Genomic DNA, 57,671 nt, shown 5'->3' with positions numbered 1-57,671 from the left:
ATGTTGAAGCATTGAAATCACCATCCATTACGTTTTTCAGCGGTTGGCTCGGCGGTGAGCTGCAGGGTTGTCTTGCTATCAAGGAGTTAACTCCACAGCACATTGAATTGAAGTCGATGAGAACGACTAGCACATCTCGTAAGTCAGGCATTGCATCGAAGTTACTTACTCATGCCCTCAATTTGGCTATTGAGAGGGGTTATCAGCAAGCAAGCTTGGAAACTGGTAGTCATGACTATTTCTTACCTGCACGGAACTTGTATCAGAAGTTTGGGTTTCGCTATTGTGGTCCATTCGCTGACTATAAAATAGACCCTCATAGTGTCTTTATGACAAAGGCTCTAGTGGAAAAAGTCGTATAACAAGCGCTTCAACCTGACTACCAGCCTGTGGCGTTTTTGGTGGGGATTGGCTTGGGTGATTATGGGGCTCTTATCGGATCTGGTGCCGTTTGCAGCAAGTTGAGCGGGCGTTATGAAGCAGCAAGTGTGCAGGAGGCACAGTGATTACGTTAATAGGATGTGCAATTGGCTTTTTCATCATAATGCCAGTTATCACGTTTTTTCATGAGCTCGGGCATGCGGTTCCAATTGTAGGCTCTGGAAGTCAAGCTATTATAACTCTTGGCAGCGGTAAGTCAGTTGTTAACTTCCAAGCTGGAAGTATTGAGCTATCTTCGACACTAACCCCGTTTAACATTGGCTATGTAGAAGCCACAAGTGAGATACCACTGAAGTCACAAATCTTGTCGATAGCTGGTGGTCCAGTCGCATCTCTGATCATGTGCACACTAACCTTCTTTTGCTTAAAGTATGCTACCAACTCATTGAGTGCTTTTTTACTTAGGTTTGCTTTCGGCTATTGCGTCTTCCAGTTCGTTTTTACCTCAGTACCAATGACTTATGGTTATGTGTTTATTGGTTACGAAGGCATACCAAGTGACGGAAAGCGGCTTTTTGATCTGCTAGCGGGGATTCCTTCATAACAAGCAAATTCTGAACGCATGGCATTTTTACTGTGTGTTGGTTTTCAATGGTTAAGGTGACTCACGGTAGCACCGGTATTGTGTTGTTCATCCCTTAGCAGAGCGTTATAACGCAAAATATCTCACAAATTGTTAATTACTATTTGTGGTTTAAATCTTTGTTTAGTATGACTATATCTTACGTGGCTTGTGTAGTCTGTAGAAAGCGCTATTTGTCTAATATTCTATTGCATCATCTTGTATTCGATCTCGCAGCCAGGTAGTTAAACCGAGTATTTAATAACTAAAATGTTAGAGTTGGAAAAATATGAAAAGATCAAATTTTATTTTAGTGCCGTTACTATTGTGTGCTTCAAACGCCTATGCTGGAGAACAGTTGGTAAATCAAGCAAAAGGAGTTGGGATAAAGAGCTGCTTACCTACGATTGCCGACTTAGAGCACTTTTTCACAAACAAAGGTACTAATTACGGTTCATGGTCTCTTTGGGCTAGTGATAAACCAGATGACCAGATTTTCAACAGTACACTAGAGATTACCTATTCTGATGGTCCTGTCATTGTTGACTTAACTGTTGCACCAACAAAAGATCAACAGTGCTCTTATTCATATACTCGCACCTGGTACTCGGATCAAAGTTGTATGGCCTTCACCACATCAAGCATGCCGGGTAGCTCCAAGTACAAAATGGAAGTCAATAAGCTTGTTACAGCTTTCGAGGATGATTCTGCCAAGTGGTTACTAACAACGGCTGGTCAAGGGTGTTTGATTCAAAAGAAAGAAATTGGTATCAGGCATAAAGCACAATCGTTATAGCAAGCTCTTAAGAGTGGCTCCCAACGCTTGGTACTTTCAGTTCAAGGTTGGGTTTCGTGTTTACGGCGTAATGTTTAAGTTTAGCTGTGGCGTTGCTCATAACTCAATGCGGGCATCACGTGTCATAGTGCCCTACTAAATCAATTTATTTTCAAAAAGATCAATAAATACAGATAGTTTGTCACGCTACCGAAAATCTGTGTAGTATGACTTTAATAGATGAACTACTTTGCTGTTTTTCAGGGAGAACTCGATGCTTAGTAATGTCCAGCAACACTTTTCTGACTGCCTTTCCTATCAAGGGCGGATTCTTGAACTTGAAGATCTCCATGTTTGGGGAACCAGCGGTTTTGTAGACGAAACTGGAAAAGTACATGTTTACTTTAGTAACTGGTCCAAAGGTGATGCGCGTTCTGCATGGGTAACCAGTTGCAAGGTCAACTATGCAACCGCCGATAGCATTACCTCAACGTTTGTTGATCACGGTACCGTACTGGAGGGAGCGGGGGGTGATGCTTGGGATGCATGGAGTATCCATAACCCTTGTGTTCATAAGGTAGGTAGCAAGTATGTGATGCTGTATATGGGCAGCAACGGCAATACTATCCCCATGAATCAGCAGCAACTGAGTAGCGCCATACTAGAGCTTGAAGAAGAGGGACTATTTGATATTCCTAATAGCCAAATCATCGAGAACAGTAAGCATTCAAAAGACTATGTGGCCACAATATGGGATTACTACAAGCAGGTCGTGGAGACAAAACGGATCGGAATGGCTATCGCCGATAGCCCAGCAGGCCCATTTACCCGAGTCGGTTCACAACCCATGATCGATACTGGAGAGCCCGGCACATGGGATGACTTGGTAACCAGTAATCCTGCATTTTGCGTAACACCTGATCAGCAGTACTTACTCTACTACAAAGCATGGAACAGACACTCTTGGGAAAACGCTCATGGCAATCGCAAATATGGCGTGGCGATGAGTGACACCCTCACAGGTCCGTACAAAAAACTTCTCAGTAACCCCATTATTGACTTCGAACCCCTTGGTAATAATAGTCAGCTAGAGGATGCCACAGTTTTCCGCTTTGATAATCAATACCATATGGTGGCTCGAGATATGGGGGTTGTCGATCATCAACGGGGGATCATCATGTCATCAGATGATGGGGTCCACTTCAATGAACCGGTACTGGCCTATCATGGAGTCGAGCACTACTCCGATGAAACGATTATCTCCCTCAAAGATATGAGCCGCTCAGGAAACTACGAACGACCACAAATAATTAAAAACAACCTTGGTGAGCCGGTAGCGATGATTGCAGCATCAACCGGAGGTAAATATGCGACCTCAACGCCCGCACTGTTTCTGATAGACCAGAGCAAACTTAAGCCTGCCTAGCTCTCTATTAATGACGGATTGGCTATCGGAGCAACAATAATGAACTAACAAGGCGTTGAGATGGGGACAGCAAACTTTGGCTCTTTTGGTCTTGAGTCCATCATGTTTTGTTGGTTCGATGGGAGCGCCAGGTAACTGAGCGTTAGGTCTATTAGATTGACCAAAACAATAAGGATTTTAGGATGTCAGTTTTTACTCATGAAACAGGGTGCTACTTAAGCTATGATGGCGCTGAAATTTACTACGAGTTGTTGGGTGACCCAGCATGTGAGCCACTTGTGTTATTGCATGGTGGCTTAGGTTGCATAACAGACTTGAACAGTGTTCTTGATGGAATTCCGAATAACTATAGGCTCATAGGCATTGATCTCAGAGGACATGGTAAATCAACGATTGGCAATAAAGAGCTAAACTATTACCAGTATCAACGTGACGTTGAAGCTGTACTAAATCATCTAGAAATTCGTTCATTTTCTCTATTCGGCTTTAGCGATGGTGGCATCGTGAGCTATCGTTTAGCAGCATCAGGAAACTGCAATGTTAAAAGGGTAATTACATTAGGCTCACAGTGGCGTTTGAAAGAAGATGATCCATCTATTGAACTGTTAAGATCTGTTACGCCAGACGACTGGAAAGCAATGTTTCCCGATTCAGTTGCATATTATAATAAAATTAATCCGCAACCAGACTTTGAGTTACTAGTTGAGAAAGTAAAGAATGTCTGGATGGATACATCAATATCGGGTTACCCAGACACCACAGTTAGTGATATTCAATGCCCAGTACTTGTGATGCGTGGTGATGATGACTATTTATTTTCATTAGATGAAGCAGTTGAGCTCGTAAAGCGAATTGAAGAATCTAAGTTTATGAATATTGCATGCGCTGAACATGAGGCACACAAAGAATCTACAGATATCTGTTGTTCAATCATAAGTAAATTTCTGGTTTCGCAATAAAAACAGAAACTTGATTACTTTTGCTTGGTGGCTTGTGAATGTCGTCGGTCCCTAGTTGATAGGGCGTAAGTTTCTTAAAGGAATAAGTATGGAAACAAGTAGAATTAAGTTAGTCCCTCCATCATTGGATTATCAACCTCAAATGCTCGAAGCGATTCGGGCGAGTAAACATGAACTTTCAGAGTTTCTGCCCTGGGTTCCTTTCGCATTAACAGAAGAAGAATCCATTAATACCACGAAGCAGGCAATGTCAGATTTTGATAGTTTTGAAAGCGAACTCAGATATTCGATTATAGAAAAAGAGACGGGTAAATTGATTGGTGCTATCGGGCTGATCATACGAGATAAAGAAGTACCATATTTTGAAATTGGTTATTGGTTGCAAACAACTAGTGTGGGAGCTGGCTATGTTACGGAGGCGGTTCAACTGCTTGAAGTTCATGCTTTCACTACATTAAAAGCAAATCGTGTCGAGATCAGGGCAGCTGAGAGTAATACCAAAAGCCGCTCCGTAGCAGAAAGGTGTGGCTATGTTTTGGAGGGTATTGCGTTAAATGAGCGTAGGTTACCCTCAGGTAAGCTATCAAATACCGTGATTTACTCGAAAACCACCTTATAAAGGACATAAAGTGAGCATTAAACAACGTTGAGCTATTTGTCTCGTGTGTGCTGCTGCACTTTCAGGATGTGCTTCTACTTCATCCGAAGGCCCCGCTGTCTATTTCTGCCATTTAGCACGATTTGTGATTTTAATGATAGGCTTTATCTGATATTGAGTTTTGCTTTTGATTTTCATTCCAAATACTGACAATTTGATAGGGTGTAATATTGATTGCTGTAGATGCAATCAATATATTTTAATTCCGAAGTTTATTAGAAGAGAGCATTGAAAGAGTGAATAACTTTAAGAAGTACAATAGCCGGAAAAAGTTTCTACTAGACAATGGCTTTATAGGGGAGGTGCCCCCACAAACTTGGGCTCTTTTTGCTGACCACAAAAATAAATTGGTATTTGTAGGGGTAGATAGCTTAAATGTCGAAGACACTTTAGTTGTTAGTCATAGTTGGAAGTATACTAAAGATGGCAGAAAAAACGGTAATTACAAAAAAGCAATGAAATGTATAGATTTGGTGGAAAATGAAAATTACGCCGTACTATCATTCAATTTTGACTTCACTAAAGGACTATACTCACAACCGACACCACACTATTTAGTTAAAAAAAGTGATGGATGGCATGCTATTGCGAAAGATCTTGATGATGACAAGCTTCTAATGACAGCAGGCGAAATCGAGGTATCTGTTAACAACACAACCTATGGCAGTAAAAATCCCAAAAAGCTTGAAAAAGTAGGTAACGTATACGAAAGAGATCCACGCGTTGTTAAGCAAGCATTGCAACATGCTGGCGGGAAATGTGAGCTGTGTGAGAGCGATACTTTTCTGTCTAAAAAGCAGGAACCTTTTCTGGAAGTACATCATGTTCTTCCTCTTTCTGATGGTGGCAGTGATACCATAACGAATGCAGTAGCTTTATGTCCTAACTGCCACAAAGAGTTACATTTTGGAGTACAATCAGATACTTTAACTAACAAGCTATATGATCAGCTTCCAAGGCTAGTTAGGGAGCATAGTTCAGAAAGTTAACCAATCAGGGTTAAGTGCGGTGAGGCGCGTGCTTAATTTTTTTTGGTGGGTGCCATTTCGCCAAGCGTCATGGCTCACGAAGATTAGGATAACTAACCTTTTTACATTAATCGCTAGATAGGCGATGTCATTCATTTATTATTTTAAAGTTTTCAAATATGCGTGGTTCTTTAAGACGCAAAGTCGTTGAAGTTTGCCAAAAAAAACTAGATCAAAAAGGTGAAAACGTAGGTGTATCGTTTTATGCATTTTTCGCCAATAAAAATGATGACCCAGACTTGCTTATGGAAGCAGCAACTTGGTGGATACAAGAGCACAAACTTGATCATTTTGAGAAAGCTAAGAAGATCAAGGCAATGGTTGAGTCAGGGGAGTAGACTACTCTTTGTTGGCCCAAACCATAATCAATTTCTTTAAGCAAATAGCTCACCGTCGGCAATTTTGGTTGAGTTAAGTAATGAAGGTGGCTTTTTGAGTATGCTCGCAGGAGCTGGTATTCGATAAGGCGTTGTATTACTGCAGTCTTAATCAGACGCCCATAGTAACTAACGTGACTATGGGCGTCTTTTGTTGGTCATTGAAGATTCAGTTAGAAGTAATGATAGAGACCGACTTTGAACGCAAAATTACTGGTCGCCATTCGTTCGTATGCACCCTCAATGGTAACTGCATAATTGTAGGTTGGTGAATAACGCACCTCAGCAGAGTAGCGTTCACGGTGGTGGATGTCTGAGTCTGATAAGTACAGGTATTCAGCGCTTAGCCCGACTTTATAGTTGTCATTGTGGTGCCATATAGCACCTGTTTCAATCCCGCCACCTAGGGTCACAGAGTCCGCGAATAGACGGCCTGATGCGGTAAACATTGAGGCGAGTGCATAGCTTTGCAGCTTATTGTTTGACAAGAATGCCGACTTACCTAACCCGCCTTGAGCAAAATAGTAACTTCGACCTTTGCCCTGGCTCATCTCTCTCTCGTAGCCAACTCGGCCATTCCAAGACCAGCTATTGAGGATATTATTCGAAGGCGAGAGCGAGGCGACGTCAAATAGATAAAATCGATTAAGATAAATATTGGTCCCGTCTTCAATGTCGATCGCGAGCTGAGTATCAAGAAAGCTCAAATTCGCACCTGGAAGGTATCCTGCAGAGGGATCCATAGAATCATGATAAGACGCTCGGTAGTCAAAAAAGAGCTTTGACTCCGTTGAATCCAACAGTTGATGAGAGAGACCTATTCGCGCAGAACCATGTGCTTGCGCTGGGGTTGTTGACGGAACGGCATCAGTGCTTAGACTGCTTTGAGCTGAGAGTTGGCTGCGTTTAAGTAGCAGGTCGCGCATTATTGGTGCGGTTGTTTCTCGGTCAAGGTTAGCGTCTGCGTAGTAGAGAAAGTTCAACCACTCATAGGCCAGCTCGAGTGTATCCGCTTGATCTTGCTCATTGAGATGACTAATGTCGCCCTGCCCCTTGGTTAATGCCTTAGCGTATGGGATAAGGTCGGTACGCAACTGCTCTGCCTGCATTAATAGCTTAGAGCCATAGGACGGACGATAGACGGTGTCTCTGATTAACTTCTCGTGTTCAAGTAGTGCGATTGCATCGGTAGGCACCGCACGGAGATTGAAATGGCGGGTCAAATTCAACTCTGGACGAACCACATCAATCAATGCTAACACTTGGTAGGTGCAGTTTTTGGTCATGTAATAGTAATCGAACGTTGCATCATTCAATTCCCATACATGCTCCAATATCTGTTTCACTTCATCTGGTGATAAATCTAAATCAAACTCCCAGATATCTCGACTTTCTAGGTCTGAGTATTCTCGCACCTTACGGTAATAAGGCATGAGCGAATAATAGCCTGGGTATGAACCGACGAAACCCTTGATCATATAGGCGAGCGGGTTGTCATCGTCGGGGGTCGCCGCATAGTTGATCGCGTATGAAATAAGATCATGTGACGCCTGCTCTTGGTTAGGATCAATTCTTAGCAGGACATGGCCAAACATCGACTCAGGATTATTAATATAGGCCGATGGAAAAATCAGCTTGATGGAGTCGGGATTGATTTCATTCATCCATTCGTCAAGCTGTGGACATTCAGGTAATGGGATCTCAAGTTTATCTTTGCTTAATAAGAATTTATAGCGAGCAGGATAGGTACACCCAAGATCAGGATTTGCACGAAAGGCGCTGATCGACGCTTGCAGCTCTGCAGCGGGGTCGGTATGGCCATTTTCAGCAAAAAAGAACTTGTCACTTCGAACAAGGCTTTTTCCGTTCGATTGGTAGTGCAGAAGTTTTGACCACTGAGCGCTGTTGGCCAGATCAGGTTGTTCATCGCTCGACGCTGCGAAAGCGCTGACGGACAATAAAACGGGTGCAAGTGTTTTTAACAATGTCATATCGTACGAAAAAAGGCACCCAAAGGTGCCTTTGCCTTAGTAAGCAATTTGCCAAATGATTACGAGAATGTGTAACCAGCTAGTTCAGATGTTGCGATAACACCGTTGATGTTGTTTAGAACTTCATCAGACGTTACGTCTGCAGAAGTAAAGATGTTCGCGTAGTTTTCTTGAGCAAGTTTGTTGAATGCTGCTTCGTCAGCTGCTTCAATGTTCCATGCTGAAGATAGAGCACTTAGAGCTTCACCTTCGCCACGAGCGATGTCGCGAGATAGAGTGTCCATGTTGCCATCGATGAACATTGCTACTTTTTCTGAAGAACCTACTACGCCTTCACCGTCACAGCCTAGTGTGCCGAAAGTGATACCGAAAGTTTGGTTACCAGAAATACCGTTTAGAGTAGCGCCTAGTACTTTAAATACTTTACCTTCTTGACCTTCAAGAACAGTAGAACCTAGACCACAACCGATGTCTGAATCAGCCATAACGCTAGTTGACGCTAGAAGACCTAGAAGTGCGATACTTTTTTTCATTTTGTTTACCTTAATTGTATAGTTACCCTTTCATGGGCATTTTGAGATAACTCCGCACTATGGACAAATACGGAGTGAATAAATGGTAATACTTTTAAGCGACTGATCTAAAATAAAAATTAAATTATTTTTTAACTTTTACATTCATGAAACAATTTGACATTACAATACTCAACTAGTTGATATGTAACTTGCTATATATGCAACATGTATTTAATGGGCACTGTGAAGATTTTAACTATTATGAAGCATTAAATTAACCCTATTGTTTAAAAGATGACCGGTAATAAGTTCGACAAATTAATTTGCCTTAGTAAAAATATGGAACCAAGGTCAAATTGATTGGGTTAATACTAGGAACAATTAATAGGACACCCACAATAGTAGGCGAGTATCAATAGAGTTCTCTTTCGTTGGTAGTCACTTTGAGATTGGATCAGCTTGCGTATTTAAGGCACAATGATCCACAAGGTTGGTAGCCTCGCTTCCTCTCTCACACAGCGTTATAAACACAAGCTTTATTATCAATAGAGAACAGTAATGAACATTAGTAGCAGATTGCAACCCGGGGATATTGGCGACATTATCAAGCAGCATGGTACTGTGTATTCGAAAGAGTACGGGTATGATTGTACGTTTGAAGCTTATGTGGCTGAGCCGTTGGCGCAGTTTGCCAAGCGCAGCAATGAAAGAGAAAGAATTTGGTTGGCTAGGTGTTCCGGTGAAATAGTTGGGACGATTTGTATTTGTGAAGTATCGACGGCTGAGGCTCAACTCCGCTGGTTTATGGTTAACCCGAAAGCTAGAGGTAGAGGGTTAGGAAAAACGCTGATCGACAATGCGATCAACTTTTGTCTCGCAAAGAACTACTCTAAGATCATCTTATGGACTGTCGCAGGCCTAGCTGCCTCGAAGTCAATCTATCTTAATAATGGTTTCGAGCTGGTTCATGAGGAAGCTTGCGAGCTTTGGGGACAACCGCAGCTTGAACAATGCTACGAAAAGCACTTATAAGTCTAACAGTCCTGAATAGATATTCATTCAGTTTTGATAGCCGTTTGCAGCCAAAATATCGATCAGCAAAGTAATCCATCTCACGTTGCCATGCTTGCTGTGAACTTGTGGTTTTCTATAAATATATATAGAAAATATCATGCCGTGGTCTGAATAATTATTAGTTCTCCATACTATGAGTTTTAGCTTCGTTGTACTTGTTTATTGTTCTCTTTTCAAAAATACGTATGAAATGCTCTCTTATCCGATGTCAGATTTTATGCTCTTGTGGAAATAATTTAGTATTTTATCAAAAGCGTTAAATCTGTCTCTACCATGGGTTAAATAAAACAAGCGTAAAATACACTCGTTAACTTGCACTTATGAAAGCTTGGCTATAATTACAGTCTCGATTCATTATCGAGGTGGGTAATAACGCTATACGCGCCCGGGGTTTAGGGATAACCCATGATTAAACGCAGTAAAAAACTGGCTAGATTATAAGGGATTTCAAATGCAGTATATCAATAATTACCAAGCAAAATACCGAACGTCGTTTGCTTTAATATGCTCTCTCCTATTTGTGACAGCATGTGATAGTGATGATGATAGTGCTCGTAATATCCAGATCCAAACAGATGTTTTAACCGAGAGCGACTTTGCGAATAATAGTCGTCTACGTGCCAACCCAGAGCGGGGCACGCTTGTTGTCTTTCTTGAACCAAGCTCATCCACAGTCACAGCTGACTCGAATCGTGAATCAGGCAGTGACTCCATACCTTATCACTATTCACGCGCCCTCAATCATACCTTTTGCTTTGAGGACGGTAATAGTGATTCAGACCACTCCATGGTGCTTAACGATAGCGATGGCGCACAAGTACTCAGTGTTTCAGCCAACGAAGAGTGCGTAACGGCAATCGTATCAGAAGGGGAGTATCATTTAGTGCTTAGTCACGGCGAACACCTTGATAGCACAGAGGTGACTTTTTTAGTGACTACGCCTGATGGTGGTCCTCACTCTGACGTGATTAGCGAGAACTATCCGTTAGTTGCCAGAGTATTAAGGGCGGTTGGCAATGTATTTGTCAGGTCGGCTTATGCAGATGAAACCGTGGATAACAATGTAACAACGCTTATCTCCACCAACTCATGCAAGGAGTGTGATCTTTCCGGTGCAGACTTGAATGGTGCAACTCTGACCTTTGCCGACCTTTCTGGTGCTGATTTGAGTGATGCTATCTTGACTAATGTTGACCTTTTCGAGTCAACACTGACTGGCACCAACTTTAGTGGTGCCGATATGAGCAACGGCGACTTTCGTGGCTCGGAGATGACCAATGCTGATCTGAGCAATGCCAATCTGAGTGGCGCTTATTTTTCTAGTGCGCAGCTGTCTCCTTCAAACCTTGATAACGCGACCGTGACCGATACCGATTTTGATAACGCCAATCTTGTTGGCGCAACTTGGACTGATGGCGGTATTTGTGACATCACATCGGTGGGCTTTTGTAGTTCAATTGGTGGGGGCGAGACCAACCCTTGCGATACGATAAAGCAAGGCGAGACCGATGATGGCAATATCGTTTACCAATGCTTGCTACCGGCCGTTGATAAAGAAGTCTGCAGCACAGAAATAGGAGGGCTTGACGGTGGCACGCCAATCACTACCTGCGAAGCGAAAGATGCCTCGGAGCTCATTACCTCGGTTGAGCTCATCGATGTGTTCGAGCAAGCCAGTTCGTCGTTTGACGTCACCCTAGATAACGACACGCCGATGGCCATTTTGGCTTGGGGTGGAGAGGGGGGCATTGGCTCTAGCGGTGGGCTTTGGACCTCAGGTGGAGATGGTGGCGAAGGGGGGTTCGCATCAACCGTTACCACTCTATCTGACTTTCTCGATAATTATGGGAAAACCTCCTTTTATTACTATATCGGTGAAAATGGCACACTGAGCAATATTGCGGGTGATGGCGGCTCATCAACACTGGTTTTAGTGGAGGAAAGTAGCCCGACAGATCTAGAAGACGACGTCATTCTTATTGCTGGCGGTGGCGGCGGTGGTGAGGACTCGAGTTTCTTCGTCGATGGCACAGATGGTGCTAGAGGTGGGATTGCTGCCTCATCGATAATGGGGCAAGGCACGGTTGGTATCGGACAAAGTTTTACCGATGGTCCGAATGGCGGTAGCTCAGAGGAATGGGGTGATGGAGGAAGTGGTGCGAACGATGGCAAGGATGGTATAGGCGGCCAGGGTGGCCAAGGCTATTTGGGGCGCAATAGTGAATGGGTTAACGGTGATCCTTCAGTTGGTTCTGACGGTAGAGGGGGTAACTCCGATGATAGCTTTACCTCCAGTGGTGGAGCAGGCGGCGGTGGCGGCTATGGCGGCGGCGGTGCGGGTGATGGTGGTGCCGGTGCAGGCGGCGGAAGTTGGTCGATTATTCCCACCACTACCTGTAATAGCGCTCCAACCCAAGAGACTGCACCGTCGAGTCCAGGTTCATCAGGTGATGATTTTGGCAGTAAAAATGGTGCTGTTGAAGTTTGGATATTCCCCAAAGGTTGTTAAGGCCTGACAGCTATTATCATTAACCAAAATCGTATCGTTCACTAGAAAAATGAACGATACGATTTGTGTTGAGTTGACGATATAGTCTGATTAATTGCCTTAGTTCAGACCAGATCCGCCACTTCAATTTGAAATGAAGAGAGTTACTCACTTGGGTATAAAGCCTGTAAGGTTAAGAGAGATTTTCTATCGTCACCTAGAGTTGGTAGAAACAGAACATCCAAATAGACACCCACCTTTATATTAAAATGTGTGCGAGGAGTTAATCAGATAAGGCCCTCGCACTGGATGGGCTCAACAAGGATCCAGCGAGGCATTCGCTTGCTCAAACCCTTGCAGTACATTCACAGTGTTGTGGCCGATTGCCTCAACCGCATAACCACCCTCCATAACAAACAATGTCGGCAATCCGAGTGTTGCAAGTAGTTGACCCATTTGTAGATATTCTTCGGTTTTAATCTTGAAAAAGCTAATCGGGTCGTGTTCATAGGTATCCAATCCTAGAGAGACGACTAATACGTCTGCCCCATAGTGCTTAAATGCTTGCAAACTCAATTTGAGTTTCTCAGCCCATACAGCGTAAGGAGTGCCCGCAGGAAGAGGGTGATTTAAATTAAAGCCTGTCCCTGCTCCTCGACCAATTTCATCGGCATGGCCTAGATAATAGGGAAACGCGTCTTTGGGATCACCGTGAATGGAGCTGAAGAACACATCATCTCGCTCGTAAAAAATCGACTGGGTGCCATTACCATGGTGAAAATCAACATCCATTAGGGCGACCCGGCAAAAGCCATGCTCACGCAAATATTGAGTGGCCACTGCCGCATTGTTAATAAAGCAATACCCCCCAAACTGATCTCTAGAGGCATGATGACCTGGTGGCCTTGCGAGTGCAAAAGCAGTACGCTCACCCTGAGCAATAAGATCCGCCGCGGTTAAGGCCACATTAGCAGATAACCAGGCGGCCTCGGCGGTGTTCTCTGCGATAGAAGTTTCACCACATAATGCGTAGTAACCGAGTTTGCCATCAATATGGCGGGGAATGTGGGGACTGGTCATTGATCGAGAGGGCCACACATTGGGAATGGCCTCTCCTTGCAACCCAGCCGCTTGCCACTGTTGCCAACAGGTATCAAGAAACTCAAGGTAGTCTCGACTGTGGATCCGCTCAACATGATAGCGAGGAAAGCTAAGTGGCGGTTGAGTTTCGCCTAATCCGGTTGCAGCAATGGCCTGACAAACATAGTCCATCCGAGCAGCGCACTCAAAAGGTGTGATCAGTTGCCCGCCGCATAACTCTGTCTTGGTGTTATGTCGGATATGCTCAGGGGAGTACACAATCTTCATCTTATTACATCCTTGTAATTACAGTAACATTGCTTTTACTTACCCTACCTACATCTTTGTGTGATACCAAGTGCTTGATATAAAATAATCGCTTATCGATAGGGTACGATGTTCTGGGGACGGAGAGGAAAATAATTGTATTCACCACAAGCGTCCAATTGTTATATATTGGGTATACAGACAGTTGAATATCAATTCTCACAGGAAGTGAAGCAATGGAACGTTGTGGGCAATGTAGACAATTTACCAGAACTCGAGAGAACCAAAAGGACCTTTGTGGTGCGTGGGGTCAGCCCACCACGGCGGACAAGCCAGCATGTTGATTCTATCTCCCCAAGAAACAGCCAGTTTTATCTGCAAAGACAAGCAGTGCTTGGTGCCAGAGCAATACACAGACAGCCCAAAAGAGTGTCACTTCCTAACATTTTCCACAGCGAGTAGCCAAAGACTATATGAAAAAGCTAATTTCTGATTGCCTGTATTTTTTTGTCGTTAACTCTTCCGCGATTTTTAAAATTTTTGGTCCTTTCATTATAACGACCGCTCTTGTTGGACCATTGGCTGAACTATCGTTTACCTTGCCAGAATATAGTGCTTGGTATTATGTACTCTATCTAATTATTGCTAGTTCAATAAAAATCTATCTAATGGCTCAGTTAATAAAACTCATGGCGAGTTTGGTTTCAGGTCAACCTATTGAGCAGTCTGTCTCTTTAGGTCTTTGGTTACGATTGGTTGTGATTTATACGGTTATAAGTATCGTAGTTGTGTTGGGTCTATTTGTTTTTATCATCCCAGGGATCTATTTGGCCGCTCGCTATGCGTTTGCAGACTTTGAGATCGTGCTGAATAATCAGCGACCGCTTGCTGCATTGGAGGAAAGTTGGGCCGACAGCAAAGAAAGTACAGCGAAACTGATGTTGGTTACGGCGCTGATTTGGGGATCTCAGTTGATGATTGGCTATGTGTGCGAGTCATTGGGCGCATTGTCACCGATCCTTTATCTCGTGACATCAAGCTTTGCTCAAGTAATTGACTCGATTGCGATTATCCTAACATGTGTTGCTTATTTTAGGGTATACGTTACCAATTCACCAGCCAATCAATCAACCCCAGCGAAAATTGCGTCTTGAGGTCACTTGGGTATAAGGGCAGTAACCGATTCAGGGATGACGGTGTTACAGCTTGATTTCAATAGTGTTATTAACTCGAAATTAAAGTGTGATCTGAGTCAATTCACAGTTAAAAATATAGTGGTAACGTTTACCCATAAAATTGGATAGCAGTTCCAATACACTAAGATGTGTACGCCAACTCTCTAACCACTCCTTTCGCTCTCAAAGCGAAATCAGTTCTTACCGAGCTTGACTAAATCAATATCACACAGCTGCTTCCATCGAGAGTTTAGTAAAACTATAGGAGATAGAGCAATGAGTGATATTGCACTCTCTATCAGCTTATTATCGCTGGTTGCAGTGCTTGGGTTATGGATAGGTAATTGTAAGATAAGGGGGGTTGGCCTAGGGATTGGCGGGGTCTTATTTGGTGGGTTAATTGTTGGTCATTTTGCTCAAACTCTTGATATTGTACTCGATCTGCATACCTTACACTTTATCCAAGAATTCGGTTTAATATTATTTGTATACACTATTGGTATTCAGGTAGGTCCTGGTTTTTTTGCATCATTGAGAAGCTCAGGGATGAAACTTAACGGATTTGCTGTGCTAATAGTCGCTTTGGGTGGCTTGGTTTCTGTTGTTATCTATTCAGTTTTTGAAGTCCCTCTGTCTGTTATCTTAGGTGTTTTTTCTGGTGCAGTAACCAATACTCCTTCCCTTGGTGCTGGTCAACAGATTCTTAGTGAGTTAGGTATGAATAGTGAGGCTATAGGCCTTACTGGTATGGGTTATGCGGTCGCCTATCCATTTGGTATTTGTGGCATATTACTCACGATGTGGCTGTTAAGGTTAGGGTTTAAAATCGATGTGGCCGAGGAGGCTGATAATTTTGAAGTAGATAGTGGGAAGAAAAGGGAAGGGCTATTATCTGCGAATGTTGAGTTACAAAATGACAACTTAGACGGGCTCCAGTTATCAGAGGTCATTGGCTTGATTAAAGGAGAGGTCATTTGCTCACGATTGAAGCGTGGTGAAGAGCTCATTATCCCCAAACCAATAACCCATGTAAAAGTGAACGACTGCTTGCATTTGGTTGGTGACGAAAATGCGCTCAATCAGGCTACTATGGTTATTGGTAAAGAGGTCAAAGCTAACTTGTCTACCAAAGGAACAGAAATGAGATCACAAAAAATAGTGGTCACTAATGAAAATGTCCTTGGGAAAAAAATTGGCGAATTAGGCTTGAAAGATCAATATGATGTCGTTGTTTCACGTATTAACCGAGCTGGCGTCGAGCTAGTCCCTAATACAGATACTCAATTGCAATTCGGTGATATTTTGAATCTGCTCGGACACAAAGAGGCGATATATTCATCCGGCAAGCTCCTGGGTAACGCGAAGCAGAAATTAAAGCAGGTTCAGATGCTGCCGATTTTCTTAGGTATTGGTCTTGGAGTCTTACTCGGATCACTACCTATTTATCTACCGGGACTCCCTGCGGCGATTAAGTTAGGCTTGGCAGGAGGGCCTCTACTCGTCGCATTGATTCTGTCAAGAATAGGGAGTATTGGGCGGCTCTATTGGTTTATGCCACCAAGCGCGAGTTTAGCTCTAAGAGAGATGGGGATCGTCCTTTTTCTTGCTGTCGTAGGGTTGAAATCGGGAGGAGGCTTTATTGAGACTTTGGTCAATGGTGATGGCTTGTCTTGGATGGGCTATGGAGTGCTAATCACATTCACTCCCCTCGTTACAGTTGGTATTTTCGCGAGGATATTTGGTGGTCTAAATTATTTGACTATTTGTGGAATGTTGGCGGGTGCGATGACTGATCCGCCCGCATTGGCTTTTGCTAACGGTATACATCCAAGTAGTGGTGCACCCGCCCTCTCATACGCAACAGTCTACCCGTTAGTTATGTGTTTAAGAATACTACTACCACAGTTATTAGCTATAGCGCTTTGGGCGGGATAATGACTACCTGAAAAGAGTAAATAAGCAGACTTATCCTTTGGTAAATTAAATTTAAGTGGGTAACTGTTTTTACAGGCTTCCACAAGTCTGCTTTTGCTACTTGATGTCTAATGCTAAACGTTTGTTATTGAGCGCTAGTACAGTAGATCAAATTCGTAGATTAAGGTTGCATATGATTTTTCAATTATGGAATTTTATTTTATAAATGGTATAAGTTCATGGAATAAGTAGTATTGTTAGATTATTTTGTTCAGCGTAAATTTAAGGGGGAGAAATGACTTGGAGTGTTGAAGATGCAAAGCGGTATCTATCGGAGTTTGGCTTAAAACCGGTATTGAGTAGGATTGGCACTGGTTCTGGAGAAATCTACTTAAGTAATATTCGTCGCGTAGCGCCAAGTAATATGAATGACTCTAATAAATATGCTTATTATATTTATAGTCAAAGTGGTGATGCAAAAGCTTTACTCGTCACAACATCTATAGCTGATAGCAAGTATATTAGAGAGGCGGAATTTATGTTTCGGCGCTTGTTAGGTGGGCTGGTTAAACAAACGACTAGCAGTAGGATGTCAAAGAACTTTTCTTTAGAGGATGGAAGTGCTGAGTTGATTGAAAGTACGTTGGTTCAAATAGAGAGAAATAGCGAAAAATATCAAGGGTCGTTAAGAGGTATTATCAGTTTGGAAAACGATGCGGATAAGGCAAAAGAGTGGGTCAGTGTTATCAATGATGCACAATTAGAAAATAGCTGATAGTTATGTTTTTAAGTGAAGAATACAGTCGTGTGATAAAATTAAAGAATAATATACCCGAGTAAATTCGTCCCAAGAAAGCCAATATACTGGCTATGAAGTATGCGAATTGAGTTGACTTGGGTATATTATTGACGCTTCAGTCAGTGTTTGAACGAGATTCACTCATTGTTGGCCGATTAGCACTTACTCAACTAAGAGTGACTCGAAGGGCGACTTGAGATCATTATTTTGTCTAACAACTTTTGCGCTTTCTTAGGGTTATCAAGATCAATGACCTCTATCATCTCACACTCATCGCGTACCATCTCATTGATAAGGCTAGGGTAGTGACGACAATCCTCTGGTCGGTCGTGGTAGATGCGACAGATGAATTTGTCGTTATCGTGAGGTGTTTGCTTGGGCGAAAGCTCGAGAAACGGACAGCGGTCGAGAGGTTGCTTTGTTTGTGGGTCAAACCAAATTTTACCCTCATGCACATACTCATAGATATCGGGGTTAAATAACTCCCACAAATCTATCTCTTCCTGCGTCGCAGCAAGCCCACCATTACCGTATTTAATGCAGCACTTACCACACTGGTTACATTCTTTCATCATAGGTTGCCGGAGTAGAGGGTTGACGAGTGAGTGTATCATCCATAGCGAACAAAGCATGATTTAATATGAGTGATCTATCATGGGTGTCTTGTTAGATTCTGCAAATTTAGGTCAAAACTGCTACCTGCTGTCAATTGCTGAGCTAGCGTTATACTGATCACAGAGCGGTTATCTAGGTTCGAGCGTATTTGCCTGAACATGTTATAAGATATGAATGAGCTTTGCTGGGTTCTATTGGTAGAATCAGCCAAGAACAACAACTAGTTAGGAGCTGAAAATGGAATACGTTCTTGTCCTTGCCGTAATAGTTATCTCTGTTCTGGTGTTTAAAGATCGACCGATTATGACACTGACTTTCGATAATGGAAAACTCACTAGCCAGAAAGGTCGAATTCCAGTTGGTTTTTTATCGGGTTGCAAAGATATCGCCCATAAGCAGCCATTTTCGGGCACGGTCAAGGTGTACAAAAATCGCTTTACGACCAAGCTGGTGTTTTCCAAGTCTGTGCCATCTAAGGTAAAGCAGCGTATCCACAACGTGTACCCGTATAGTGGTGGGACAAAAAAACATGGCAGACGTGCCTGAACATCATCAAACCCAAGCATCGGCTTGAGATAGTGGCGTTCTGTACGTCGCCACTATAGATTGGTCGCCTTGATAATTAATTTCTTGATAACTATACAGTTCGATGGAAGTGTTCAAGGTCACGTCTTGCTACATTGGGCCAATTGAAAGCTCGGTTAAATGGGGTTGCTCGCGTTGCTTCAAAGTTTGCTTAGTTTGTCTATGTAACAATCACTTATATAGAGACTAAGTCAAAGAGGCAGGGACGTATGTATGACACTGTGATATTTGAGTATGAGGGTACCCTTTGTCAAAGAGGGTGTTTAGCGAGTGCTTTAGCCAAAATCTCTGAAAGTCGCCAGGCTTATCAAATTGGCCAACTGATCGAGCGATATCTGGCCGATTTCTCTCGAGTTGGTAGCACGTCCCAACCTGATTGGCAGTTAATTTGGCAAGTGGCTTTTGCTACCTATGGCCAATCGTTTGATGAGCAGCTTGGCATAGAACATCTCCAACGCTTTGTTGCTGACAATCAGCTATATGATTATACCTTGCCATTACTCGAAGTATTGCAGGACCAAGGGCTCAAAACGGTGCTGCTGGCCAACGTTGTTGGGTGTAGCGAGGTCTATCAGCAAGACTTAGATAAAAGGGGGCTCACAGCTCACTTCGACCGAGTTATTTGGTCCTCGGATATTGGCTATCGTAAACCCAACAAACAAGCCTTTCAAATTGCCTTGAATAGCACAGGGAGCCACTCATCGAGCACACTTTTCGTCAGTGATAAAGAGCTGACGGATATTTGGGGCGCGAGCTCGCTCGGTATGGCGACCATGCTGGTAACAGATCAGTACCAAGTAAGCCGATTCGCTGATTATGTGGCGCTAAAAACTAACTTGATGGATGAAATCAAGCAGGCTACCCGTTTTACCAAGATGATAAATGATTAGTAACAGGGTTTGATGACCCTCCGCTGGGTTAGCGCAAGTGATCAATGAACCAAGATGAATCTAGTCTAGATATAGAGCGCCCTTGGTTCATTGATGATGAGACTCAGCTCAGCGCCGCCAAGATTGTCTCCGCCTTACTCGCTTCAAACTCTTGGCCCTGTTCAATGTTAAGTTGGGTGACTAAACCGTTATCGATAATCATGGCATATCTTTGTGAGCGAATACCACCAAAGCTCGCGGTATCCATCTCCAGCCCAAGCGCTTTGGCGAAACTGGCATCCCCGTCGCCTAGCATCATTATCTCACTGGCATTTTGGGCTTCACCCCAGGCTTGCATCACAAAGGCATCATTGACAGCGACACAGGCAATCAGGTCGACGCCTGCCGCTTTTATTTGATCGGCTAGAACAACATAGCCGGGTAGGTGTGCTTCAGAGCAGGTCGGCGTAAACGCCCCCGGCACGGCGAAAAGTACAACTTTTTTATTAGCAAACAACTCATCGGTATTATGGCTGATCATGCCATCATTGGTCAGCTCACTGAGTGTTGCCTTTGGTATGGCTTGGCCTTGTTGAATCATCGTCGCATCCCTTGTCGTGTTGGTTGTGATCAGTGTAGTGGCTAAAGTGCGATCAGACCAAGTTGGACTCTGTTGCTAAACCAGCAGTAAGCTTGGGTGAAATCCATCATCATCTTCTGCTAAACTCGCGGTTTAGATTGCCATCCAGTAGGAACCGATATGAGTCAAGAACAACCCAACAACCCATTACACGGGGTAACCCTAGAGATGATGCTCGTGCGTTTGCACGAACATTTCGGGTGGGAAGGACTGGATGCACAGATCCAAATCAACTGCTTTTATAACAACCCCTCTATCAAATCGTCGTTGAAATTTTTGCGCAGAACCCAGTGGGCACGCGATAAGGTAGAAGCGCTCTATATCGAGACTTTCTGTCAGTAAGGGAAGGGGCTCACAATTCTACTGTGTAGATCTGGGCTTTCATCCTCCCCAATGTGTTTTTCAAGGAGAGCAGTTTGGCTAAAAAATATTACGTTGTTTGGCAAGGTCGCGAGACGGGGATCTTTACTTCCTGGGCTCAATGCAAAGCTCAAGTAGACAATTTTTCAGGGGCTCGCTTTAAGTCTTTTCCAAGCCTAGAAGAAGCGCAGGCCGCGTTTGGTCGTCCATCGAAGCTCAAGGCTTCAACGACCAAAGCAAAGACTAGTAAGCCAAAATCCACACCACTGACCCAAAGTCAGATAGATGCCATGCCCTACGCGGTTAAGATTTTTACCGATGGTGCTTGTGAGCCTAATCCAGGTGAAGCTGGCACTGGCTTGGCTGTATACCAAGATCAAACGCTTAGTGAGCTTTGGTATGGCTTGTATCAGGCGCATGGCACTAATAACACTGCCGAGTTGCATGGACTCAATCAGGCATTGCTGCTTGCCAAGGAGAAGCTGTTACAAGGGTATAGCGTTGGTATCTACAGTGACTCAAGGTATTCCATTGATTGTCTGACTAAGTGGGCGGTCGGCTGGGAGAAAAAAGGTTGGACTAAGTCTGACGGTGAGATAAAAAACCTCGATATCATCAAACCTATGTATGCCTTGTACCAGCAGATTAAAGCGCAGATCAACATTCACCACGTCAACGGGCATGTCGGCATTGAGGGGAATGAGCTGGCGGATCGCATGTCGATTGTGGCGATACAAGCACGTGAACCTAACCTGTGTCGATATACTGATACCGACGATCTAACGCAAATATTGGCGCTGCGCGCCGGTTAGTTACAACCCACTTTTTACAGCCAACAACAAGCTTCACGTCAATGAGGCTTGTTGATTTATCTCTTAATTTCATCTGGCGTTATATTACTCAACATCGTGTTATCGATATTGGCCCGAAGTAATAAATTGGCCAAAGCTCTCACACCAAACAATCACCGTGTTGTACTGATTGATGTCGACACCATCGCCCAACGGTAGCATGAATTGATTGAAGGTCTTGATGTCGCCGACTTGGATCATCGACGCTTTTACACGATTGAATTCATCCTCGGTCTCTAGGTATTCAGGTGAGAGGTAAAGCTTGTAGTCTGGCCCTGGCGCCAACTCTCCTACAAAGTTGATACTATCAGTCGCGAGCGATACCTTGCCCTCTCCCCAATGAAGAAAGTCGCTGTCTTGGCGGTTTTTATCAAAGGTCGCAGTATATTGTGCCTTGGCCTCGACGTTTTTTATCGTGGATTCAGGCGGTGCCTCTGGCGCAATTAAAATTGGCAGAGCGTAAATGCCCAGTGCAAATCCTATCGCTAATGCTGCTAGGTGTGAGATGGTAAAACCAATCACTCGCATTGTTTATGCCTCCATGGCTAGTTAATTAGTGGTTATCCTTCCTAACTATAGTCAAAACAACACTTAGCAAGTTGTTAAGGAGTAAGTTCACGATATTTTTCAGGATATCGGTCATTCACCAGTTGAGGGGGCTCGTTTTCTGCTGCACACTACGCGTAAACGTGTTCACCATTAGATTTGTCAGAGGGAAAAATGAAATACATCGGAAGTTGTCACTGCGGTCAGGTGCAGTTTAGTGTTGAAGCGCCAGAGGTGATTGAGGCGGATCTGTGTAACTGTTCAGTGTGTAAAAAATCGGGCTATTTACACCTTATCGTGCCCAGCTCCAAGTTTACCCTTATCGCTGGGAGAGAGAGTTTGAGTGTTTATACCTTTAACTCTAACGTGGCACAGCATTACTTCTGCCGAGAGTGTGGTATTAAACCCTTCTATATTCCGCGTTCGAATCCAGATGGTATCGATGTGAATGTGAACTGCATCGACACGCCAATTAAGAAAATCAATATTACCGATTTTGATGGGCAGAACTGGGAGCAACATGCACATACGCTTGCACACAAGAGTAAAGAGGTTGAGCGCAGCCAGTGAGGCATTAGTTGTAAATTGTGGTCAAAAACCTAACACGATATTGCAAGTAGGCTAGAGGCGACTCGCATTTTGGTCTGGAATCGATATAGCAGTTTGCAAGCGCAGTTGGCTCAGTACTAGGTTGATAAAACACGGGCTAAATATAGCCATCAACCAAGTCGAGAATCTCAATGAAAGATCAATGCAGAAAGTGGGGTTTTATCGCCTATACCACCTGGTGGTTAGGCGATTGGCTTTACAGTATATTTTTATTGGTCGAACACGGTTACTTCGATCTGTTAGGCATCATGATTGTAGTGTCGATGTTGGTGTTAATTAGTGCCTTGGGTCTGATAGGCTACGCTCTGCAGTTTCGTTTGTTTTCTCCCAACGTATGGCGGAATCTGTTTTACTTTCATACTGGTATCCTAATTCTAAAGTCGGTGATATTTATTTATGGGGTGTATTTCCCTGCGCTAGTCGGGTATATCATTAGTTGGCTGTTGAACGCTCCGCTATTGATTGGCCTGTATCGCTATTCTCAGCCTAATCGAGAGATATGGAAAAAGAGAGAAGACCAGGCCTTGCTTGAGCAGTTGAAGGGTGCACTTTGCAGCCATGGCCACCTGATTGCAAGCCACACGACTGGCAATAAAAATATCAAAGTCGATTTGATTATGCAGCCAGAGGGCTATGTGGTGCGGATGAAATATATAGCAGATACAAACCAATCTTTTAAAAATGAGTTCGCCAGCCTTGAGAGCGCTATCAAGTTTATCGAAACGTATGCCTCGATTGGTCCTAAACAGCTACTTAGTGCCCACGGGTAAGTCACTTATTGTTATTTCAGGGCCATGATCGGATAAAGTTTGCCGCAACTCACTCAGAGACGGTTGAGGCTTTGCGCCGCTTTAACTAGAATGTCGGTTTTATTATCAATCTCAGGTTCAAACTATGAGTGACAACAACGCAAAACCAACTTTACCCGATCGCCTAGCGGGCAATCCGCGCAGCCCATTCCACGTGGCTGAATGTTTCGAGCACCACATTGGTATTCGTCTAAACGGTAAAGAGCGTACTGATGTTGAAGAGTACTGCATCAGCGAAGGTTGGGTGAAAATCCCTTCACCAAAGGCAAAAGACCGTTGGGGCCAGCCGATGCTGATCAAACTGAAAGGTGAAGTAGAGGCATTCTACAAATAAAGTCTTTCTGTGGAAGCAACTGCATGTTGACTTTACCAAGTCATACCTTACAGTACTTGGGTAGGTTGGCATGCATTGCAAACAGATACAGAACACCGATGGTGCTAACTGTAAATCAAAGTCAACCAAGACTCGAGTTAGCGGCAAATTGTTGGCGATATTGATTAGGTGAAATGGTCAGCAGCTTACGAAAGTGGTGGCGCATTGTCGTTGAATTCTCAAACCCACTGAGCTCAGCTACCTTTTCAATACTGTAGCCTTCATTTTCTAACAGGACTTTGGCCTTTTCCAGCCTCTGATGAGTGAGCCACGCCTTGGGGCTGAGATTAAAGCTAGAGCGAAACTTACGATCAAAGGTGCGTCTAGACATATTGGCGCGAGCAGCCAAGCTGTTGATGTCGATTTCTTCATTTAGGTGACTTAGAGCCCAGTCTATCGACTGTGCAAATTGGTTAGGCACTACCAGTACAGGTGTTTCTACAAACTGTGATTGCCCACCGTGGCGATGAGCCGATATAACCAATCGCCGGGCCACTTGGTTGGCAATCGTATACCCAAAATCTTGGCGAATGATTTCCAAGCCTAAATCGATAGCAGAGGCACTGCCAGCTGAGCAACCGATCTGGCCATCATACACGTAGAGCACGTCGTCCAGATAGTTAAGGTTAGGAAAGCGTTGTTGAAACGTTTGAGCATACCGCCAGTGTGTCGTCGCATTCCGCCCCTCTAAAATCCCTAACGCCGCAAGCAAAAAAGAACCTGAGCAAAAAGATACGATCCTTTTTCCTTGTTGATAGCACTGCAACACTTGTTCAGCTAGCAAGGGGGGCAAATTAGACTGGTCGGCAGGCCAACTGGGGACAATTAACATATCGTAGCTGTCCAGCTGCTTTACAGCTTTCGCTTGTAACATTAAGCCAGCAGTTGTCTCCAAGGGGGTATCTTCAAAACTTACCACCTCGCACTGATACCATGATTCAAACTCTGGGCGAGGCAGACCAAATAGTTCGACTGCACATGCCATTTCAAACATGGCTACATGCGGAAAACTCAAGATTGCGACACGCATAGTCTTCATCGTTATCCCTGCAAATAATTTTGGCTCAATATTAACGAAATGTGACTTCCAAGCCAATGGCTAATCTTGTCGGTGTGCTGCAAGATGATTCTCGACTTCACAACTTAAGGAGAGAGTTATGTCATCAGTTGTATCCAGAATTGCTGCAGCCCCGAGTCAAGAGGCATTGGCCCACTTTGAAGCCTTGCTACATTTTGAAACCGACTGCTGGGATGTACACCATGCCATCACTAACGATCGAAAAGACTTTGTTCTCCTCGATGTGCGCGGTAAAGAAGCGTTTGAGCGAGGGCATATAGAAAGTGCTGTTAACTTAATGCATACCCGCATCAATGAACAAAGTTTGTCGGACTATCCTAGTGACACCTTATTTGTGGTTTACTGTGCAGGACCTCACTGCAATGCAACAGAAAAAGCAGCGATTCGCTTAGCTAAATTATCGCGCCCCGTTAAGAAGATGATTGGTGGTGTAACTGGCTGGATTGATGAAGGCTTTAGCTTAGTTGTCGATACAAGCGTTGTTGTCGAATAACGTTGTATTTCGCGTCGCGATGAACTGCAGCTATCACAGTTAATGGAGGTGCTTGCAGAGTTTGAGGGCTACGACAAAGCTATTTTGTAAGAGAATCAGCCTTGACTCTGAAGTCTGCTTCTAGAGATCATTTGAGTATATATGAGGAGCGAAATATGCCCCATTGTATTATCGAACACTCATCATGCATCGAACCGGAAGAGTTGAATCTAAAAGTCTTCCAGGGTGCTTTAGAGTCGAGTTTGTTTGAGCCTGATGGTAGTGATATAAAGGTAAGAAGTATCGCATATGAACATTATCAAACGGGCTCCACCAAAGGGAGCTTTATTCACGTCACTCTGCGTATTCTCTCTGGCCGCAGTGAGCAAGATAAGTTACTTTTGTCTAATACTGTTATGTCTAAGTTGAAACCAATCCGGTTAGCTAGCGCTTCTATAACTGTCGAGGTCATCGATATAGACCGAAGCAGGTATGCCAAGTTGATCGTTTAAGTAGGTTAAACAGCTTAAGGTCGATTTAACACGCTTGATATTTTGGGTTTAGAACTCGTCCTGTGATTATAGCGTTGGCATTGAGTTGTGTGGTAGCGTGGTTTACACGTTTATTAGGCGATAGCCAACGAGGAAAAATGGAACTTATCATATTTGAAAAACCTGATTATAAACAGTTGATCGACTGGATTGATTCAAAGGATTTGAATTATTTGTGGGGTGGCCCCAGTTATGATTTTCCTCTTACACATCAACAAATCAAGCATCATTGCGCTCAAGAGTGCGTGTTTCCGTATCTAGCGAAGCATGAAGGCCAGAATGTTGGTTTCATCGAGCTATATCAAGTTTCAATGTCAGAGTTCCATGTATGTAGAGTGTTTATTTCAAGTGAGTTTCGTGGACAAGGTTTAGCTCAAGAAATGATGCGATTAGCGACACAAAAAGCCGCACTTGAGTTCAATGCTAACTTGCTGACTCTATATGTTTTTAGTCACAATGAATCGGCTATAAAGTGTTATGAGAAGCTTGGGTTCAAAACCACTTCAGTTCAAGCTAGAGAACGAGTGTTAGGAGGGAAGGTTTGGGAACTGAGGGCAATGGAAAAACGGCTTTAGATTGAATTGTGCAATTCATCGAGGTGACTATAAACGCCCCCACGATCACACATGGTGTGCTTTTATAATCTAAGTTCCAGGGAATATTTCCTATGTAACGATCACAGCAGTGCCTTAGGAGCCGTATGGATGTGGTGGGTGCGATAATACTTCGATTACCAATAGTTATTATATTAGTGAGAATGAAATCGAGAGACGATATACACACATTAACTGACTAAGATTAATAGATTTCAAATTGTTAAAGTAGGTATTGGTCTTGTTTAGAAAAGCTTTGTTTGCAATATTTTTATCAAGGAGTCAAATTGAAAATTAGGCGTTTGGAAGATTTTGATTGTAAAGATCTTCACGAAATTTATAGCTTTACATCTGTTTCAGAGAACACTTCTCAGTTACCTTTCTTAAGCTCTGCTCATGTTGCAGGGCTGTTTTCAGACTCAGAGCACTACACCTTAGTAGCGGAGATCGAAGGTAAGGTAGTTGGGCATGTTACTTTGTTCTTAACAGGTAAAGTTCGAGAGAGACATTGCGCATCGATCGCCATCGCAGTTCATCCAAATAGTCAAGGAACAGGTGTTGGTAAATCTTTGATGATTGAGGCTCTCAGTCAAGCGGACAACTGGCTAAATTTGGTTCGAGTTGAACTCGAAGTTCACTCAGATAATTTGTCTGCAGCTTCACTTTATGAAAAGGTAGGCTTCGAAAAAGAGGGCATAAAACGACTGAGTACATTCAAAAATGGTCGCTACATCGATATGCTGATAATGTCTCGTCTTCATCCAACCTATCCGACTTCTATAGAGTAGATGTTTGGAGTAAGGCGTCTTGCAAATAGGAGTTGTGTTAAGTATTGTCTTTTCAGACTAAAGTGACAGAATTTTCTTTAAAATACTGAAAGGACCCAGACAAGAACTTGACATTGTAGCTTGCCCTATCGTACCTAATCAGTGTCCTAGCCCTCTCTATGCTTCGGTAGTGAGGTCTTTGGCGTACTGTTAAGCTGCTCACCCGCACCCAGAATTTGTGTAACTTAATATTTGAGCCACTCACAGTCCCAATTTTACTGATACTATCTCCGTTATCAGCAATTAAAATTGGGAGACCATGATGAAGAAATTAACCGGCTCTTGCCTATGTGGTGCGGTGGCATTTAGCGTCGATGACGACTTTGATTATGTGGGCAACTGCCTGTGCTCTGAGTGCCGCAAGTTTACCGGCTCAGATTACTCATCGGCGGGTGGGGTTAGCGCCGAGAAGTTTACGCTCTCGCGCGGTGAAGCCTCCATTACCTATTATCAGAAAACTCCAGCCACGACCTTGGCTTTTTGTAAGACTTGTGGTTCTAGCCTGTTTTCTATCAAATCCGATACGCAGCGCTACAACATCCGCCTTGGTGTGCTGGATGATGCGCCAAGTCAAGCGCCAAGCTTTCATATTTATGCGGCCGATAAGGCACCTTGGCTGCAATTGAACGATGATCTGGTGCAGTTTCCCGGCTATCCTGACAAGCTTTAGAGCATGCTTTGATGAGTGGAGGTTTGGGCAACACGCAACTGGAATCATACTCAGAGAGTCAGTAGTATATTCCCTTTGAATGTTAACTAGTGTGTTGTTATGTCACTGCCTCCATGCCCAAACTGTCAATCTGAATACGTTTACCAAGATCAAAGCCAACTCGTTTGTCCTGAGTGTGCTCACGAGTGGAATCCTGATGAGGATCTGAGCCTGAAAGTTAAAGATGCCAATGGTACTTTGCTATCGGAAGGCGACAAGGTCACGCTGGCCAAGGATCTCAAGGTCAAGGGCAGCTCAATGATCCTTAAGATCGGTACTAAAGCGATCATACGACGTATCCAAGAAGGCAAAGATCATCAGTTGGATTGCAAAGTCGATGGAGCGGGGGAGATGATGGTGACCGCGCAATTCGTTAAAAAGGCCTAATGCTAATGAGCCGCGATCTTAGCCTCTAAGATCGCGACGAATTGTTGGTTGGAGATTTAGTTCCAGACGGGTAGTTCCGGACGGGTAGTTCTGGACGGGCAGTTCCAGACGGGCTAGTCCCAGACTGGCGCAAGCCCCTTTGGATCAACCTCGCGACCATTGCGCTCTAGGGCGTCGATCTGCGCGATTTCTTGCTCAGTAAGCTCAAGCTTGGTCGCGGCCAAGTTACTTTCAAGGTTCTCACGCTTAGTTGATGAAGGGATCACCGCGATACCTTTGTGCATTGCCCAAGCTAGGGTGACCTGCGCTGGTGTTGCGCCGCGCGCTGCGGCAATCGCTTGAATCGTTTCATCTTGCAACACCTTGCCGTAGGCCAGTGTCATGTATGACGTGACCTTGATGTCATTTTTCTGCATGAATTCGACTAGCTTACGGTTTTGTAGGTAGGGACTGAGTTCCACTTGGTTAGTCGCAATGTGCTCCATACCTATCACCTCTGCCGCCTGCTCAATCAGGTCGATATTAAAGTTTGATACGCCAATCTCTTTAGTCAAACCAAGCTCTTTCGCCTTAAGAAGCTCAGGCATATATTCGCTGATTTGCGTGCCTTCTCCTGGCCAGTGAACTAACGTTAGGTCGACGTAGTCGGTTTTCAGTTTCGCCAAGCTCTCTCTTAAACTTGGGATAAGGTCATCTTTGTTGAGCTTGTCGACCCAGACCTTTGTCGTGATGTAGAGTTCTTCGCGTGCAATGCCACTGTCAGCAATCGCTTGCCCAACCTCAGCCTCATTATCATAAATCTGCGCTGTATCAATCGCGCGGTAGCCAAGTTCTAGGGCATTGGTTACTGAGTCGATCACGACTTGCTCTTTGAGGCGGAAGGTGCCGACGCCAAACGCTGGGACAGTCATAGAGTTCTCCTAATGTTGTTATTGTATACTCGATTAGCAGTTTGCATCGTCTTAGACTGGAGGTAAAGTCACGGCGATTAATTGTACGCCGTGATTCCACCGATTAACCGTTCAATATTGCCTTGGCTATACTTAGAAATCTTTCGCTCTATAAACTTTTAACACAATATTAAATCGCCTATGGATCATCTTTTTGTCTACGGCACCTTGGCTTTAGGTTGCCCTAACGAGCAAGTACTGAACAATATTGGTGGCACTTGGACAAGGGCGTTTGTCACTGGTCGATTGCATGACAGCGGTTGGGGCGCAGCAATGGGATATCCGGGCTTGGAGCTTATTGACAGTGGTGAGCGCATCCATGGGTATCTATTTTCGTCGCCGAATTTGGTCAAATACTGGGGCGAATTGGATGCGTTTGAGGGAGATGGGTACCAAAGAGTGCTGACCACTGTCGAGCTGCTTACGGGTGACCATCGCCAAGCCTATGTCTATGTGTTGAAACACGTTTTAGTATAAGGCAATCATCAATAGATTCGGTCGTTATCCGCACCGAAAGACCATATTGGGTCGTGAATCTAACTCAGAGGAGCTTGAATTTCTTAAGTAACCCAAGTCTGGCTTCTAATTTTTCTCTCGTTATTGTGGTGAAGGATAGGGTGATAATGTAGCGTTAACTTGTTGAATATATTGAACTGTCGTGTTTGTGTCAGGGTGATGACGTTCCGTGACGGCAGATTTGTGCATTAAGTTGGGCGGGTAAACAGCTAAAGGATGGCAAGATGATAATTAGAAAGTTAAGACTACAAAGAGGATGGTCTCAAGATCAGTTGGCACAACTCAGTGGGTTGAGCGCTCGCACGATACAACGGATTGAACGAGGTCAAAAACCGAGTCTAGAGTCATTGAAATCCTTAGCTGCTGTATTTGAAACCACAGTCGAACAACTTCAGCAGGAGCCAACAATGAGTAACAAAGACACCAATCTCACCGAGCAAGAGCAGACCGTCATTGATCAAGTCAGAGCAATAAAAGGTTTTTACTCTCACCTTTTCACCTATCTTCTGGTGATCACTACACTGTTCGTTATTAACTATGTGACCTATGCCGGCTACATTTGGGCGTGGTGGCCAGCATTGGGTTGGGGGGTAGGTATCATCAATCACGGCATCAATGCCTATGAGCTGTTTGATCCGCTCGGCGCCAAATGGGAGAAAAAACAGATTGAGCGTCGCTTGGGCCGAAAACTATAGCGCCTCGATTTTGTGAGCAATTCGCGCTTAGACACAGAACGCAGTTACAAAAGATGGCAGGTGATCCAACTAGGGCTTAGCATGTTATAAATGAAAGGAAAATAAAAGTTAGAGGTGCGGCGGCTGGTTGAGGTCGTTGGCGTGTGAGAGGTTGGAATCTCGTGATCAATCACTCGCTCCCCGGAACGAAGTGAAACCCGAACCTCGCAACGCAGTGTACCTTTTTAGTAATAAACGGAGAATGCTAATGCTTACAAAATTAACCACAGGGGGCTTGTTGGCCCTTGGTATGAGTTTTTCAGTCCACGCTGCTGAGTGTGAGGTCACTATCGACTCTAACGATATGATGCAGTTCTCAACCGACACCATTACCGTGCCTGCAAGTTGTGCAGAGGTGACACTAACCCTTAACCACACTGGTAAGCTGCCAGTGCAGACCATGGGACATAATGTGGTGATCACGGACACCGCCAATCTGCAAGCGGTTGGCACCGCTGGTATGCAGGCAGGACTCGACAATCAATATGTGCCGCCGGGGGATGCTCGGGTGTATGCGCACACAGAGGTGATTGGTGGTGGTGAGAGTACGACGATCACCTTTAGTACTGCTGAAATGGAAGCGGGGGGGGATTATAGCTTCTTTTGTTCCTTCCCCGGCCACTGGGCGATCATGAAGGGTGCCTTTGTTTTTCAATAGCCCTTTTTGGCGATAATGTAATCGTTCTAATACATGACAGAGCCGAGAGCAATCTCGGCTTGTTTGTTTTTACTGTTCGATATTGGCAATCACGGGGCAGTGATCGCTGAGGTGATAGTCAAGTACATCGCGAGACGAGTAGATATTTTGTCTTACCTTGCTAGCGTTAAGTGGCGCACTGACAATAATGTGATCAATCAGTGAGCGAAACTGGTGTAGGCGGTTGGGATCGCGATTTGAGCGAACCTTACACTTGGCACGCGTCTTGGCGGTAGCAAGCTCAACCTGACCGCTTTGGTTCAAGGTTTGCCACAGCCAATCATTCGGGTAGGCAAGGTTATGGTTAAAGTCTCCCGCAATAACATAATGCTGCCCGGTCTTCTCACGCTCTGTAATCCAGTCCGCTAACACTTGCCCTTGTTGCTTAAGCTGCTGACAGTTGCTGTTGTCACGAAAAGCCCCACTGCATCCAGCCTTGAGATGCACTGACAGCAGATGCAGTGGCTGCTCACTCTTAGGAGCAAGCACGATGTAAGCGCCAAAGCGCAGCTTGCTGTTACGTCTGCTGCTCAAGCGAATATCCGTAATATTCTCGAAGGCAAGGCGCTTCTTAATAGCAAAGCCGGTGTACTGATTTAGGTTTTTAAATTGGTGATTGCGATTATGCGCATTGGCGCGGTCAGAGAGAACGATCATGTAGTTGTTCCCGACGACTTTTTGGATCGCCTCAAGATCATTGATCTCTTGGAAGGCGAGGATATCGGGCGACATGATTTCAAAATAGCGACGAAGGGCTGCAAAGTCGTCACTGGTGCGCCGCGCTTGTGGCACAGAATGATCCTGCTCGCTGCTCAACCACTCAATGTTCCACGACACGATTTTGAGTGGAAAATAGTCATCAGTTGCATAAGATTGTGTACTGGTTAGCAGGCTAACGAGCAAAGTGAGACCTGTGCGGAGCCATTTCTTCATAAACATTACAGCCGTAATAAAAACGTAAGCCCTTATCCTAGCAGGACTCTGAAAAGATCAACGACTATTTGATGGTTTTTTTTAAATTTCACTGTTTCTACACATAACGAGAGTGGGTTAAAATTATCGCCACAAAACTGAACAGCAGTCGGTTTTTATTGATCTAGGTCAATACTTTTGGGTAGTGCATTTCGTTAAATACGCCCACAATATATAGTGTCAGTCGAATAATAAAGCACCCTATATAGTGTATTTGTGGATAACTCTGTGAGTATGCTGGGGTAAGGAGAGAAGGTGAATCCTATCGTAATCAAGCGTGATGGCTCACGTGCACCATTTTGTCGTGATCGCATCCAAGCAGCAGTAGAGAGCGCGGCAGAACACAGCAACAAAGAGCTCGCTATCTATGCACTCAATGTCGCATTAGCGGTTGAATTGAAGCTGGAGGATTGCGAAGAAGTAAACATTCACGACATCCAAACCCTAGTTGAAAATGAGCTGATGCAGGGCCCTTACAAGGAACTTGCGCGCTCTTACATCGAGTACCGTCATGATCGAGATATCGCACGCGAAAAGCAGAGTGTGCTAACGCGTGAGATCGAAGGTTTGATCGAAGAGAGCAATCTGGATCTTATCAACGAAAACGCCAACAAAGACGGTAAGGTTATTCCAACGCAGCGTGATCTTTTAGCAGGCATTGTGGCTAAGCACTATGCCAAGACTCACATTTTGCCACGCGACGTTGTGAACGCTCACGAAGTGGGTGATATCCACTACCACGACCTTGATTACGCACCTTTCTTCCCAATGTTCAACTGTATGCTTATCGACCTAAAAGGCATGCTAACGCGCGGCTTTAAGATGGGTAATGCAGAAATTGATACGCCGAAGTCGATTTCAACCGCGACCGCTGTGACTGCGCAGATCATCGCCCAGGTGGCGAGCCATATCTATGGTGGCACGACGATCAACCGCATCGATGAAGTGCTGGCTCCGTATGTAAAAGCGAGTTATGACAAGCACTTAAAGGTGGCTCAAGAGTGGGAAATCCCTGATCCACAAGCGTTTGCCAGCGCACGTACTGAGAAAGAGTGTTACGATGCCTTCCAGTCTCTGGAATACGAAGTAAACACCCTGCATACTGCAAACGGTCATTATGTAGTAAAGTACTTTATGAAAAATTTATGTGTGTGTGCGTACTACCTAGAGCAAGGAAATTTCACGTTAGCCCTGCAAGCCTTTAAAACACTCGATTCAATGACACTACAGAATTCATTTCGCCTAGCTGAACTGGCTGTTATTTCGCGAGAATACTCTCGTGAGGTTGAGAAAAAGCAAAACTTACAAAAACAAGCCTTCCAAATCGCAGCTTAAAAACTAAAACTATAAGGAGAAATGAACATGATTATGAAACAACACGAATCAGCAGTTGTGGTTAAACGTGATGGCGCAAAGGCTATCTTCAACGCACAACTTATCAAGAATGCTGTTCAGTCGGCAGCAGAAAGTATTGACTGCACCAACCTCGAGCTAGGCGATATCGTTGCCGCCAATGTTTGCGAGAAAATGAATGGTAAAGCCGAGATCGAGATTTCTGAGATCCAATCTCTGGTAGAAAAAGAACTAATGCATGTCGATGAGGATGTGGCTCGTGCTTACATCGAGTATCGTCATGACCGCGATGTACAACGCGAAAAGGCAAGTGCTCTAAGCGCTGAAATTTCAGGTTTGACTGAACAAAGCAATGCTGACCTACTGAATGAAAATGCAAATAAAGATAGCAAGGTGATCCCTACTCAACGCGATCTTCTTGCAGGCATTATCTCTAAGCATTACGCAAAGCACCACATGCTACCTCGCGACATCGTTCAAGCTCATGAAAGTGGTGAAATCCATTATCACGATCTAGATTACTCTCCATTCTTCCCAATGTTCAACTGCATGATTGTAGATCTGGAGAACATGCTTAAGAACGGTTTCCGCATGGGTAATGCAGAAATCGACACACCTAAGTCGATCCAAACGGCCACAGCTGTCACTGCTCAAATCGTAGCTCAAGTAGCTAGCCATACTTATGGTGGTACTACACTTAATCGACTTGATGAGGTATTAGCACCTTACGTAACGATAAGTCATCAGAAGCACCTAGATACAGCTAAAGAATGGGATGTGCCAAACCCTGAAGATTACGCACGTAAACTAACAGAGAAAGAGGTCTATGACGCTTTCCAAAGTCTTGAGTACGAAATCAATACGCTTTTCTCAAGTAATGGGCAGACTCCTTTCTTGAGTGTGAACCTAGGTCTAGGTACTAGCTGGGAATCTAAACTTATCCAGAAGTCAATTTTCCAGAATAGAATCAAGGGCTTGGGTAAAAACAAGAAGACTGCTGTTTTCCCTAAGTTACTGTTCACTATCAAAGATGGCGTTAACCTTAAGAAGGAAGACCCAAACTACGACATTAAGGAGCTTGCTCTAGAGTGTGCTTCGAAACGCATGTATCCAGATATCCTGAACTACGACAAGGTTGTAGAGGTCACTGGTTCATTTAAGGCCCCAATGGGATGTCGTAGCTTCCTCGGTCGCTATGTTGATGAGAATGGCAATGAAATACACGAAGGACGTAACAACCTTGGTGTAGTCAGTCTTAACCTACCTCGCATCGCCATCGAAGCTAACGGTGATGAGGCTAAGTTTTATGAAATCATGGAAGAGCGCACTGAACTTGTACGTCGTGCATTAGAGACTCGTATTGACCGCCTTCGTGGTGTTAAGGCACGTGTTGCTCCAATTCTATACACTGAGGGTGCTTTAGGTGTTCGCCTTAACCCGGATGACGAAGTGCTAGACATCTTCAAGAATGGCCGTGCATCAATCTCGATGGGATACATCGGTATTCACGAGACTATTAATGCACTTTACGCTAAAGATGGCGAGCATATCTTTGATGACGAAACTCTTCGCCAGAAAGGTATCGAGATCGTTAAGTTTCTTAAGAACAAAGTTGATGGTTGGAAAGAGCAAAGTGGCTGGGGCTACAGCTTATACAGCACGCCTTCTGAAAACCTTTGTACACGCTTCTGCGCTCTAGATACTAAAGAGTTTGGTGTACTAGATAGCGTCACAGATAAAGGCTACTACACCAATAGCTTCCACCTTGATGTGCAGAAGAAAGTTAATCCATACGACAAGATTGACTTCGAGATGCCATACCCGGAACTAGCGAGTGGTGGCTTCATCTGTTACGGCGAGTTCCCTAATATGCAGCGCAATATTGAAGCTCTTGAGAACGTGTGGGATTACAGTTACAGCAGAGTTCCTTATTATGGAACTAACACACCAATCGATGAGTGTTATGAATGTGGCTTTACTGGCGAATTCGAATGTACAAGTAAAGGCTTTACATGTCCTAAATGTGGCAACCATGACCCTAAAAAAGTATCCGTAACACGACGTGTCTGTGGATACCTAGGTTCACCAGATGCTCGTCCATTCAATTCTGGTAAGCAAGAAGAAGTTATCCGCCGCGTTAAGCACATGTAGGACTGAATGAACTACCATAAATATCAACAAGTTGATGTTGTTAATGGTGAAGGTACACGTTGCACCCTGTTTGTAGCAGGGTGCGAACATAATTGCCGAGGCTGTTATAACAAATCAACTCTAAACCCCAATTCAGGTCACCCATTTACACAAGAGATGGAAGACCAAATTATTGCTGATCTTAAAGATGAGCGAATAAAGAGACGTGGGTTGTCGCTCTCAGGTGGTGACCCTTTGCATCCTGCAAATACGGCAAGTATCCACAAACTTGTAGTTAGAGTGAAAGAGGAATGTCCTGATAAAGACATTTGGATGTGGACTGGTTACACAAATGATGAACTGTCGTCAGAGCAAAGATCTATAGTGAAACACATAGATGTCCTGATTGATGGTAAATTTGAGCATGATAAGTACGACCCAGAACTACTGTGGCGTGGAAGCTCGAATCAAATCATACATAGATTTAGTCTGTAAAATTGAAAGCATGGTTGTTGCCATGCTTTTTTTGTATCTGTAGGCTTAACTACCATAAAAATATAGATTTAGCGAAGAACTTTAAACAATATTTACTTCTACGAGTAAATACTTCTCCATAATGCTATTAGATACGGTAGTTATTGCTTACAGGGCAGTGCTCCGCGATCGTCACTTACAACTTTTTTCAATGCCAAAAATTGACTCTTTCTTGTGGCATTATCAGTAATTCAGTTCTAGGGTTCTAATGTGACCGCTGGGTTGTCACGTAACCTTGTTATGCTTGAAATTCCGCATTTTGCTTTCTCCTCTATGGGGAAAGCAAAATGTTCAGCTCTGAATTACGTTCCGCTTTGACTCGAGATTTTGGGTCAATGGTACATTCCAACCTTCTGATTTTTCACTTACTTTCTCGTAATGCGAACACTCAGGTTCAAACTAGTAAGCGCTATGGTAAGTCACTAGGAATCGTTTCTGAGGCTCTATCAATGGCTAAAGTGCTGATAAAGGAAGGGACGACCAGAAATGTACTCAAACAAATCACACTTTGCATAGGAGTGATTCTTGAGACTCACGGCTGTCTGCCTGTGAAGCAAGTAACAGCGCTTTTAATTCGTAAGGGGTTTATAGATTTCGATATTGATGCTCGTCATTTATTCAAAATAATTGGGTATGCTGAGCTCCTCGAAATCAATTTTGTTCTAGTAGACGTTGAGCTTAACGAGGTGAAATTCGATAGGGCTTCTAACAAGGATATACTAGTTAATAGAAACGACTGGAGAGCAGCTAGTCGTGATCTAAAGAACTTGATCGTGATAGGTAAACAACGCGGTATTGGGTACTTTTCAATGTCAAACTATTCTCTGGCAGGGGTGACTGCCCGGTTGCTCAATCACAGTTCTATTGTTACTTGTAGTTGGCGAAATCAAAGGACGTATTTCTATGTTCCGGTTGGTTCCCGCTTATCATCAGCGATTGAGATAGCGTTTAGCCGAACTGATAAGTTACCGCTATATAGGTTGGTACCAACACTTGAGAGGGCTCTAAGAGCTCAATCTCTATACTCGCTCATCAAGAGTAACACCATTAGTGGGATTTCCTATCATTATCCTCAAGCTTTAGAAATCATATCTTTATTGCGCAACCACTCACTGTGTGAAGTCGTAGGTGGTGCTGTCTACTGGTACGGTGGACATGCACCACTAAGTTTAAACCTCCAATTGATCTTGTCCGTGATGGACTCCCAGTCGTGTTGGAACTTCGAGCAACTGAAGCAACATTTAGCAGTTACCTTAAAAAATGCTGGGCTCCCTCACTCACCGGGATACATAAAAAAAACTCTGAGTCACAATCCAATAGTGTATGTGGACACTAAGCATGGTAGACGAAACTATCGTTATCGGTTGATTGACAAATAGAACTCGATGATTAGCTCATGAAATAACGTGTCGGTACTAATAGTTGGACTAATGTCTAAGTGGCTGTTTTCACTTACTGAAATCTATAGGTTACAGAAAATAGCCAGTGAGTTTCAATTAAATGTATGTTTTTAATGACTAATTTTATTGCCTTTAAATTGAATGGCACGTAACTTTTGCGTCACAGATTTACCATCCCACGTCGTACAACTGTCCGACACAACGCTATTCAGGAAAAAAATTGGAATATTGTAAACGCCGAATTAAATCGCTTGGAGAAACGATACTGTGGACTCACCTCTCGTTTTCAGAAACCGAGGTCGAGCAGTTAGAGTGCCTATTGAAACAAGCCCAAAACGACGAGGCAGCTCAACTAAAAATTGGCTCTATACTCTCACAAATTCAGTCAAATCGAGTTGCTGGCAACGGGTTTGACTATGCTGTAGGTATCGAGGTTCACGATACGGCTGAACTATCGCGGTATCGTATTAATATCACGTCTGCATTTCGGGCATCGCACTTAGAGCGAGGCGGTAAACGACACATTTTTGAGCTAGGGACTCTGAATAGCTCTTACAAGTATTATGTTCGTTCTGACCAACTACCACCTTCTGAAAAACGTAAATTTTTTCGGAAGCATCCATCTGCCAAGCAAATAACGACTGCGGTGTGTACCACATTATTGCCCTTAATGGATGATGAAGACTACCGAGTGCTGTCTACATACGAAGAATTGGAGGGGAAAACCGATAAGGCTTGGAGTATTTCAGCTTTTTTGCGAATGTGCAGCCTTTATACATCTGGCTACAAGGCGAATCTACTTGATAATGTACATCAGAAAATTACGGCAATAATACTAACTAAATTATCGCGAGCCTACGCAGAAACTCACTTAATAGAGCGCCTAGATAATTTGTTTATGGGGAAACGTCTAACGGAGACGGACCGTGTAAAGGCCACGATGGTCATGGATGAAAATCAAATGGAGAAAGAGAAAAAATCGTTTACCCGAGTAACGGATCAAGATAATTCGATGCAAAAAGAGGTTATTCGATTATTAGGTAAGGTGGAGGACTTGGAAGACCTTAATTTCCATCAACTAGGGCATCAATGGCATACGGGATACTTTATTGCTGGGTTGTTACCTCCTGAATTACAGTCGTACTTAACCAAAAAGAAAAAACAGCTTGGTATACATAGTAGCCGTATGACGCTGTTGACGCCGCACGGAACCGAGTTTAGAGATGACTTTTTAGTCAACTTAGTGGATGCCATGAAATCGTTTCCATTTGGGGCTATGGACGAGTTTCGTCGCTACTATGACCAACACCTAACTAATTGGTCAAACCTTTTGTACAAGCGGACTGGAAATGAGGAAACAGATGATTATATAGATAACCTCATACTATCTGGTGATAGCGAGGCCGCGTTTGTATCTTGTTATAGTGCTATGGTTATGCGAAAGGCCGCCAGTTCACTGGTGGTTAATGCAAACAATGAGTTTTTATTAACAAATTAGGAAGTCTAGATTCGCCGGGCTGTAGAACATGTGAGCCCGGCTCTCCTTCAAACAATCCAAATCTATTTGTACTGTAGTGAGCACTTTGTGCACAGTCAGATATTGAGAATGACTAATGTTGCCAAAAAAAAGGGGGACAATGATGGTTCTGCCAGAACTAAGAGCATTTGAGTTGCATGGAACACCATTTCCAGTTGTCGACCCAGCTGAGTTACCGCCCAATATTAATGAGGCGCTAGATAGATTTATGAGAGGTAAAACAGTTAGCCATCCCATATACATTTATATGCATGACTGGTTAGAATTTCGTAGTGCTGTTAGGCGAGGCCATATCACGATAGGTCCGTGACCAAGGTATGGCCTCGCGGACATTCAACGTTTGAGCTAGGTAGTAAAACATTCAACTAATTCTCATTCTCTCTCGCTATGTTCACTGTCCGGGAATATAGGCGGGTTTTGGGATGCTTAGTTTAGGCAGGCTTTCCGGCGTTATTAGTTGCAATTTTTGGAGTACTTCACGTCTAAATGAATCATTAGAAACCTCACAGATACTTTCTGGTACACTCATACTCGACATGTTGATATGCAAGAGTGGGAATAGATGTATCTATCAGAACTTTCAATAAAAAACTTTAGGTCATTTAATGAGAATGGCGTCACTATAAAATTTAGAGAAGGTTTAACAGCAATAGTAGGCGAAAATGATTCTGGCAAAACTGCTATCATAGATGCATTGAGATTCCTTCTCAGCACTACGGATCAAGAGTGGTTAAGGTTCACACAGGACGACTTTTATCAATCAACGGTCAATGACTGCTCATCCTCTGAAATTCAAATCTCTGCTATGTTCGAAAATCTTACATTAGGTGATAAATCTGCTTTTGCCGAGTATCTAACATATGGAGTGAACAAAGATGATCAACCTTCTCTTCATATAACCCTCACTGCAAAACAAAACGGCAGGAAATCTGGCAGGATTGTTACTTTTACTGAGACGCGCTCTGGCTTAAATGCTGAAGGACCAGTGTTTGATAATCGAACTCGTAGTTTACTAGCTGCAACGTATCTTAGACCACTTCGAGATGCAGAAGATGAGTTGTCATCTGGAAGAAGCTCGCGCCTTTCTATGGTACTACATGCTTTAGGAGGAATAGATGAAGGTGAGCTGTTTGACTCAACTCAGGATGAAATTAAGTCTTTTGACGCGGAGAAAATAAGTAAGCTCAGTTTATTGGGGTTAGGCGACTACTTTAACAAACTTATTGAGAGCCATGGACATATCACCAAAGGAAGCTCAAAAGTAAATGACCATTTAGAGGCAATGCAGTTAACTGGAGAACAGTTGAATAGCAATATATCTGTTAGCTCAAATGGTTCCGATTCAGTGCGTTTACGTCAGTTGCTTGAAAAGTTAAATTTAAACTTGGGTAACGCATCAGGGCGGATGGGATTGGGATCAAACAACATTCTTTTTATGGCTTGTGAACTTCTTCTACTAGCTGATGAACAAGATAGCTTTCCCATGCTTTTGATCGAAGAGCCTGAGGCCCATATTCATGCTCAAAGACAAATTAGGTTGATTAATTATTTGCAAAGTATCGCCAGAAAGACACGAGCTGACGGGCAAAAACCTCAAATTATCATTACTACACATAGTCCAAACTTAGCTTCAGAGATTTCTATTGATAATTTGGTAATTATGAAGTCTGGAAGTGCCTTTAGTATGTGTCAAGAACAAACCAAACTTGACAAAAGTGATTATCGATTTTTACGCCGTTTCTTAGATGTTACGAAAGCCAATTTATTTTTCGCGCGAAGTGTCATGGTCGTTGAGGGTGATGCAGAGAATATACTTATTCCAACACTAGCTAAGTCAATTGGAAGGGATTTTACTAAGCATGGCGTTTCCATTGTGAATGTAGGGGGCGTTGGTCTAAGACGATACGCAAAAATCTTCTTGAGAAAAAACGTTGAGGAAGATGGCAAAATAGCTATCCCTGTTGCCTGTGTTACTGACCTAGACGTAATGCCGAACTGTGGACCAGAAATCATCAAAAAAGTAAAAAGGGGTGAAAGTTGGCCTAAGACAACAGGGAGTCAGCCTAGGAAGTGGAGGGCAAAAAGTGATTTTGAAGGTAACCAATTAACAGAATATAAGAATAAAATTCGTGACAAAGCGCATGAACAAAATGTGAGTTCTTACGTGGCGGATGAATGGACACTTGAATATGATTTGGCCCACTATAACAGTAATGCATTAGCGCAAGAGGTTTTCATTGCAGCAAAGCTCGCAATATGGGACGAAAATGAAAGTTATAGTGACAAGAGTTACGAGGAAAAGATTGTTATCGCCACCGATGAATACAGTACTTTATATGCAAATGTAGAAAGTACTGCAAAAGAAAGAAATTGGTGCCAGTCAGAAGTTTTAGCATCAAATGTATATGCTCAGTTTGTCACAGGATCAAAGGCATCGAAGTCTATAACTGCTCAATATTTGGCAAAAATTCTTGAAGACCGATTCGCTACTGTGAAACCAAATCAAGTCGAAAAACTACTTCCTACATACCTTGTAGAAGCAATCAAATATGTGACACCGGATACACGTCATTAAAAGGGGAAGAAGCATGATGATGCCCAGTACTAAGTCTCAAGGTTTTACAGAAGAAGATATTCGATGGGTGGTAAAGATTCTTAACTTGCCAGACAAAGCTTTCTCAGATGAACAAGATGGTGGCGCTAGAAATAGAGTTCTAAAGTCTATTAATGAAACTTTAGATATCTCCGCTTGCCCCGGTAGTGGTAAAACGACCTTGCTCGTTGCAAAGCTTGCTCTTCTTGTACGTAAATGGCCTCATAAACGTAGAGGTATATGTGTTTTATCTCATACAAATGTAGCTAAAAATGAAATAAAGAATAAACTTGGCGGTACAGAAGTCGGTCAGGCTCTGCTGTCCTACCCCCATTATATTGGCACGATACATGGTTTTGTAAATGAGTTTTTGGCATTACCTTGGTTGCGCTCAAAAGGTATACCTATCAATACTATTGATACAAACTATGCTCACATTTGGCGGTGGAATGCATTGCCTGATTGGCTAATCGAAAACGCAGAGAATGCGCATGTTTCAAAATCTTCGTTAACTGTAAAGACACCGGATTGTTCTATTGGTGATGTTAGATGGGCTAAAGGAATACTAGGGAAAGATAAAAGAACTTACAAGTTGATGACTAATGCATGTAAAAAATCTATCGAAGATGAGGGCATCCATACATTCGATGAAATGTTTGTGTGGGCTCAGGACTTTGTTGACGAGAATAATCATGTGACAAGGTACATCCGAGAGCGATTCCCTACACTTTTGATAGATGAGGTTCAAGATAATAGCGAACTTCAATCTTCTATGCTGCATAAAATTTTCATGGAGGGGTCGTTACCTGTATGTAGAATGAGATTTGGAGATATAGATCAGGCTATTTTTAATTATGCGGGTGATTCAGAAACGGTTCATACAGATTCCTTTCCATCAAACAAAATAGGATCAATTATTGAACTACCTAACAGTTATCGTTTCGGCCCATCAATTGCTAAGTTAGCTTCTCCGCTTTCCATCGATGATACTGTTCTTGTGGGGCAGGGGACCGTTGATGAAGAAAATCATCATGCCATATTTTTAGTAGATGATGACTGTGTAGGTCGAGTGTTAGATTTTTTTGGAAAATACGTTCTTACGGTGTTTAAAGATAGTCAAGAAGCGTTAGATAAAATGCGTGTGACAGCGGTTGGTGCTGTTCACCGCAATAACGGCACCGATCGTATACCCCGTCACGTTGTTCATTATTGGCCCAAATATGATCCTGAAATAGCTAATCAAGAGCCAAAACCATCAACGTTTATGCAGTACGTGATGTCCGGGTTCCGTAAAGCAAGTTCGCAAGCAAGCGAAGTCTCTGGAGGAAATGTATTCACTGTTATCGAAAGTATAGCATCGGGTATTTTCAATAAAGCGAAAGAAGTTTCTACTAAAGAGGATTTTAAATCCAGAAAACGAAAACATCGCTACATGATAGAACTACTTGAAGAGTTTGATGAAAGTGCTTTAGATGATTATATGAAAATTGTTACTACTTTGGCTATAGATCGTGATATCCCTGACGCGGAGACATGGAAGCAAGTGTGGGTGAAGAAAGTAGCTAACATTGTATTTGCAATGTCCGGAACGAAACTGGCTGCTGATGACCCATTTTTTGCGTTTCCAGATTCGATGGTTGTTGAGGATGTTGGGTCTATGGCACCAAATTGCAATAATACGTATCAGGTGGAGTATGGCGGCCGTAACATAGATATTCACCTCAGTTCGATTCATGCAGTTAAAGGAGAAACTCACACTGCAACATTAGCTTTGGAAACATATAGCAAAGCGCATCACCTTGAAAAATTGCTTAATCAATTGAAGGGAAAACGTGCGACTTCCGCTACTGAGGCATTGAAAAATCGGCTCAGGCTTCACTATGTTGCAATGACTAGACCCACTCGCTTGTTATGCCTAGCTATGAAGAAAGACACCTTGACAGATAAAAAGACGGGAATAATAAAGGAAAGAGACATTAAAGCACTAAAGAAGCAAGGGTGGAAAAAAATAGGGATACTAAATTCCAGTGGTGGTTGTGATTGGTTGTAATTTACTAGCTTCTATAGCTGTTTTCTACTGAGAATCTCAATATCAGGTAACAACCTGTATTGGAGCAGTTCATCTAATATTAGTTACTCTATGACAAGGATATGTAAAATGTGAGCGATTTTCTATTTTAACGCTGCTTGCGGGCATCGTGACTCGTAGCTAGTGCTATTGCACTAATACAGTCACAGTAGCTTAAAAAGTATCTTGAACTTGTGTTAGAAAAGTTCGAAAGACTTATGTTTAATGGCATCAATTTTAGCCTTTAATTTAATCTTATCATTCGCTTTTTTGTATGCAAACTCGCTCATGAAAGTAACTAAGTGCTCTAAATCTTGTATGGCAGTTATTTTTACGAAAGATTTATCTTTGTTGACGTATACACGAGACTTTTTATCTTGCTGTAGAAGTTCTACGGCGTTACTCAAAGTTCCGGTACTTTTAGTGTCCCAAACCATCAACCCAAAGTCACAATCTTGAGTCATAGCTAGGTCTTTAGCGGTAAAATACGCCCTAGAACCGGGAGACGCATTACTAACAATATTTTTTACAGGCCATCGACCTACGTTGTTTCTAGGCTGTCCGCCCGTACAATACACAGTTACGTTCGGATAGGAATTTTGCTCTAAGAACTCTTGTATCGAGGTATCAACACCATCAGCATCACCAACTATCACATCAAAGCCAGAGTTAATGATATGCTTTAGCCGAAAACGTACGTTTTCGTCTAAATTCTTAATTCTCATTGAGCCAGAAATAAAAACCGTAGTCATTACCTTTTCCTAGTCGCTGTAGCAACAAAAATTTGATTAATTTTATCACACTTACGTAGTGTTTGTGTGGCAACTTCTAAAGAAGTTCCAGTATCGTACAAATCATCAACTATGAGCACATTATAACCTGTCTGCGGCAATGTCTCTGCCACCACGTTATCATCGATCTCAAATGCCTCCATTAACAGTTCTATACGCTCCTGACGACTGTCAATATCTTTCATTTGTGGTGTGGGCTTTGACTTAACAAGCAGACCGTCAATACAGCGCTTACCAGCGATGTTAGCGAGCTCTAAGGCAATTTCTTGCACAGGTTGTTTGGATCTAGCTTTCGAGGGTGGCATAGCCACGATAAAAGATATAAAAGGTAGTCTCGATACAATATCGTCATGTATGCTTTGAGCAATATCAGTACACTTAGCAAAATCATCTCGGTACTTCAAGCGAAACACTGCTTCTCCGACATCTGTTCTTACAGTATCAAACTGCGGACGGCCCCACTCGTTATCGCCAACATATGTACTACTTACAGTGTGCTTATCAAGAGAATAACCAGAGTCCCACACTCCTGTAATTTCCTTCACATTTACATCCATAATTATACTCCTAGCTTGGTATTAATCCTTCTTTGAAGGGTATCGCTTTATAGACCGATTTTTTCTTGCATTTGGCCTATGTTGCGACCGTTCACTATGAGGTGCAACTGGTATCATTTGATTATGTGAGACGAAAGAGAATCTGAGGAAAAACTATGGAATATTTTCGTATAGCTTTTCATTGACATGAACAAGGTTCATCCCGTGAGATGTGCAGTCGACGATATTGTTTGGTGGCTCAGAGAGGTAAAGGGCAAGGCCTAGCTTGGTATCAGATGAACCATGATACTTGTCGAACAATAAGGGTTATAATTTCTAGTCTGACACACCAATAGTATTTCTAAACTCTATGATTAGCTGGGACCTTATTTGGGGAATCGTTGTTTTTAGTTTTTCTGCTTTTTGCTTTTGTCTTTTATGCCCCTCATCATCTCCTTGACGCAAGCGTGCTTCACCAGAGCCATAATGCTCAACCAGCCAAAAGGTATCTCGCTGTAGCGCCTGAATTAAAACATCGATGCTATCTGGCAGCAAAATTCGATTTCTGCGCCAATATTTTAAAAGCTTTATATGTGTACTTTTAAACTGTTGATATTTTTCATCCCATGGTATTCCTTGATTAATTGCTACATCGGCATCACTCTCAAGATCTGCGAACATGCCGTACAACTCGGTAAATACCAAGGCTTGTTTTTCATATACGCCTGATGTTTTTACATTATACCGAAGTAAAGTTCTATCCAATTCGGCCTTGTAAAGCTTAATTTCCTTATCTGCGATGCTTTTCATGGACAATTCGTAGTTTTTTTCTTTAAGCTTAAACCAGTAGTCGATGACCCTTTTCCCTAAGTAGGTCAACCCTCCCATTATTATCGTAGAAGTAAATAAATTTGAAATTAGTTGCTCCATAAGTGATGAACTCCCTGATATTATAACGTACAGCTCATGGCTATAAAGCTGCGCCTAACTAACACATAATGCATTTTTTAGCTTACACCCTCAAGTCAGAATCAAGAAGTTAGTGGCCAGTTAAGAATCCAGACTGCTCGGGCGAACTTCAGATAATGTCCCTCATAATTTTGTCTCCGCTTCCGCCCTTATCCTTTTAGATTATTATGACGTGCGCCTAGCTATGCAACTCACGAAAGTTGGTTTTCAAGTTCCACTTCAAGGTTGAAACCAGAACGAATCATCAGATAGGAAGGCTTGCTGTTGATTGCCCTTGTGAGGGTGCCTATATCACCGATAAAGATTGTGGCAACTTTCGAGCGTGTTAGTGCAGTGTAAATCATGCTGTTCTCGACAAATGATGTGGAGGTAGACGTAGGCAAAAGCACTATAGTGTAGGCAAACTCTGAGCCTTGAGTTCTATGAAATGTTATACCGTAGGAATGTACTAACCCGGTATCAAAACATGCACTCTCATCAATATAAACAGTTTTTTCAGCGAATTGGCAGACGAGTTTCTTTTTTGCATCTTCACCTATATCTTCTTGATCAAAGACAATGTCAGTGATTGTCGCGATGTCTCCGTTGTACAGATTAAGCAGGGCGTAGTTTTTTGTGACGATAACACGATCCCCCTTGGTAAACCCCCATAAAGGATCAGAGTCAGCATTGTTGTCTCGCTCATTTGCTATGAAGTGGGCGTTGACGCTCGTGGTGGATAGTGGGTTATTTGCATTAGAATAAGGGGTGATTACTTGAGAGCTATCTAATCTCAAATTTTTGGATAATGAATATGCATTTGAAATGATCTGAGAGTCATCAACTTGCAGGTAATACACACCAGCTTGACCCGAAAACGAACTCAATTCGGTTAGGATACTGAGTGGATCATTGGAAAATTCTCTTACTTCGTCATCCCACTCGGTTTTCATACTATGACCTATGGTTCTTACAAGCCTCGCCACATCTCTAATTGGATTATCTACCCCTTGTCTGTGAACACGTCTCAGTTCGCAGTATGGCACTGTGTGATGATTTGATGTCCCAAGGTTTACAAGGTGCTGCCAAACTATACCAAAGCCAATAGGAGCGATTTGAGCAATGTCTCCTACCATCGAAATGCTGTATTTCTCAAAATGCTTTTCAAACAGGGATATAAACTCTACAGCCAGTGATAGATCTAACATTGAGGATTCGTCAAACACAATCAACGGGTTGTCGTTAATTTGTATCGCATTCTTAATATTAGGATTTTGAACGGTTAGCTCGACTTGACGTATTAGACCTCTGACGGTGTAACAACAGACCTCGTCCTCTCCACCACCGAATAGGCTAGTGAATGTTTTTCGGATTACACACATTCGTTCCAGTTCGTCATTGATACGTTTTTTTGCTATACCCGCAACCGCTACAAAATATGATGGTCGGTTTAGGCGGTTACAGACGTACTTAATACATGCCATAGAAGTACTCTTACCTGTACCTCCTTCCCCTTGGGCGACTGAAAGGTCATTGGTCAACGCGTTGTAGGCGAGTGTTTTCTGTTCTTCGGTAAGGTTAAATCCGTTAATTTTAAATGAGTACTCATCAAACTCATTAATCAAGGTGAGGATGCGTCTATGGGATGATTTAGTGTCCTTAGAAGAAACTATTTTTGCTGCCATTGCTTTTTCGACGATACTCTCAAGGTTCGCTAGACCGACACCCTGATAGTCGCCTCTACTGGTTTTGCATAGGGCACTTAGCGAAAGCCCCGTGTTAATCGCTACATCGACCAAACTTTCACCAATCAACGCTGATAGTGCTATTTTAAATTTTTCTTCACTTATAGCTGTATGGTTTTGCTTTAGTGCTCGATACACGATGTAGTCAATTGCACCAATCAACCTAACCGGGGAGTCATCTGGAATACTAATTTGAATGGTCTTTCTCAGTCTTTCAGCAACCCCCCACGTATTATTGAATCGGCTACCCATGCGGATAGGGGCATAGGGATTACTGGTTAATAAACGCTTTGTATCGCGGCCCAGCAGCCTGATTAGTCTATGTGCCGTACGTTTGTCATAACCAGCCTGAACGATGAACTCGATGGACTCAAACTCAGCCTTCAGATTCTGGTATGCTGTTAAAAACGCTAAACCTCGTTCGGTGCTGTCAAATGCATCCACAAGAGCAGCTAGGTTGTTGTGCTTTAGTTCATTTAGGAACTGCCTTGCTGACCCAGCCCTTTCGATGGCTTTTCGAATACGGGACTCTCCACACCCTATACCTCTAAATTCTGGATGTCTGAAGAAAAGCCGTTTAGTAAGGGATGGCAACTCATACTGGCGTAATGCTCGCTCAAAGAGCCTTAAGTCGCCCTCTATATCATCAAAAGCGGCTAAAACTAACCGACCTGCAATAGCGGAATACTGTGACCGATAATTAATCAGTACTTTTGAGTTCGCACATGAAAACTCCCATACTTCAGCTTCGCAAGGCTCCCTGTAAGCGAGCTCTTTTCTGAAAAAAACAGACAATCGTTTGTTGGTAGCAGTGCAATTACCATACACAATATATGCGTTCAGCAAGGTACGTACACTGGTAACTAGTAATCTAAGCTCGGTCAAATGTTCTTCCCCCGCTGAGGATAGAATTTTTAACCTGCTCTGCATGGCACCTCATATGGTCGTCCACAGCTTGTTTTGAGGCGGCTAATTTCAGTTCCAAATCATGTATCCGTGCTTCCTGCTCAATCACTAGTTTCTGAAGTGTTTCAATTCGAGCATTGAGAGTTACAATTAGAGTACCTTGTTCATTTATATCGCGTGCCTGACCCAAAAGTTGTTCATCTCGTTTTTTATCAGTGATGGATCTTGTCTGGGAAGACTCAATACCAATATTTTTTATATCTTGAGGCAGTGCATTTCTAATCTGAGTGTTTTTGTACAAGGTTGCACGATCCTTAAACGCACACCATGTAGCAAACTTACTGGCATTAATGCCTAGGTCATTCGTACCACGTTCGTCGCGCGGAAACCTAATTTGCTTCTCGCGCATCTGTCCAATGATGTTCTTGTAGCATTCGACGTACAGGGCAGATTTGGCTGTACCACGCAAACACTCTTGCTCAGGCGTCAACCTTATTGGTTCGATTTTCATAATTACCTTCAGTCCCTCGGGGGAGGTGTGTTGCGTTTTTGCCATGCTAGATATGGCAGCGTTTGTTCAGAATTGACTATGGTTTCACCAAAATATTCGATTCGTCCATCTGGCATAAAATCTAAACCCACATCACCATTGTCTAGAATTCTAGCTAGTGCTCGACACAGTTTCTCGATGTCGATATCAGCCTGTCTAGCATCAGTTGCATCTTGTAGTGTTAACTGCTTTTGAGATGCATTTGATATAGCAAGTTCAGCCTGTAACAGGTCATTTTTTAGTTTTTTTACCTCGTTGTTAAGAAGGCTAATTCTAGACTCGTATCTAGCTTGAAGGTGTGTCCAATTTTTAGGTTTCGGTTGTGCTAGTGAATCTAGTGTGTTGGTACTTGGCGCGATTTTTAACAAAGCTGTCTCTAGGTAGCCTCGGTAGTATCCCCCGCTGTTTTCAGCCTTCAGCAAAGTGGAATACGCAACTCCAGTGTCTCGATGCAGTTTTCTTGCAAGCTGATTCATACTGGAAATATCCGTCCTGAGGCTTGGCGTGTTAATGTATGTATCTAGTGTTTTAACAACCAAATCAATACGCTTTCTCAGAGATTCTGCTCTTACGTTTTCTTTAACCATTAGCTGTTAAAGCCTCCATTACCGTATTTTGCAAGGGGCTTCTCTTGAGAGTTGGCGGCGATAGTTCATTGTCGATTACTTGTAGGATTTGCTCCTTGGTAATTATTTTTGCGTCCAACATGCTCATTATTGGGGACATAATGTGCCGTGGATCTAGAGAGTCACTCACAAAACAGGCTTCAACTTCTCTCATCACATCCTTAGAAGCATTTTTAGATTCTAGTAAAATCCGTTTCTCAATTTTTGCTACGGTTTTTGCAACTTCAGGACTGTTCAAGGACGGAATGTCACTCATGTTAGTCACATGATCCAGAAATAACTCAGGCACAGACTGGCTGAGTTTCTTGCATGATATTGTTGTGGACAATAGGCGCGGGGCAGGGACAATAAATCTACTAGTATGTTTTTTGTTCAATAATCTAACCCTCGTTTGCTCAATAATGTGCAGAGCTGTCTGCCAACCCAATAGTTCACTCTGTAAAATTGATTGCTCTCTCTTCAGTTGAGCTATCTCAATTTTATGTACAGTTGCATCATCAACCTTGCTACGGTTTAGTCTGATTATGGCGGTTACGTTGGCCTTTAGATCTAACTCATAGCGCTGAACCATACGTGAAATAGATATTAGGTTATCAATATGGCAGATCTTAATTCGGCAGACACCACATCGTTGATAACCACCATTTTCAGTGATTATTTTTGATGTGCACTCCATGTTATGTATACAAATATGGGTGGGTGCAAATGCGATTAGTGACAACGGTGTGGACTCAACAAGATCCATGCCAGTTGGGTTAGTTATTTCATTACCTTCGTCATCAACAGTTACAATTGGAATGGATGTAAAGCCGTACACCATCATTGTTTCTCTGGGATTTTCCTGAAATGCTCCCTGTACATGGGTTTGAGAAACATCGTTGGTGCGCATACGAGAGGTATCGTTATTTGTTGGTTTGTGTACTTGCAAAGAATGGCCACTGCGGTACTCCAAGATCTTTCGTGCTCTTTCTTCGTCTGTCTCTTTGTTGTAGTAGACAGTTGAAAACACTTTTATCTGGCCGATATTCTTACGAACTGTTTCTAGCCCTATATAGCCAACCCGATGGCTGACATATGTGGTTCGAGTTGAATGCGGAGTTAGTAGTGCTAATAACTTAACTCTATGTCCGTCGGCATCAAATTTGAGCTTTTCATTTTTACCTGAGACCTTAGCTCGCTTAACGAACTCGCTATCAGCGGTGATTAACCGTTCTACTGTCTGAGATGTCATGGAGCCAGTTTCGGATAGAGGCACCATTTTAACAAACTCACACCTATCTATCGTATTAGTGAATGAACTATTGATAACCCCCTGAGAAATAGATAGGAATATCCGCCATACATCACTCCATGCTGTTTCTGTAAACGCTTCACCGGATGCGTTCCTAAAAAGTACATCGATTTCTCTACCGTCATTGTTATAGTTTATTAGGTGGTCAATATCAGTTCTCAAATCCTGAAATTGCCTTTCGGCTCGGAGCATTGATATAACATCAAGGTGAGAGATCGCTTTCCATGGCTGCCGTCTACTTTTGTCGGTGCTAACCAATAGTTGAACAAGGTCCTCAGTCACATATTGGTCAAAATACCTTTTGTCCAAATAGCGGATATGTTTGTGACGTATCCCCTGTTCTAGTGCAACAATAATGCCTCTGATCGGTCCGAGCAATGGAGCCACTATTTGCGTGTCTTCGATGTCTATCGTTCCAAAATTAGTCATTGAAAATGGATTACCGATGATCTTGGACGTGTTATCTAAACGAACATAGGCATCTGTCAGTTCATCATTAACGTACCAAACGATTGGAGAAAACCCAGCGCATACATGAGAATTAATCTCACGTTTAAGTGCCATCGTATTGTTCTCACCCACACGTATTACATCTTGGTAATGCTCCAACGGTACTGCCCAATAAAATGCATCAGCAATCAGCTTCTTTTCGGCATTTACTGGAGAGTTGTGTTGATATTTCACTATGCCAGCAGGAGTTCTGATTTTGGGTCCTATTTCGATTAACCTGTATTGGTTGTCTGTATGGAAAGACATCGCAGGTCTAAAGCCCAGCAAATTATAATCGTAACCCTCTAAAACCCGCTCTTGGAGGTAGGCACCGTACATTTCTAACGTGTAGGCCACGCTCAACGATACTGCGTATTCAGGTCTGGTAAATACGCGCTTAACCGATTCGGTCAGGGTGCCTAGTTGGATACCATTGTTAGCTTTGTGCCAGTGGTTAGTAAATTCAGTTGGTAACAGCAGCTTACCTGTTGAACTAATATGGTCTTCATCAAAAGCAAAATTAACCTCTACGGAGTCTAGAGCGGTTTTTACCCACGTAGCCACGGAGGCAGACTTATGCAGCAAAAACTCCCCTAATGTACGGGGCCATTGATCAGTATCGATATCTTGATTCGAATAGGAGCGAATTACAAATGTCTCTCTATCTAACTCTTTGAATGTTGCAGGTGTAGAGATACATCCTTCTATAGACTGTTCTTGAAACATTTCGCACCAACATGATACATATGCAAGATATTGATAAATAACATTCCAGCCCCATTTAGCGTTGGAGAATGATGGTTTAGTAACAGAATTCAGATGTTTGTCTTTGTACATGTTCCATGCGTTGTAGTCAGGCTCATCTATAATCCCGAGAGAGTAAAACTTTTGGGTCGCTTTATAATCATTATCAGCAAAAAACTCGAATAGCATCTGCTCATCCTGCTCGTAAATGACCTCGTCGAAATTGAAATCTATTGCGGAATTTAATAGCAATAGTTCAGCCCTATAGGCTCTGGTAACGCTATGTGTGTGGCCTGTTAACGAATCTTTTTTGTGACAGCCTAGTTTAGTAGCAGCAGTCCTGAATGTTTCGAACGCCGTTTTAGCTAGCTTGAATGGCTTGGTGTCATTAGACAACTCTTTCAACAATATTGCATCGTGCGGATTTGTGGAATCATACGTGTCATATAGGCAAAATAGGCGAACTAGGTCGTCGTAGCAGTCTATGCTAATGTCGCCGGGGGACTTTAATGTGCTACAGTATAGAATGCTAGAACACTTTCTATAGTATTTTCCACCCTCGTATTTAATGAGATTAAACTCCAACGTTGGAGCACTCTGAATGTCAGTCAGTACCTGCGTGAACTCAACTTTCAGTTGTTCACAATAATTTTCAGATGCGCCAAACATTGGCGGTTTAGAACGATGGTTACTAGTTTTGAACTTAGTAAACTCATCAAATTTGTTGGTATTTAGCTCAAAATCCACGGTAATTGGGAGAACCACTAATCCCTCTCGCCATAGTCTGATTAAAATCAACCTCGAATACAGTATTACCGTGTTGTAAACATTTTTACTGATTTGCTCTGGTTGAATACCAATAGATAGAAATAGTATTTCTACTTGCTTCAGGAACTCCAAGGCCCCATGATACCTTTTATGTTCAGGCTTTCGTGCATCGCTTTTTCTGGTTGAAAAATTACCCGCACTAGCGGTTAGGGACGCGATTTTGAGCAATATATCGGTGTTCGAGATATTTTCTGCTATTTCACATATTACACAGCGTACGTCGGCCTTGCCTGTGCTCAGATTTGAACTGCGATTCAATATATCCATTTCTGGCACAGAAAACTTTTTATCTACACCGACATTCGAGAAGAATTCCTCAACCTTAGTCATGAGTTGAAGCGCAATTTGATTACAGCGCTTATTCGCCGTTTCGATACCCAAGGGGTAATAGGCTGAACCTGATGTATTAAATATCATTATTATGTCCCTTCAATCGCAATAGCATCTTGTCGATTTTTTTAGCCTCTGCTAAATGCAATTGTTTTTGCTTTAGCAGTTTAGCTGTCTGCTCATCTAGGTTCAGGCGTGTGATATCACGAGACAAATTATGTTCCTGACTCAGTTTCTCTGAGTCGTCTCTTTTATAATTTATGGTGCTGGTGTAATTGACATGACCTATCAGACTTCGGACATCCTCTGCGTCATAACCAAATATCAGTTTTTCATCCTTTGTTAGGCGAGGGCATTCGTAATGGAGGTAATAGACGAGTGCATGCCGGGCAAAATGCGGCCCATGGAGTGCTTTTTTTGAGATACCTATTTCCATTAGTGCTTTTTTAAAACGTTTTACGATATTTGAGTGGCTACGTTTTTCATCGGCACGCTGAGTTAGGATAAATGGACGCCCCCTGTTCGAGTTCTTTTCGTACGTAAACAAAAAATCGTGGCTATCATCCGTGACAGCCGTTGATAGGAGTTTATCCAGTGACTCCCAAAAAATTTCCTCAGCTATGCCAAATAGGTAGACCTCATCGTTTAGGGTTTTGCGGCCTTTCCATGCATCGCACAATTTAACCTCCTCTGAGGTCAAACCGCGCTTTGATACATTTGAGGTCAGGAAGATTCTACGGTTTGTGAAATCGACATGCCTCAATTGTAATAGCAGTGCCTCGCTGATTCGTAACCCACTCGCGAATAGAAGAGCGTATAGGGTTCGGTCACGATCAGACAGTGATTTCAGCTCAAGAAACTGTTTAATCTGTTCCTGTGTTATGGCAACTATGTCCTTAATTGTAGAGTCATCAGAAGGAAGACGAGAAAATATTTGATTTTTCTGTGCCTGAATATTGTGTGCACCGAGGATACCTCCAAGAGCTGTATGATTTTGCCAATATATTTTTTGTGAGAGTGATATTTCCGTGGAGTTCCAAACCTGTTCGAACAGAGGCTGATATTGGGAATGTGATGGCGACACTCCCATAGCACGGCAGAGTCTAGTATGTGCTGCTCTCGCATAGCGTTCAGAGATCTTAATATAGTGCTCAACTGCATTTAAATGAATATTGACTGAGTTGTTACTCAGTTTTGGGCGGTAATTATCCATTAGCGCTCTGATTGTCTCTATTTCAAGAGTGACGTTACTAGGTAATTCTCGTTGGATGTACTCTGGATAACCCATGATCGCCCTATAGGCATGGCTCAATGATAAGGGAGTCTCAGAACCCATGACTCCTGCCTCATGGAGAAAATCGATAAATTTAATGACAGGAGTTCGATACGAGTTGAGTGTGTTTGCACTTAGGTTTGATTTTTTGGTAGTAGTCTCTTTGAGGCGAACTATCTCCTTCTCATATGCCCGGAACTCTTCAACCTCAGAATTATCACTAATCCTATAAAGGTGATGAGAGGTCGTTTCGATTACCTGAGAATTGATAGTCGTTGTTTGTCGTTTTTTCTCGTACCTAACATTTTTCAGATTCATGAGAGTCCATCACTTCCCTAAAGTTGACACATTTACACAATAAGTTGTTGTTATATAAGAATCAAAAGTATTATTTGTTACATGTTTATGGTGAGAGCTAGGTCATATAATACATAACGGTCAAACGCCATTTGTCACCTTTGGTTTTGGCCTAGGGACCACTTGGGAATCGCGCCTGATCCAGCAATCAATCCTGAAAAACCGTATTGCCGGTCTGGGTAAGAACAAGAAAACCGCGGTATTCCCTAAGCTTGTGTTTGCAATTAAAGATGGTCTTAACCATAAGCCTGCAGATGCCAACTACGACATCAAGCAGCTGGCGCTGGAGTGTGCTTCCAAGCGTATGTACCCAGATATCCTAAACTATGACAAAGTGGTTGAGGTAACTGGCTCGTTCAAGACGCCAATGGGTTGTCGTAGTTTCCTAAACACCTTTGAAGAGAACGGTGAGCTGGTACACGAAGGACGTAATAACCTTGGTGTTGTGAGCCTCAACTTGCCGCGCATTGCTCTGCAAGCGCAAGGTAGTGTTGAGAAGTTCTACCAAATACTAGATAGCAAGTTGGTGGTTGCTCGTCGTGCTCTTGAGACTCGTATTACGCGCCTTGAAAACGTTAAGGCTCGTGTTGCGCCGATCCTTTACATGGAAGGTGCTTGTGGTGTGCGTCTAAACGCTAACGACTCGATCGCAGAGATCTTCAAAAACGGTCGTGCATCGATTTCTCTGGGATACATCGGTATCCATGAGACGATTACCGCGCTAATGGGCACAGAAGTCCACATGTACGATGACCAAGCCATGCGCGAAGAAGGCCTGAAGATCATCAAGCACCTCAAAGCAGCAGTGAGCACTTGGGCAGAAGAGACCGGCTATGCATTTAGCCTGTACGGCACGCCAAGTGAGAACCTATGTAGTCGTTTCTGCCGTATTGATACCAAAGAGTTTGGTGTGATTAGCGGCGTAACAGACAAGGGTTACTACACCAACAGTTTCCACCTTGATGTGCAGAAGAAGGTTAATCCGTACGATAAGATCGACTTTGAGATGCCTTACCCAGAGATCTCAAGCGGTGGCTTTATCTGTTACGGCGAATTCCCGAACATGCAGAAGAACATCGAAGCGCTGGAGAATGTGTGGGATTACAGCTACTCGCGCGTTCCTTATTACGGCACCAATACGCCAATTGATGAGTGTTATGAGTGTGGTTTTAACGGTGAGTTTGATACCACTAGTAAGGGATTCACCTGTCCAAAGTGTGGTAACCACGATTCGACTAAGGTTTCGGTTACGCGCCGGGTATGTGGTTACCTAGGTAGCCCTGATGCTCGCCCGTTTAACTTTGGTAAGCAAGAAGAAGTGAAGCGTCGCGTTAAGCACCTGTAAGCCAAGTTTGCCAGGCGATTATTTACACAAAATAGTTGCCTTGCGGCTAAATAATGAGCAAAATACCGGCCTCGCGTGAGGTCGGTGTTGTTTCTGCTAGCGCCTCATGGCTTTGTCTCACTGAGCTAATCCTATCCCCAACCGATGCAGTTAATGGTAACGAAATGAATTATCACCAATATTATCCAATTGATGTGGTCAATGGACCCGGTACGCGTTGCACCTTATTTGTTTCGGGCTGTGTTCATCAGTGTCGCGGATGCTACAACCAATCGACGCAAAGCCTCAACTCTGGCGTACCATTTACCCAGCAAGCGGAAGACCAGATTATTGCTGATCTCAAAGATGAGCGTATCAAGCGCCGCGGTTTGTCACTCTCTGGTGGTGATCCACTCCATCCAGCTAATATCAACGATATCTTGCGTATCGTGAAGCGAGTGAAAAGCGAATGTCCAGACAAAGATATCTGGGTTTGGACAGGCTATAAACTCGATGAGTTAGATGAGCACCAGCAGCAGGTGCTGCCGTTTATTGATACCCTGATTGACGGAAAGTTTGAGCAAGAAAAAGCTGACCCAAGCCTAGATTGGCGCGGCTCAAGTAACCAAATCATCCACACATTTACATTGTAAAATACAGGGTCGAGGGGCGGGGCCGCTTCGCTTCGCTTCGAGTAGCGAGTGGTTGGTTGGAAAGTGAACTGCAACGGCGCTCAACCAAACCAGATGAACCCCTCGTACCTGTAGGGCGGAGCCCGTCCTCGAAACTCGCTCCTTATTATTTCGGTTTGGACTTTTGTTTCACTACCGGTGGCTGCTTTCAAAGTAAACGGATTTATACCTAATGACAAAAAAGGAACTTTTAATGAGTGGAGAAACCGATCTCAAGCAACTTTTGGCCAGTTTACAGCCTGAACTCGGAGACGAGGATTATGTATTCTGTGTGCTAGATAGCCAAGCCGGAGTTGAGGCTGATATTCAGCCGCTCGCGACCTTTAGAGAAGCAGAGGGCATCACTTGGGTGTT

At 43.2% G+C, this 57,671-nt stretch carries 54 protein-coding genes and 3 pseudogenes (2 of these 57 running past the window's edge); 40 read left to right on the top strand and 17 right to left on the bottom strand.

Translation table 11 applies throughout. From position 1 onward, the window contains the following. The 8 genes from ACZ5R2_RS22765 to ACZ5R2_RS22730 form a co-directional block, all read left to right on the top strand. Positions 1-362, top strand: the 3' portion of a protein-coding gene (locus ACZ5R2_RS22765; protein ID WP_464903603.1) for a GNAT family N-acetyltransferase. 109 nt of this gene lie to the left of the window's left edge; the window shows 362 of its 471 coding nt (coding positions 110-471); its start codon lies off the left edge, out of view; its stop codon occupies positions 360-362. A gap of 140 nt (positions 363-502) precedes the next feature. Then, positions 503-985, top strand: a complete 483-nt coding sequence (locus tag ACZ5R2_RS22760; RefSeq protein ID WP_464903604.1) for a site-2 protease family protein — start codon at positions 503-505, stop codon at positions 983-985. A gap of 307 nt (positions 986-1,292) precedes the next feature. After that, on the top strand, positions 1,293-1,799 hold the full coding sequence (locus ACZ5R2_RS22755) for a hypothetical protein (protein WP_464903605.1): 507 nt from the start codon (positions 1,293-1,295) through the stop codon (positions 1,797-1,799). Positions 1,800-2,052: 253 nt separating this feature from the next. Then, a complete protein-coding gene (locus ACZ5R2_RS22750) occupies positions 2,053-3,204 on the top strand; it encodes a glycoside hydrolase family protein (protein WP_464903606.1) in 1,152 nt (383 codons plus the stop codon). A 182-nt stretch (positions 3,205-3,386) separates the two neighbouring features. Continuing rightward, complete coding sequence (locus ACZ5R2_RS22745; protein WP_464903607.1) at positions 3,387-4,163, top strand: alpha/beta fold hydrolase; 777 nt, start codon at positions 3,387-3,389, stop codon at positions 4,161-4,163. Positions 4,164-4,251: 88 nt separating this feature from the next. After that, positions 4,252-4,782, top strand: a complete 531-nt coding sequence (locus tag ACZ5R2_RS22740; protein ID WP_464903608.1) for a GNAT family N-acetyltransferase — start codon at positions 4,252-4,254, stop codon at positions 4,780-4,782. 275 nt (positions 4,783-5,057) lie between these two features. After that, positions 5,058-5,810 (top strand): HNH endonuclease, encoded by a 753-nt coding sequence (locus ACZ5R2_RS22735; protein WP_464903609.1) that lies wholly within the window; start codon positions 5,058-5,060, stop codon positions 5,808-5,810. A gap of 158 nt (positions 5,811-5,968) precedes the next feature. Continuing rightward, positions 5,969-6,187: a DUF6500 family protein gene (locus tag ACZ5R2_RS22730; RefSeq protein WP_464903610.1), complete on the top strand. Its 219-nt coding sequence runs from the start codon at positions 5,969-5,971 to the stop codon at positions 6,185-6,187. Between the two features lie 212 nt (positions 6,188-6,399). Here ACZ5R2_RS22730 and ACZ5R2_RS22725 read toward each other — a convergent pair whose 3' ends face one another. Both ACZ5R2_RS22725 and ACZ5R2_RS22720 read right to left on the bottom strand, forming a co-directional pair. Beyond that, entirely contained in the window at positions 6,400-8,217 is a 1,818-nt protein-coding gene (locus tag ACZ5R2_RS22725) for an Lnb N-terminal periplasmic domain-containing protein (protein ID WP_464903611.1), read from the bottom strand. 59 nt (positions 8,218-8,276) lie between these two features. Next, a complete protein-coding gene (locus tag ACZ5R2_RS22720) occupies positions 8,277-8,750 on the bottom strand; it encodes a DUF3015 family protein (protein WP_464903612.1) in 474 nt (157 codons plus the stop codon). Positions 8,751-9,290: 540 nt separating this feature from the next. Between ACZ5R2_RS22720 and ACZ5R2_RS22715 the strand changes: the two genes are divergently transcribed. Beyond that, positions 9,291-9,764, top strand: coding sequence for a GNAT family N-acetyltransferase (locus ACZ5R2_RS22715; protein ID WP_464903613.1), 474 nt, complete (start codon positions 9,291-9,293; stop codon positions 9,762-9,764). Between the two features lie 493 nt (positions 9,765-10,257). Further along, the gene (locus ACZ5R2_RS22710; protein ID WP_464903614.1) at positions 10,258-12,315 is read left to right on the top strand and encodes a pentapeptide repeat-containing protein; all 2,058 of its coding nucleotides are present in this window, start codon (positions 10,258-10,260) and stop codon (positions 12,313-12,315) included. A 294-nt stretch (positions 12,316-12,609) separates the two neighbouring features. On the opposite strand, the gene ACZ5R2_RS22705 is transcribed toward ACZ5R2_RS22710, so the two are convergent. Continuing rightward, on the bottom strand, positions 12,610-13,662 hold the full coding sequence (locus ACZ5R2_RS22705) for a histone deacetylase family protein (RefSeq protein ID WP_464903615.1): 1,053 nt from the start codon (positions 13,660-13,662) through the stop codon (positions 12,610-12,612). Between the two features lie 452 nt (positions 13,663-14,114). Here ACZ5R2_RS22705 and ACZ5R2_RS22700 point away from each other — a divergent pair, with 452 nt between their 5' ends. The 3 genes from ACZ5R2_RS22700 to ACZ5R2_RS22690 all read left to right on the top strand — a co-directional run bounded on the left by ACZ5R2_RS22700 (position 14,115) and on the right by ACZ5R2_RS22690 (position 17,505). Further along, entirely contained in the window at positions 14,115-14,795 is a 681-nt protein-coding gene (locus ACZ5R2_RS22700; RefSeq protein WP_464903616.1) for a hypothetical protein, read from the top strand. Between the two features lie 297 nt (positions 14,796-15,092). Next, complete coding sequence (locus ACZ5R2_RS22695) at positions 15,093-16,751, top strand: putative transporter (protein ID WP_464903617.1); 1,659 nt, start codon at positions 15,093-15,095, stop codon at positions 16,749-16,751. Between the two features lie 274 nt (positions 16,752-17,025). Next, positions 17,026-17,505, top strand: a complete 480-nt coding sequence (locus ACZ5R2_RS22690; RefSeq protein ID WP_464903618.1) for a hypothetical protein — start codon at positions 17,026-17,028, stop codon at positions 17,503-17,505. A 194-nt stretch (positions 17,506-17,699) separates the two neighbouring features. Here ACZ5R2_RS22690 and ACZ5R2_RS22685 read toward each other — a convergent pair whose 3' ends face one another. Further along, positions 17,700-18,101 (bottom strand): YkgJ family cysteine cluster protein, encoded by a 402-nt coding sequence (locus ACZ5R2_RS22685; protein WP_464903684.1) that lies wholly within the window; start codon positions 18,099-18,101, stop codon positions 17,700-17,702. Positions 18,102-18,381: 280 nt separating this feature from the next. On the opposite strand from ACZ5R2_RS22685, the gene ACZ5R2_RS22680 reads away from it, so the two are divergent. Both ACZ5R2_RS22680 and ACZ5R2_RS22675 read left to right on the top strand, forming a co-directional pair. Continuing rightward, positions 18,382-18,690 (top strand): DUF3634 family protein, encoded by a 309-nt coding sequence (locus tag ACZ5R2_RS22680; protein WP_464903619.1) that lies wholly within the window; start codon positions 18,382-18,384, stop codon positions 18,688-18,690. Positions 18,691-18,938: 248 nt separating this feature from the next. Beyond that, entirely contained in the window at positions 18,939-19,619 is a 681-nt protein-coding gene (locus ACZ5R2_RS22675; RefSeq protein WP_464903620.1) for an HAD family hydrolase, read from the top strand. Between the two features lie 103 nt (positions 19,620-19,722). Here the strand turns inward: ACZ5R2_RS22675 and ACZ5R2_RS22670 are convergent, their stop codons facing one another. Then, positions 19,723-20,199 carry a redoxin family protein gene (locus ACZ5R2_RS22670; protein WP_464903621.1) on the bottom strand — a complete coding sequence of 159 codons (477 nt, stop codon included), beginning with the start codon at positions 20,197-20,199 and terminating at the stop codon, positions 19,723-19,725. 159 nt (positions 20,200-20,358) lie between these two features. Between ACZ5R2_RS22670 and ACZ5R2_RS22665 the strand changes: the two genes are divergently transcribed. Continuing rightward, a complete protein-coding gene (locus ACZ5R2_RS22665) occupies positions 20,359-20,580 on the top strand; it encodes a VF530 family protein (RefSeq protein WP_464903622.1) in 222 nt (73 codons plus the stop codon). Between the two features lie 74 nt (positions 20,581-20,654). Next, positions 20,655-21,410 (top strand): ribonuclease H1 domain-containing protein, encoded by a 756-nt coding sequence (locus ACZ5R2_RS22660; protein ID WP_464903623.1) that lies wholly within the window; start codon positions 20,655-20,657, stop codon positions 21,408-21,410. Between the two features lie 99 nt (positions 21,411-21,509). Here ACZ5R2_RS22660 and ACZ5R2_RS22655 read toward each other — a convergent pair whose 3' ends face one another. Beyond that, the gene (locus ACZ5R2_RS22655; protein ID WP_464903624.1) at positions 21,510-21,977 is read right to left on the bottom strand and encodes a DM13 domain-containing protein; all 468 of its coding nucleotides are present in this window, start codon (positions 21,975-21,977) and stop codon (positions 21,510-21,512) included. A 192-nt stretch (positions 21,978-22,169) separates the two neighbouring features. Between ACZ5R2_RS22655 and ACZ5R2_RS22650 the strand changes: the two genes are divergently transcribed. The 3 genes from ACZ5R2_RS22650 (at position 22,170) to ACZ5R2_RS22640 (ending at position 23,747) form a co-directional block, all read left to right on the top strand. After that, a complete protein-coding gene (locus tag ACZ5R2_RS22650) occupies positions 22,170-22,565 on the top strand; it encodes a GFA family protein (protein WP_464903625.1) in 396 nt (131 codons plus the stop codon). Between the two features lie 170 nt (positions 22,566-22,735). Continuing rightward, entirely contained in the window at positions 22,736-23,374 is a 639-nt protein-coding gene (locus tag ACZ5R2_RS22645) for a hypothetical protein (RefSeq protein WP_464903626.1), read from the top strand. A 124-nt stretch (positions 23,375-23,498) separates the two neighbouring features. Further along, complete coding sequence (locus ACZ5R2_RS22640; RefSeq protein WP_464903627.1) at positions 23,499-23,747, top strand: DUF3297 family protein; 249 nt, start codon at positions 23,499-23,501, stop codon at positions 23,745-23,747. A 121-nt stretch (positions 23,748-23,868) separates the two neighbouring features. Here the strand turns inward: ACZ5R2_RS22640 and ACZ5R2_RS22635 are convergent, their stop codons facing one another. Continuing rightward, a complete protein-coding gene (locus ACZ5R2_RS22635) occupies positions 23,869-24,825 on the bottom strand; it encodes a helix-turn-helix domain-containing protein (protein WP_464903628.1) in 957 nt (318 codons plus the stop codon). A 118-nt stretch (positions 24,826-24,943) separates the two neighbouring features. Here ACZ5R2_RS22635 and ACZ5R2_RS22630 point away from each other — a divergent pair, with 118 nt between their 5' ends. The 6 genes from ACZ5R2_RS22630 to ACZ5R2_RS22605 all read left to right on the top strand — a co-directional run bounded on the left by ACZ5R2_RS22630 (position 24,944) and on the right by ACZ5R2_RS22605 (position 28,403). Then, positions 24,944-25,357: a rhodanese-like domain-containing protein gene (locus ACZ5R2_RS22630; protein WP_464903629.1), complete on the top strand. Its 414-nt coding sequence runs from the start codon at positions 24,944-24,946 to the stop codon at positions 25,355-25,357. 155 nt (positions 25,358-25,512) lie between these two features. Next, positions 25,513-25,848: a 5-carboxymethyl-2-hydroxymuconate Delta-isomerase gene (locus ACZ5R2_RS22625; RefSeq protein WP_464903630.1), complete on the top strand. Its 336-nt coding sequence runs from the start codon at positions 25,513-25,515 to the stop codon at positions 25,846-25,848. A gap of 137 nt (positions 25,849-25,985) precedes the next feature. Further along, complete coding sequence (locus tag ACZ5R2_RS22620; protein ID WP_464903685.1) at positions 25,986-26,462, top strand: GNAT family N-acetyltransferase; 477 nt, start codon at positions 25,986-25,988, stop codon at positions 26,460-26,462. Positions 26,463-26,767: 305 nt separating this feature from the next. Continuing rightward, positions 26,768-27,268: a GNAT family N-acetyltransferase gene (locus tag ACZ5R2_RS22615; protein WP_464903631.1), complete on the top strand. Its 501-nt coding sequence runs from the start codon at positions 26,768-26,770 to the stop codon at positions 27,266-27,268. A gap of 301 nt (positions 27,269-27,569) precedes the next feature. Next, positions 27,570-27,977 (top strand): GFA family protein, encoded by a 408-nt coding sequence (locus tag ACZ5R2_RS22610; protein WP_464903686.1) that lies wholly within the window; start codon positions 27,570-27,572, stop codon positions 27,975-27,977. 99 nt (positions 27,978-28,076) lie between these two features. Further along, complete coding sequence (locus tag ACZ5R2_RS22605) at positions 28,077-28,403, top strand: zinc ribbon domain-containing protein YjdM (RefSeq protein WP_464903632.1); 327 nt, start codon at positions 28,077-28,079, stop codon at positions 28,401-28,403. Between the two features lie 113 nt (positions 28,404-28,516). On the opposite strand, the gene dkgB is transcribed toward ACZ5R2_RS22605, so the two are convergent. Further along, complete coding sequence (dkgB, locus tag ACZ5R2_RS22600; protein WP_464903633.1) at positions 28,517-29,314, bottom strand: 2,5-didehydrogluconate reductase DkgB; 798 nt, start codon at positions 29,312-29,314, stop codon at positions 28,517-28,519. Positions 29,315-29,494: 180 nt separating this feature from the next. On the opposite strand from dkgB, the gene ACZ5R2_RS22595 reads away from it, so the two are divergent. From ACZ5R2_RS22595 to azu, 4 genes and pseudogenes are all read left to right on the top strand, one after another. Continuing rightward, positions 29,495-29,830, top strand: coding sequence for a gamma-glutamylcyclotransferase family protein (locus ACZ5R2_RS22595; RefSeq protein WP_464903634.1), 336 nt, complete (start codon positions 29,495-29,497; stop codon positions 29,828-29,830). Further along, positions 29,826-29,921: pseudogene (locus ACZ5R2_RS22590) on the top strand (DUF924 family protein); the annotation flags it as partial. The gene ACZ5R2_RS22595 and the pseudogene ACZ5R2_RS22590, both read left to right, overlap by 5 nt. 172 nt (positions 29,922-30,093) lie before the next feature. Beyond that, on the top strand, positions 30,094-30,564 hold the full coding sequence (locus ACZ5R2_RS22585) for a 2TM domain-containing protein (protein WP_464903635.1): 471 nt from the start codon (positions 30,094-30,096) through the stop codon (positions 30,562-30,564). Positions 30,565-30,811: 247 nt separating this feature from the next. Further along, positions 30,812-31,261, top strand: a complete 450-nt coding sequence (gene azu, locus ACZ5R2_RS22580) for an azurin (RefSeq protein WP_464903636.1) — start codon at positions 30,812-30,814, stop codon at positions 31,259-31,261. Between the two features lie 69 nt (positions 31,262-31,330). Here the strand turns inward: azu and ACZ5R2_RS22575 are convergent, their stop codons facing one another. Further along, positions 31,331-32,233: an endonuclease/exonuclease/phosphatase family protein gene (locus ACZ5R2_RS22575; RefSeq protein ID WP_464903637.1), complete on the bottom strand. Its 903-nt coding sequence runs from the start codon at positions 32,231-32,233 to the stop codon at positions 31,331-31,333. Between the two features lie 294 nt (positions 32,234-32,527). On the opposite strand from ACZ5R2_RS22575, the pseudogene nrdD (ACZ5R2_RS22570) reads away from it, so the two are divergent. The 7 genes and pseudogenes from nrdD (ACZ5R2_RS22570) to ACZ5R2_RS22540 all read left to right on the top strand — a co-directional run. Next, positions 32,528-33,385 (top strand): annotated as a pseudogene (nrdD, locus tag ACZ5R2_RS22570) (anaerobic ribonucleoside-triphosphate reductase); the annotation flags it as partial. Positions 33,386-33,634: 249 nt separating this feature from the next. Next, a complete protein-coding gene (gene nrdD, locus ACZ5R2_RS22565; RefSeq protein ID WP_464903638.1) occupies positions 33,635-35,776 on the top strand; it encodes an anaerobic ribonucleoside-triphosphate reductase in 2,142 nt (713 codons plus the stop codon). Positions 35,777-35,782: 6 nt separating this feature from the next. Further along, entirely contained in the window at positions 35,783-36,250 is a 468-nt protein-coding gene (nrdG, locus tag ACZ5R2_RS22560) for an anaerobic ribonucleoside-triphosphate reductase-activating protein (RefSeq protein WP_464903639.1), read from the top strand. Positions 36,251-36,576: 326 nt separating this feature from the next. Then, positions 36,577-37,668 carry a hypothetical protein gene (locus tag ACZ5R2_RS22555; RefSeq protein WP_464903640.1) on the top strand — a complete coding sequence of 364 codons (1,092 nt, stop codon included), beginning with the start codon at positions 36,577-36,579 and terminating at the stop codon, positions 37,666-37,668. A 340-nt stretch (positions 37,669-38,008) separates the two neighbouring features. Beyond that, positions 38,009-39,187, top strand: coding sequence for a hypothetical protein (locus tag ACZ5R2_RS22550; RefSeq protein ID WP_464903641.1), 1,179 nt, complete (start codon positions 38,009-38,011; stop codon positions 39,185-39,187). A 601-nt stretch (positions 39,188-39,788) separates the two neighbouring features. Continuing rightward, positions 39,789-41,801 carry an ATP-dependent nuclease gene (locus ACZ5R2_RS22545; protein WP_464903642.1) on the top strand — a complete coding sequence of 671 codons (2,013 nt, stop codon included), beginning with the start codon at positions 39,789-39,791 and terminating at the stop codon, positions 41,799-41,801. Between the two features lie 13 nt (positions 41,802-41,814). Continuing rightward, complete coding sequence (locus ACZ5R2_RS22540) at positions 41,815-43,869, top strand: UvrD-helicase domain-containing protein (protein ID WP_464903643.1); 2,055 nt, start codon at positions 41,815-41,817, stop codon at positions 43,867-43,869. Positions 43,870-44,084: 215 nt separating this feature from the next. On the opposite strand, the gene ACZ5R2_RS22535 is transcribed toward ACZ5R2_RS22540, so the two are convergent. From ACZ5R2_RS22535 to ACZ5R2_RS22500, 8 genes are all read right to left on the bottom strand, one after another. Next, positions 44,085-44,639: a hypothetical protein gene (locus ACZ5R2_RS22535; protein WP_464903644.1), complete on the bottom strand. Its 555-nt coding sequence runs from the start codon at positions 44,637-44,639 to the stop codon at positions 44,085-44,087. Next, positions 44,639-45,235 (bottom strand): ComF family protein, encoded by a 597-nt coding sequence (locus ACZ5R2_RS22530; RefSeq protein WP_464903645.1) that lies wholly within the window; start codon positions 45,233-45,235, stop codon positions 44,639-44,641. Before ACZ5R2_RS22530 ends, ACZ5R2_RS22535 begins: the two co-directional genes overlap by 1 nt. 315 nt (positions 45,236-45,550) lie before the next feature. Continuing rightward, a complete protein-coding gene (locus ACZ5R2_RS22525; protein WP_464902411.1) occupies positions 45,551-46,144 on the bottom strand; it encodes a hypothetical protein in 594 nt (197 codons plus the stop codon). 230 nt (positions 46,145-46,374) lie between these two features. After that, positions 46,375-48,837 (bottom strand): AAA family ATPase, encoded by a 2,463-nt coding sequence (locus ACZ5R2_RS22520; protein ID WP_464902412.1) that lies wholly within the window; start codon positions 48,835-48,837, stop codon positions 46,375-46,377. Further along, a complete protein-coding gene (locus ACZ5R2_RS22515; protein WP_464902413.1) occupies positions 48,779-49,324 on the bottom strand; it encodes a hypothetical protein in 546 nt (181 codons plus the stop codon). Before ACZ5R2_RS22515 ends, ACZ5R2_RS22520 begins: the two co-directional genes overlap by 59 nt. An 8-nt stretch (positions 49,325-49,332) precedes the next feature. Further along, positions 49,333-49,950 (bottom strand): hypothetical protein, encoded by a 618-nt coding sequence (locus ACZ5R2_RS22510; protein WP_464902414.1) that lies wholly within the window; start codon positions 49,948-49,950, stop codon positions 49,333-49,335. Then, the gene (locus tag ACZ5R2_RS22505) at positions 49,943-53,758 is read right to left on the bottom strand and encodes a hypothetical protein (RefSeq protein WP_464902415.1); all 3,816 of its coding nucleotides are present in this window, start codon (positions 53,756-53,758) and stop codon (positions 49,943-49,945) included. Before ACZ5R2_RS22505 ends, ACZ5R2_RS22510 begins: the two co-directional genes overlap by 8 nt. Next, on the bottom strand, positions 53,748-55,262 hold the full coding sequence (locus ACZ5R2_RS22500) for a tyrosine-type recombinase/integrase (RefSeq protein ID WP_464902416.1): 1,515 nt from the start codon (positions 55,260-55,262) through the stop codon (positions 53,748-53,750). The genes ACZ5R2_RS22505 and ACZ5R2_RS22500 overlap by 11 nt, the downstream gene beginning before the upstream one ends. A 115-nt stretch (positions 55,263-55,377) precedes the next feature. Between ACZ5R2_RS22500 and nrdD (ACZ5R2_RS22495) the strand changes: the two are divergent. The 3 genes and pseudogenes from nrdD (ACZ5R2_RS22495) to ACZ5R2_RS22485 all read left to right on the top strand — a co-directional run. Beyond that, positions 55,378-56,646: pseudogene (gene nrdD / locus ACZ5R2_RS22495) on the top strand (anaerobic ribonucleoside-triphosphate reductase); the annotation flags it as partial. 164 nt (positions 56,647-56,810) lie between these two features. Continuing rightward, the gene (gene nrdG, locus ACZ5R2_RS22490) at positions 56,811-57,278 is read left to right on the top strand and encodes an anaerobic ribonucleoside-triphosphate reductase-activating protein (RefSeq protein WP_464903687.1); all 468 of its coding nucleotides are present in this window, start codon (positions 56,811-56,813) and stop codon (positions 57,276-57,278) included. Between the two features lie 232 nt (positions 57,279-57,510). Continuing rightward, a protein-coding gene (locus ACZ5R2_RS22485; protein ID WP_464902417.1) for an ACT domain-containing protein crosses the window boundary here: on the top strand, positions 57,511-57,671 show its beginning. It continues 247 nt past the right edge of the window; 161 of the gene's 408 nt are visible here — the first part of the coding sequence; the start codon lies at positions 57,511-57,513; its stop codon lies beyond the right edge, outside the window.

This window comes from Vibrio sabulosilitoris (assembly GCF_055391395.1).
Note: the sequence above shows the minus strand (reverse complement) of the source record. Positions and strands in the feature narration are given on the sequence as shown.

What these genes read in the sequence shown, in the direction of transcription:
- ACZ5R2_RS22710 (WP_464903614.1), top strand. Translation starts at nt 10,258, where the DNA reads ATGCAGTATATCAATAATTACCAAGCAAAATACCGAACGTCGTTTGCT.
- ACZ5R2_RS22695 (WP_464903617.1), top strand. Translation starts at nt 15,093, where the DNA reads ATGAGTGATATTGCACTCTCTATCAGCTTATTATCGCTGGTTGCAGTG.
- ACZ5R2_RS22620 (WP_464903685.1), top strand. Translation starts at nt 25,986, where the DNA reads ATGGAACTTATCATATTTGAAAAACCTGATTATAAACAGTTGATCGAC.
- ACZ5R2_RS22730 (WP_464903610.1), top strand. Translation starts at nt 5,969, where the DNA reads ATGCGTGGTTCTTTAAGACGCAAAGTCGTTGAAGTTTGCCAAAAAAAA.
- ACZ5R2_RS22725 (WP_464903611.1), bottom strand. Translation starts at nt 8,217, where the DNA reads ATGACATTGTTAAAAACACTTGCACCCGTTTTATTGTCCGTCAGCGCT.
- ACZ5R2_RS22525 (WP_464902411.1), bottom strand. Translation starts at nt 46,144, where the DNA reads ATGGAGCAACTAATTTCAAATTTATTTACTTCTACGATAATAATGGGA.
- ACZ5R2_RS22645 (WP_464903626.1), top strand. Translation starts at nt 22,736, where the DNA reads ATGAAAGATCAATGCAGAAAGTGGGGTTTTATCGCCTATACCACCTGG.
- ACZ5R2_RS22720 (WP_464903612.1), bottom strand. Translation starts at nt 8,750, where the DNA reads ATGAAAAAAAGTATCGCACTTCTAGGTCTTCTAGCGTCAACTAGCGTT.
- ACZ5R2_RS22610 (WP_464903686.1), top strand. Translation starts at nt 27,570, where the DNA reads ATGAAGAAATTAACCGGCTCTTGCCTATGTGGTGCGGTGGCATTTAGC.
- ACZ5R2_RS22690 (WP_464903618.1), top strand. Translation starts at nt 17,026, where the DNA reads ATGACTTGGAGTGTTGAAGATGCAAAGCGGTATCTATCGGAGTTTGGC.
- ACZ5R2_RS22605 (WP_464903632.1), top strand. Translation starts at nt 28,077, where the DNA reads ATGTCACTGCCTCCATGCCCAAACTGTCAATCTGAATACGTTTACCAA.
- ACZ5R2_RS22585 (WP_464903635.1), top strand. Translation starts at nt 30,094, where the DNA reads ATGATAATTAGAAAGTTAAGACTACAAAGAGGATGGTCTCAAGATCAG.
- ACZ5R2_RS22655 (WP_464903624.1), bottom strand. Translation starts at nt 21,977, where the DNA reads ATGCGAGTGATTGGTTTTACCATCTCACACCTAGCAGCATTAGCGATA.
- azu (WP_464903636.1), top strand. Translation starts at nt 30,812, where the DNA reads ATGCTTACAAAATTAACCACAGGGGGCTTGTTGGCCCTTGGTATGAGT.
- ACZ5R2_RS22705 (WP_464903615.1), bottom strand. Translation starts at nt 13,662, where the DNA reads ATGAAGATTGTGTACTCCCCTGAGCATATCCGACATAACACCAAGACA.
- ACZ5R2_RS22755 (WP_464903605.1), top strand. Translation starts at nt 1,293, where the DNA reads ATGAAAAGATCAAATTTTATTTTAGTGCCGTTACTATTGTGTGCTTCA.
- nrdD (WP_464903638.1), top strand. Translation starts at nt 33,635, where the DNA reads ATGATTATGAAACAACACGAATCAGCAGTTGTGGTTAAACGTGATGGC.
- ACZ5R2_RS22665 (WP_464903622.1), top strand. Translation starts at nt 20,359, where the DNA reads ATGAGTCAAGAACAACCCAACAACCCATTACACGGGGTAACCCTAGAG.
- ACZ5R2_RS22640 (WP_464903627.1), top strand. Translation starts at nt 23,499, where the DNA reads ATGAGTGACAACAACGCAAAACCAACTTTACCCGATCGCCTAGCGGGC.
- ACZ5R2_RS22505 (WP_464902415.1), bottom strand. Translation starts at nt 53,758, where the DNA reads ATGATATTTAATACATCAGGTTCAGCCTATTACCCCTTGGGTATCGAA.
- ACZ5R2_RS22715 (WP_464903613.1), top strand. Translation starts at nt 9,291, where the DNA reads ATGAACATTAGTAGCAGATTGCAACCCGGGGATATTGGCGACATTATC.
- ACZ5R2_RS22540 (WP_464903643.1), top strand. Translation starts at nt 41,815, where the DNA reads ATGATGATGCCCAGTACTAAGTCTCAAGGTTTTACAGAAGAAGATATT.
- ACZ5R2_RS22500 (WP_464902416.1), bottom strand. Translation starts at nt 55,262, where the DNA reads ATGAATCTGAAAAATGTTAGGTACGAGAAAAAACGACAAACAACGACT.
- ACZ5R2_RS22745 (WP_464903607.1), top strand. Translation starts at nt 3,387, where the DNA reads ATGTCAGTTTTTACTCATGAAACAGGGTGCTACTTAAGCTATGATGGC.
- ACZ5R2_RS22575 (WP_464903637.1), bottom strand. Translation starts at nt 32,233, where the DNA reads ATGAAGAAATGGCTCCGCACAGGTCTCACTTTGCTCGTTAGCCTGCTA.
- ACZ5R2_RS22510 (WP_464902414.1), bottom strand. Translation starts at nt 49,950, where the DNA reads ATGGTTAAAGAAAACGTAAGAGCAGAATCTCTGAGAAAGCGTATTGAT.
- ACZ5R2_RS22515 (WP_464902413.1), bottom strand. Translation starts at nt 49,324, where the DNA reads ATGAAAATCGAACCAATAAGGTTGACGCCTGAGCAAGAGTGTTTGCGT.
- ACZ5R2_RS22535 (WP_464903644.1), bottom strand. Translation starts at nt 44,639, where the DNA reads ATGACTACGGTTTTTATTTCTGGCTCAATGAGAATTAAGAATTTAGAC.
- ACZ5R2_RS22625 (WP_464903630.1), top strand. Translation starts at nt 25,513, where the DNA reads ATGCCCCATTGTATTATCGAACACTCATCATGCATCGAACCGGAAGAG.
- dkgB (WP_464903633.1), bottom strand. Translation starts at nt 29,314, where the DNA reads ATGACTGTCCCAGCGTTTGGCGTCGGCACCTTCCGCCTCAAAGAGCAA.
- ACZ5R2_RS22530 (WP_464903645.1), bottom strand. Translation starts at nt 45,235, where the DNA reads ATGGATGTAAATGTGAAGGAAATTACAGGAGTGTGGGACTCTGGTTAT.
- ACZ5R2_RS22700 (WP_464903616.1), top strand. Translation starts at nt 14,115, where the DNA reads ATGAAAAAGCTAATTTCTGATTGCCTGTATTTTTTTGTCGTTAACTCT.
- ACZ5R2_RS22630 (WP_464903629.1), top strand. Translation starts at nt 24,944, where the DNA reads ATGTCATCAGTTGTATCCAGAATTGCTGCAGCCCCGAGTCAAGAGGCA.
- ACZ5R2_RS22675 (WP_464903620.1), top strand. Translation starts at nt 18,939, where the DNA reads ATGTATGACACTGTGATATTTGAGTATGAGGGTACCCTTTGTCAAAGA.
- ACZ5R2_RS22545 (WP_464903642.1), top strand. Translation starts at nt 39,789, where the DNA reads ATGTATCTATCAGAACTTTCAATAAAAAACTTTAGGTCATTTAATGAG.
- ACZ5R2_RS22555 (WP_464903640.1), top strand. Translation starts at nt 36,577, where the DNA reads ATGTTCAGCTCTGAATTACGTTCCGCTTTGACTCGAGATTTTGGGTCA.
- ACZ5R2_RS22520 (WP_464902412.1), bottom strand. Translation starts at nt 48,837, where the DNA reads ATGCAGAGCAGGTTAAAAATTCTATCCTCAGCGGGGGAAGAACATTTG.
- nrdG (WP_464903687.1), top strand. Translation starts at nt 56,811, where the DNA reads ATGAATTATCACCAATATTATCCAATTGATGTGGTCAATGGACCCGGT.
- ACZ5R2_RS22750 (WP_464903606.1), top strand. Translation starts at nt 2,053, where the DNA reads ATGCTTAGTAATGTCCAGCAACACTTTTCTGACTGCCTTTCCTATCAA.
- ACZ5R2_RS22635 (WP_464903628.1), bottom strand. Translation starts at nt 24,825, where the DNA reads ATGAAGACTATGCGTGTCGCAATCTTGAGTTTTCCGCATGTAGCCATG.
- nrdG (WP_464903639.1), top strand. Translation starts at nt 35,783, where the DNA reads ATGAACTACCATAAATATCAACAAGTTGATGTTGTTAATGGTGAAGGT.
- ACZ5R2_RS22740 (WP_464903608.1), top strand. Translation starts at nt 4,252, where the DNA reads ATGGAAACAAGTAGAATTAAGTTAGTCCCTCCATCATTGGATTATCAA.
- ACZ5R2_RS22685 (WP_464903684.1), bottom strand. Translation starts at nt 18,101, where the DNA reads ATGAAAGAATGTAACCAGTGTGGTAAGTGCTGCATTAAATACGGTAAT.
- ACZ5R2_RS22650 (WP_464903625.1), top strand. Translation starts at nt 22,170, where the DNA reads ATGAAATACATCGGAAGTTGTCACTGCGGTCAGGTGCAGTTTAGTGTT.
- ACZ5R2_RS22680 (WP_464903619.1), top strand. Translation starts at nt 18,382, where the DNA reads ATGGAATACGTTCTTGTCCTTGCCGTAATAGTTATCTCTGTTCTGGTG.
- ACZ5R2_RS22670 (WP_464903621.1), bottom strand. Translation starts at nt 20,199, where the DNA reads ATGATTCAACAAGGCCAAGCCATACCAAAGGCAACACTCAGTGAGCTG.
- ACZ5R2_RS22595 (WP_464903634.1), top strand. Translation starts at nt 29,495, where the DNA reads ATGGATCATCTTTTTGTCTACGGCACCTTGGCTTTAGGTTGCCCTAAC.